The 57671-nt window shown below is 68.4% G+C and carries 44 protein-coding genes (2 of these 44 cut by a window edge); 16 read left to right on the forward strand and 28 right to left on the reverse strand.

Going from position 1 to position 57671, the window contains the following annotated elements:
• The 8 genes from AC07YH_RS08925 to AC07YH_RS08960 form a co-directional block, all read right to left on the reverse strand.
• Nucleotides 1–1401: the 5' portion of a UbiD family decarboxylase gene (locus AC07YH_RS08925; protein WP_494746650.1), read on the reverse strand. The gene continues 129 nt to the left of window position 1, outside the view; only the first 1401 of its 1530 coding nucleotides appear in the window; it begins with the start codon at nucleotides 1399–1401; its stop codon lies beyond the left edge, outside the window.
• 2 nt (nucleotides 1402–1403) lie between these two features.
• On the reverse strand, nucleotides 1404–2984 hold the full coding sequence (locus tag AC07YH_RS08930) for a GMC oxidoreductase (protein ID WP_494746651.1): 1581 nt from the start codon (nucleotides 2982–2984) through the stop codon (nucleotides 1404–1406).
• On the reverse strand, nucleotides 2981–5497 hold the full coding sequence (locus tag AC07YH_RS08935) for a ferritin-like domain-containing protein (RefSeq protein ID WP_494746652.1): 2517 nt from the start codon (nucleotides 5495–5497) through the stop codon (nucleotides 2981–2983). The genes AC07YH_RS08930 and AC07YH_RS08935 overlap by 4 nt, the downstream gene beginning before the upstream one ends.
• Nucleotides 5494–7305: a GMC oxidoreductase gene (locus tag AC07YH_RS08940; protein ID WP_494746653.1), complete on the reverse strand. Its 1812-nt coding sequence runs from the start codon at nucleotides 7303–7305 to the stop codon at nucleotides 5494–5496. Before AC07YH_RS08940 ends, AC07YH_RS08935 begins: the two co-directional genes overlap by 4 nt.
• On the reverse strand, nucleotides 7302–9137 hold the full coding sequence (locus AC07YH_RS08945) for a GMC family oxidoreductase (protein WP_494746654.1): 1836 nt from the start codon (nucleotides 9135–9137) through the stop codon (nucleotides 7302–7304). The genes AC07YH_RS08940 and AC07YH_RS08945 overlap by 4 nt, the downstream gene beginning before the upstream one ends.
• 70 nt (nucleotides 9138–9207) lie before the next feature.
• Nucleotides 9208–9756, reverse strand: coding sequence for a hypothetical protein (locus AC07YH_RS08950; protein WP_494746655.1), 549 nt, complete (start codon nucleotides 9754–9756; stop codon nucleotides 9208–9210).
• Nucleotides 9757–9908: 152 nt separating this feature from the next.
• A complete protein-coding gene (locus AC07YH_RS08955; RefSeq protein WP_494746656.1) occupies nucleotides 9909–10505 on the reverse strand; it encodes a ribonuclease T2 family protein in 597 nt (198 codons plus the stop codon).
• Between the two features lie 199 nt (nucleotides 10506–10704).
• Complete coding sequence (locus AC07YH_RS08960; RefSeq protein WP_494746657.1) at nucleotides 10705–10965, reverse strand: response regulator transcription factor; 261 nt, start codon at nucleotides 10963–10965, stop codon at nucleotides 10705–10707.
• 281 nt (nucleotides 10966–11246) lie between these two features.
• Between AC07YH_RS08960 and AC07YH_RS08965 the strand changes: the two genes are divergently transcribed.
• The gene (locus tag AC07YH_RS08965) at nucleotides 11247–11924 is read left to right on the forward strand and encodes a FadR/GntR family transcriptional regulator (RefSeq protein WP_494746658.1); all 678 of its coding nucleotides are present in this window, start codon (nucleotides 11247–11249) and stop codon (nucleotides 11922–11924) included.
• On the opposite strand, the gene AC07YH_RS08970 is transcribed toward AC07YH_RS08965, so the two are convergent.
• Nucleotides 11895–12482, reverse strand: coding sequence for a gluconokinase (locus tag AC07YH_RS08970; RefSeq protein ID WP_494746659.1), 588 nt, complete (start codon nucleotides 12480–12482; stop codon nucleotides 11895–11897). The genes AC07YH_RS08965 and AC07YH_RS08970 overlap by 30 nt on opposite strands.
• A 138-nt stretch (nucleotides 12483–12620) precedes the next feature.
• Between AC07YH_RS08970 and AC07YH_RS08975 the strand changes: the two genes are divergently transcribed.
• From AC07YH_RS08975 to AC07YH_RS08995, 5 genes are all read left to right on the forward strand, one after another.
• The gene (locus AC07YH_RS08975) at nucleotides 12621–15632 is read left to right on the forward strand and encodes a glycosyl hydrolase family 28-related protein (RefSeq protein WP_494746660.1); all 3012 of its coding nucleotides are present in this window, start codon (nucleotides 12621–12623) and stop codon (nucleotides 15630–15632) included.
• 16 nt (nucleotides 15633–15648) lie between these two features.
• Nucleotides 15649–18681, forward strand: a complete 3033-nt coding sequence (locus tag AC07YH_RS08980) for a glycosyl hydrolase family 28-related protein (protein ID WP_494746661.1) — start codon at nucleotides 15649–15651, stop codon at nucleotides 18679–18681.
• Between the two features lie 221 nt (nucleotides 18682–18902).
• Complete coding sequence (locus AC07YH_RS08985; protein ID WP_494746662.1) at nucleotides 18903–21854, forward strand: TonB-dependent receptor plug domain-containing protein; 2952 nt, start codon at nucleotides 18903–18905, stop codon at nucleotides 21852–21854.
• A 155-nt stretch (nucleotides 21855–22009) separates the two neighbouring features.
• Nucleotides 22010–23062, forward strand: a complete 1053-nt coding sequence (locus AC07YH_RS08990) for a LacI family DNA-binding transcriptional regulator (RefSeq protein ID WP_494746663.1) — start codon at nucleotides 22010–22012, stop codon at nucleotides 23060–23062.
• On the forward strand, nucleotides 23055–24350 hold the full coding sequence (locus tag AC07YH_RS08995; protein WP_494746664.1) for an MFS transporter: 1296 nt from the start codon (nucleotides 23055–23057) through the stop codon (nucleotides 24348–24350). The genes AC07YH_RS08990 and AC07YH_RS08995 overlap by 8 nt, the downstream gene beginning before the upstream one ends.
• A 24-nt stretch (nucleotides 24351–24374) precedes the next feature.
• Here the strand turns inward: AC07YH_RS08995 and msrA are convergent, their stop codons facing one another.
• Complete coding sequence (gene msrA, locus AC07YH_RS09000) at nucleotides 24375–24887, reverse strand: peptide-methionine (S)-S-oxide reductase MsrA (RefSeq protein WP_494746665.1); 513 nt, start codon at nucleotides 24885–24887, stop codon at nucleotides 24375–24377.
• 207 nt (nucleotides 24888–25094) lie between these two features.
• On the opposite strand from msrA, the gene AC07YH_RS09005 reads away from it, so the two are divergent.
• From AC07YH_RS09005 to AC07YH_RS09025, 5 genes are read left to right on the forward strand one after another with little or no spacing between them, the layout of a single operon-like run.
• The gene (locus tag AC07YH_RS09005; RefSeq protein ID WP_494746666.1) at nucleotides 25095–27350 is read left to right on the forward strand and encodes a TonB-dependent receptor; all 2256 of its coding nucleotides are present in this window, start codon (nucleotides 25095–25097) and stop codon (nucleotides 27348–27350) included.
• 23 nt (nucleotides 27351–27373) lie between these two features.
• Nucleotides 27374–29002 carry a carboxylesterase/lipase family protein gene (locus AC07YH_RS09010; protein WP_494746667.1) on the forward strand — a complete coding sequence of 543 codons (1629 nt, stop codon included), beginning with the start codon at nucleotides 27374–27376 and terminating at the stop codon, nucleotides 29000–29002.
• A complete protein-coding gene (locus AC07YH_RS09015) occupies nucleotides 28999–29703 on the forward strand; it encodes a TetR/AcrR family transcriptional regulator (protein ID WP_494746668.1) in 705 nt (234 codons plus the stop codon). The genes AC07YH_RS09010 and AC07YH_RS09015 overlap by 4 nt, the downstream gene beginning before the upstream one ends.
• Nucleotides 29700–30482 carry an SDR family oxidoreductase gene (locus AC07YH_RS09020; protein WP_494746669.1) on the forward strand — a complete coding sequence of 261 codons (783 nt, stop codon included), beginning with the start codon at nucleotides 29700–29702 and terminating at the stop codon, nucleotides 30480–30482. The genes AC07YH_RS09015 and AC07YH_RS09020 overlap by 4 nt, the downstream gene beginning before the upstream one ends.
• The gene (locus AC07YH_RS09025) at nucleotides 30482–32209 is read left to right on the forward strand and encodes an acyl-CoA dehydrogenase family protein (RefSeq protein ID WP_494746670.1); all 1728 of its coding nucleotides are present in this window, start codon (nucleotides 30482–30484) and stop codon (nucleotides 32207–32209) included. The genes AC07YH_RS09020 and AC07YH_RS09025 overlap by 1 nt, the downstream gene beginning before the upstream one ends.
• Here the strand turns inward: AC07YH_RS09025 and AC07YH_RS09030 are convergent.
• The 6 genes from AC07YH_RS09030 to AC07YH_RS09055 all read right to left on the reverse strand — a co-directional run bounded on the left by AC07YH_RS09030 (nucleotide 32206) and on the right by AC07YH_RS09055 (nucleotide 39442).
• Nucleotides 32206–32511 (reverse strand): hypothetical protein, encoded by a 306-nt coding sequence (locus tag AC07YH_RS09030; protein ID WP_494746671.1) that lies wholly within the window; start codon nucleotides 32509–32511, stop codon nucleotides 32206–32208. The genes AC07YH_RS09025 and AC07YH_RS09030 overlap by 4 nt on opposite strands.
• A gap of 150 nt (nucleotides 32512–32661) precedes the next feature.
• Complete coding sequence (locus AC07YH_RS09035) at nucleotides 32662–33579, reverse strand: TauD/TfdA dioxygenase family protein (RefSeq protein WP_494746672.1); 918 nt, start codon at nucleotides 33577–33579, stop codon at nucleotides 32662–32664.
• A 36-nt stretch (nucleotides 33580–33615) separates the two neighbouring features.
• Entirely contained in the window at nucleotides 33616–35010 is a 1395-nt protein-coding gene (locus tag AC07YH_RS09040) for an MFS transporter (protein ID WP_494746673.1), read from the reverse strand.
• Nucleotides 35011–35024: 14 nt separating this feature from the next.
• Nucleotides 35025–36377: an LLM class flavin-dependent oxidoreductase gene (locus AC07YH_RS09045; RefSeq protein WP_494746674.1), complete on the reverse strand. Its 1353-nt coding sequence runs from the start codon at nucleotides 36375–36377 to the stop codon at nucleotides 35025–35027.
• A gap of 11 nt (nucleotides 36378–36388) precedes the next feature.
• Entirely contained in the window at nucleotides 36389–38755 is a 2367-nt protein-coding gene (locus AC07YH_RS09050) for a TonB-dependent receptor (protein ID WP_494746675.1), read from the reverse strand.
• A 198-nt stretch (nucleotides 38756–38953) separates the two neighbouring features.
• Nucleotides 38954–39442, reverse strand: a complete 489-nt coding sequence (locus tag AC07YH_RS09055; RefSeq protein ID WP_494746676.1) for a hypothetical protein — start codon at nucleotides 39440–39442, stop codon at nucleotides 38954–38956.
• Between the two features lie 182 nt (nucleotides 39443–39624).
• Here AC07YH_RS09055 and AC07YH_RS09060 point away from each other — a divergent pair, with 182 nt between their 5' ends.
• Together AC07YH_RS09060 and AC07YH_RS09065 are read left to right on the forward strand one after the other, a co-directional pair.
• Nucleotides 39625–40158, forward strand: a complete 534-nt coding sequence (locus tag AC07YH_RS09060) for a helix-turn-helix transcriptional regulator (RefSeq protein WP_494746677.1) — start codon at nucleotides 39625–39627, stop codon at nucleotides 40156–40158.
• Between the two features lie 117 nt (nucleotides 40159–40275).
• Nucleotides 40276–41235, forward strand: a complete 960-nt coding sequence (locus tag AC07YH_RS09065) for a proline iminopeptidase-family hydrolase (protein ID WP_494746678.1) — start codon at nucleotides 40276–40278, stop codon at nucleotides 41233–41235.
• Nucleotides 41236–41255: 20 nt separating this feature from the next.
• Here AC07YH_RS09065 and AC07YH_RS09070 read toward each other — a convergent pair whose 3' ends face one another.
• Complete coding sequence (locus AC07YH_RS09070; protein ID WP_494746679.1) at nucleotides 41256–41900, reverse strand: response regulator transcription factor; 645 nt, start codon at nucleotides 41898–41900, stop codon at nucleotides 41256–41258.
• Nucleotides 41884–43104, reverse strand: coding sequence for a sensor histidine kinase (locus AC07YH_RS09075; RefSeq protein ID WP_494746680.1), 1221 nt, complete (start codon nucleotides 43102–43104; stop codon nucleotides 41884–41886). The genes AC07YH_RS09070 and AC07YH_RS09075 overlap by 17 nt, the downstream gene beginning before the upstream one ends.
• 236 nt (nucleotides 43105–43340) lie before the next feature.
• Between AC07YH_RS09075 and AC07YH_RS09080 the strand changes: the two genes are divergently transcribed.
• Nucleotides 43341–43928 carry a winged helix-turn-helix domain-containing protein gene (locus tag AC07YH_RS09080; protein WP_494746681.1) on the forward strand — a complete coding sequence of 196 codons (588 nt, stop codon included), beginning with the start codon at nucleotides 43341–43343 and terminating at the stop codon, nucleotides 43926–43928.
• 33 nt (nucleotides 43929–43961) lie between these two features.
• Here AC07YH_RS09080 and AC07YH_RS09085 read toward each other — a convergent pair whose 3' ends face one another.
• Nucleotides 43962–44936: an alpha/beta fold hydrolase gene (locus AC07YH_RS09085; RefSeq protein ID WP_494746682.1), complete on the reverse strand. Its 975-nt coding sequence runs from the start codon at nucleotides 44934–44936 to the stop codon at nucleotides 43962–43964.
• Nucleotides 44937–45016: 80 nt separating this feature from the next.
• A complete protein-coding gene (locus tag AC07YH_RS09090; protein ID WP_494746683.1) occupies nucleotides 45017–45775 on the reverse strand; it encodes an alpha/beta hydrolase in 759 nt (252 codons plus the stop codon).
• 312 nt (nucleotides 45776–46087) lie between these two features.
• Here AC07YH_RS09090 and AC07YH_RS09095 point away from each other — a divergent pair, with 312 nt between their 5' ends.
• A complete protein-coding gene (locus AC07YH_RS09095; protein ID WP_494746684.1) occupies nucleotides 46088–46768 on the forward strand; it encodes an isochorismatase family protein in 681 nt (226 codons plus the stop codon).
• Here AC07YH_RS09095 and AC07YH_RS09100 read toward each other — a convergent pair.
• From AC07YH_RS09100 to AC07YH_RS09115, 4 genes are all read right to left on the reverse strand, one after another.
• Entirely contained in the window at nucleotides 46765–47544 is a 780-nt protein-coding gene (locus AC07YH_RS09100) for a DUF6454 family protein (RefSeq protein ID WP_494746685.1), read from the reverse strand. The two genes, AC07YH_RS09095 and AC07YH_RS09100, sit on opposite strands and share 4 nt — an antisense overlap.
• A 58-nt stretch (nucleotides 47545–47602) precedes the next feature.
• A complete protein-coding gene (locus AC07YH_RS09105; RefSeq protein ID WP_494746686.1) occupies nucleotides 47603–50458 on the reverse strand; it encodes a TonB-dependent receptor in 2856 nt (951 codons plus the stop codon).
• Between the two features lie 83 nt (nucleotides 50459–50541).
• On the reverse strand, nucleotides 50542–51501 hold the full coding sequence (locus tag AC07YH_RS09110) for a DUF4880 domain-containing protein (RefSeq protein ID WP_494746687.1): 960 nt from the start codon (nucleotides 51499–51501) through the stop codon (nucleotides 50542–50544).
• 66 nt (nucleotides 51502–51567) lie between these two features.
• Nucleotides 51568–52158, reverse strand: a complete 591-nt coding sequence (locus tag AC07YH_RS09115) for an RNA polymerase sigma factor (protein ID WP_494746688.1) — start codon at nucleotides 52156–52158, stop codon at nucleotides 51568–51570.
• A gap of 162 nt (nucleotides 52159–52320) precedes the next feature.
• On the opposite strand from AC07YH_RS09115, the gene AC07YH_RS09120 reads away from it, so the two are divergent.
• Entirely contained in the window at nucleotides 52321–53196 is an 876-nt protein-coding gene (locus tag AC07YH_RS09120; RefSeq protein WP_494746689.1) for an alpha/beta fold hydrolase, read from the forward strand.
• Here AC07YH_RS09120 and AC07YH_RS09125 read toward each other — a convergent pair.
• The 4 genes in view from AC07YH_RS09125 to AC07YH_RS09140 are tightly spaced (at most 1 nt apart) and all read right to left on the reverse strand, a layout consistent with a single transcriptional unit that may run on beyond the window.
• Entirely contained in the window at nucleotides 53184–54269 is a 1086-nt protein-coding gene (locus AC07YH_RS09125) for a glycosyltransferase (RefSeq protein WP_494746690.1), read from the reverse strand. The two genes, AC07YH_RS09120 and AC07YH_RS09125, sit on opposite strands and share 13 nt — an antisense overlap.
• A 1-nt stretch (nucleotide 54270) precedes the next feature.
• Nucleotides 54271–55359, reverse strand: coding sequence for a glycosyltransferase (locus AC07YH_RS09130; protein ID WP_494746691.1), 1089 nt, complete (start codon nucleotides 55357–55359; stop codon nucleotides 54271–54273).
• A 1-nt stretch (nucleotide 55360) separates the two neighbouring features.
• Nucleotides 55361–56680 (reverse strand): lipopolysaccharide biosynthesis protein, encoded by a 1320-nt coding sequence (locus tag AC07YH_RS09135; protein WP_494746692.1) that lies wholly within the window; start codon nucleotides 56678–56680, stop codon nucleotides 55361–55363.
• Nucleotides 56673–57671 carry the 3' portion of a CDP-glycerol glycerophosphotransferase family protein gene (locus tag AC07YH_RS09140; protein WP_494746693.1) on the reverse strand. Its footprint extends 204 nt past the window's final position, so 999 of the gene's 1203 nt are visible here — the last part of the coding sequence; its start codon lies beyond the right edge, outside the window; the stop codon is at nucleotides 56673–56675. The genes AC07YH_RS09135 and AC07YH_RS09140 overlap by 8 nt, the downstream gene beginning before the upstream one ends.

A 57671-nucleotide genomic window follows, 5' to 3' on the forward strand; every position in this document is an offset into this window, starting at 1 on the left:
GCTGTAGGCGACGAGGTCGCCACGTCCGGCCTGCTTGGTGGCGACATCCAGATAGATCTGCAGGCCCGAGCCGTCCGACTTGTATTGCGGGAAGTGGAAGACGCCCTGTTCCGGGTTGTTGCGGGTGGCGAAGGCCCACATCACCTTCATGGCGTCGTCGGGCGGGATATCCTCGCCGACGATGATCATGGTCGAGCAGCCGTGGGCGCAGTGGCTGGTGAAATAGGCCTCGGCGATCTTGCCGATGAATTCGGCGACCGTGTAGCCGGTCAGGTGGTGCCAGTCGTCGCGAACGCGGATCACGAACCAGTGGCCGGCGGACTCGGCCAGGTACATGCCGTCGATCACCGGCAGGCCGGCTTCCTGCAGCACGACCACGGCGTCGCCGGCCATGAAGAAGCTGCTGTTCACCAGGCAGGAATCCACGGGCATGCCCGGGCTGCAGATCGGCAGGATGGCGTTGTCGCGAAAGGTGACGGCGACGATATGGGCGGTCGGCTGCGGGCCCGAGGTGTCGCCCAGATAGCCGGGATATTCGCCGAACGGACCCTCGATGCTCTTCTCGGTGGCCGAGACGACGCCCTCGATGATGATCTCGCTGTGGGCCGGAACCAGGATTTCGCTGGTCTCGCACTTCACCATCTCGATGCCTTCGCCCAGCAGGGCGCTGGCGTAGTCGTATTCGTCCTTCCAGTCCGGCGGGGCGGCCGACAGGGTGGTCATGGCCGCTGGCGGCACGCCCAGGGCGATGGCGAACGGACAGTCGCGACCCTGCGCCTTCCACATGTTGTAGATCATGCCGTTGTGCTGGAAGGGCAGCCACAGGCCGGTCATGGTGTTCTTGTCGACGACCATGCCGCGGCTGAGCGACCAGTTGGTCCACTTGCCGCACGGCGTGCGCACGGTGATGGCCCCGGCCGTCTGGATGTAGCGGCCCAGGTCGCCGTCGTGCAGCAGCGGCGCGGGGAGGCGGGTCAGGTCGATCTCGTCGCCCGTCCAGCTGTTCTCTTTGCAGGGGGCGTCCTTGGCCTCGATGATCACGGGCGGATGCGGCGGTTCGCTGCGCGCGGCCAGATAGTGCGGCTGCATCCGAGCCGGCGTGAAGTCGTGCGGCAGGCCCATCAGCATGGCCAGCCGCCGCCAGGCGACGCCCGGCGTGCTGCTCAAGGTCGGGCCATATTCGGCGGCGCGGAAACCCGGCGCGTCCTTGACCTTGTTGAAGATCGGCATCGGGGCGCGGGTCTCGGCGGCGTAGCGCAGGATGGCCCCGATCTCGAGCTCCCAGTCGACCTCGTCGTCGATCGCCACGGCCTCGCCCATCGCCTCCAACTGGGCCAGGTAGTCGCGGTAAGAGCGCGGGATGGCGGCCCGGTCGATGCCGGGCGAGGGCTTGGCGGTCATGGTCAGGTCTTGCTGAAGAGGGCGGCCAGGGCGAACGACTGGGCGACGCCGGTCAGGGTGGGATTGAACGAACCGACGCGCGGGAACAGCATGCTGCCCAGGCCATAGAGATTGGCCACGCCGTGCACCCGGCCGGTCAGGTCGGTGACCGAGGTGGCCGGATCCTCACCCATCCACAGGGTGCCGGACTCGTGGACCAGGCCCGAATTGCGGATCGAGTCCGGCGGGGTCAGGGCCCAGCTGCCGTCGTTCTGCTGGTATTCGACCGGTTCGCCGCCCGCCAGCACCTCGCCGATCTGGAAGGTGGCGGTATCGACTTCTTCCCAGAAATCAGAGTCTTCGGGCTGCATCTCGACCTGGATCAGGTTGCCGCCGTCGGGATCGGACCCGGCGAAGTTCCAGGACTCCGCGTTCGGCGCGCCCAGAAACTCGCCCATGGTGTGGAGCATGATCACCACCTTGGTCGGGTCCTGGTAGGCCGCCACCGCCGAGGCCGTCGAGGCGTCGGGCAGCACGCGGTACAGGGTGTCGGCCGAGGCCGCCGGCGTCGGGTTGTGGGTGACGGTGATGTGGGTGTGCATCAGCCGCCCGGTGCGCCCACGGCCTGGCAGGTAGTAGCCGCAGACCTGCAGGCCGTCGGTCAGGCCCGGTGTGCTGGCGGCGGGAACCCGCACGGCCAGCCATGAGCGGATGTGTCCGCACAGGTTCTTGCCGATCAGCGGATTGTCGGGCAGCGAGCGCGCGCCGATGAAACCGGCCTCCAGCGTGTTGCAGGCCAGGATGATCTTGGCGCCGCGCGTCTCGATCGGGCCCTGCGTCGTCTGCAGTCGCACGACCTTGTCGCCGTCGAGTTCGAAGCTTGTCACCTCGGCCCCGACCGCGACCTCGAGCCGGTCGGGGTGGGCCTGGAGGTCGGCGACCAGCACCGAGATCGGCGAGAACTTGGCCCAGTCGTCGGCCGCCACCGCTTGGCCGGTGGCCATGGCCGAGTCCAGCGCCCGGGGATCGCCCTGGGGCGTGGCGGCGTCGATGTCGCCGAGGCCCGCGAACAGCCGCTGGCGCATGACCTCGGTCAGGGCCTCGTTGCGGTTGCCGGGGATCGACAGCGAGTAGCGCCGGCCCATGAAGGCCCCGGCGTCGTACCAGTGCTTCTTCAGGCCATCGACGGCCGCTTGCGGCCAGTCCGGCATTTCGGTCTCGTCCGGCTGCGGCGTCCAGGCGTTCCAGTACAGCGCCCGGCCGCCGACAAACGGGATCTGCGGCATGAAGTTGGGCGAGCCGACCAGTCGCCAGGGTCGGATGCCGGTGTTGATGTTCAGGTCGATATAGGTCGGCGGCAGGTTCTGGATGTGGTCCGGGATCAGGAATACGCCCTTGTCGATCAGCAGCACCCGCGCCGTGCGATCCAGCTCCAGGATGCGATGGGCGAAGCTGGTCCCATAGGCTCCGGCGCCGACCACGATGTGGTCGAAGGTCTGGTCGGCGACGTCGGACTGGCGCTTGAAATAGAGCTTGTCCATCTCGCCGAAGGTCGGGCCGGCCGACGCGGGATTGGCGGGTTCCGCGGTCTTGGCCTGGCTCATGGATAATAGGCCCGGCTCTGGATCGCGGCGGGAGCCGACAGGAAGGTGCGCACGGCGCGGGGCTGGCTGTCGCCGACCAGGGCGGCGACGGCGGCGCGCATCGGGTGGACGCTTTCGCCCAGGGTCAGGTTCACGCGGCTGGCCTGGTCGGCGGTCAGGAAGCAGGTGTCCATCGGCTGCAGGATGTTCCAGCGGCAGCCGATCAGCTGGTCCTGGAACTTGCCGTATTCGGTGATCGGCGAGCCGTTGCCGGGGACCTTGGTCAGGCCGGTCAGATCGACGACGCAGGTCATGATCGCCTGATTGGCGTTGTCGGGATCGTCGACCTGGAAGCCCCAGGTCTCGACCCACTCGGGGACGTAGGGACCCGTCGGGGCGCGGCCGGGATTATAGGACGGCAGGTTGACCTTGAAGCTGGTCTTGAACTTCGGCTCGCCGAACAGGGTCTCGCCGGCCGAGATGGCGATGTCGGCGTCGCAGGGCACGAAGACGCGGTGGTTGCCCAGGAGCTTGGACTGCTCGTCGCCGAGGATAAACTGCTGGAAGTCGACCTGGGCGACCTGGCCGGCGCGCGCGGTCGGATAGACCACGATGTTCAGCTCCAGCTCCTGGGTGATGCCCGCGCCCGAGCCGTACCAGGACGACACCGGCGCGTTGACGCCCGCCGAGAAGTGGCCGGTGTAGAGCTGGAAGTTGTAGCTGACGACGGCCTGGCCCTCGAACAGCGCGGCGGTCAGGCCCGTGCCGTCCAGATAGGGCGCCACGCGCTCGGGCGGCACCAGGTAGTAGACGTCCACATTGCTCAGCGAGGCGTAATAGAAGGGCAGGGTGAACGACTGGGGGATCTCGGGCAGCGGCTGGCCGACCGTTTGGGTCTGGGGCGTCATGGTGGAACCTCCGGAAGGATTGGGAGCCGAGGACGCCGCCGGGCGCGCCAGGGCGGCGCGGACCCGGTCGGGGTCGTAGTACTGGCGCATGCGGGTGATCAGGTGGTCGGCGTCGAACTCGTGCGAGACCGCCCAGTCGTAGTGGTATGGGACGCCGGTGGCCTTGATGACGCCCTGTTCGCCGCCCAGGCCGACGACCCGCTCGCCGTCGGTCAGCACGTGCTGGAAGCCGGCGCGGGCGATCTGCAAAGTCTCGCCCAGCAGCCGCCAGAAGTCCGAGAAGCCGGCATGGCCGTAGAAGACGCCGGCATAGGGCACCTGCGGCGGGCCGCTGATGTCCCAGACGATGTCGGGCGACATGCAGGCCAGGGCGGCGTTGAGGTCGCCGCGGCCGTAGGCGTCCTGCAGGCGGTTCACGGTCTGCAGGTTCGGATCGACGGCTGACGGTGTCACGGGCGCGGGTTTCGGCGGCGTGACGGGCTTTGGTTGCGGCTTCGGCTGCGTCTGGCCGACATATTCGAAGGTCGGCGCCGCGAAGACGCCTGGCCGACCTGGGAACGGGTTGCGGGTGATCTGCAGGAAGCTGTCGCGCATCGAGCACATGCGGATGACGCCATCGACCAGCAGGTCCGGATCGCCGTCGAAGGCCTGTTCCAGGAGCCGCAGCATGTCGCAGTAGTTGCGGTTGAAGGCCTCGATGGTGGCGCGGATCGCGCTGCCTTGCGGATAGTCGGCCAGCTTGGTCCCCGGCGCGGTCGGGCGGGCGCTGTCCCAGGGCACCTCCAGCGGCTCGCCGGTCGGGCCGGACTCGATGGTGTCGCCCTCGCGGTACTGGCGGCCCTTCAGGAGTTCGTCGAAGCGGAAGAAGTGGGCGATCTCCGGCTTGCCTTCCAGCGTGGCGCTGCTGCCGGACCAGATGCCCATATGGGCGCCTTCGCCCTGGTCGCGGATCAGCTGCAGCGCCTTGACCGCCGTCTCCAGGTCGTGGACCGCGACGATGTCGCCGCCGCCGTCATAATAGTAGTGCGCCGCCGAGACCTGCCGGCGCGGGTCGCCGACGAAGACGTTCTCCTCGCCATGCCGGCGCACGACCGCCCGCAGGCGCGATTCCAGATAGGCATAGTACTCGCCGATGGTCATGCCGCGCGGCGTGGCCCGCAGCACCGCCTCGGCGCGGACGCGGCCCGAGCGTTCGATATCGCGGGCCTGCTCGACGCCGCGCTGGCTGAACGGGAAGAGGTGCAGCGTCATGCTGTCGACGTCGTAGGGCAGGCGGCACGGGTATTTCGGGATGAAGTCCGGGCTGTCGAGGTCGGGGCGTCCGCCCAGGGCGTTCAGCACGTTGGCCACCAGGGCCAGGTGCAGCATCTCCTCGACCACCACGCTGCGCAGGCACTCGGGCGTGCGCCAGGCGGGCGTCGTGGCGTCCACCGTATAGAGCATGGTCAGGTAGACAGGGATGGTGGCGTGCTCGATGACCAGGGCCGCCTGGAGCAGCCGGTGCAGCTCCTCCATCTCGCGCCGCAGGTCACCGCTGACCTCCAGCTGCACATAACCCTTGGTCTCGAGCTTGGTCTGAGCTTGCAGGAGCCCGGTCAGGGCTCTGGGCGCCAGGGTGTCGGTCATCGCGCGCTCCCGCTGCGGATATGGTCGGCGGTCATGAGGGCCATGGCCGTCATGGTGATCGAAGGGTTAGAGGTCCCCAGCGTCGGCATGCTGCCGCAGCCGACCACGAACAGGTTGTCGTGGTCCCAGGCGCGTTGCAGGCGGTCGACGACGGAGGTCTTGGCCGAGGTCCCCATCACATGGGTTCCGGCGATGTGGCCGACGCCGGCCCAGGAGAACGGCTCGCCGTCCCGCTCGAAATAGCCGGGGCTGCCTGGGTCGTCCTTCGTGCGGTCGACGACGCCGATCTTGTCGAAGACCCGCTTGGCGAAGCGGCGGCCGGCGACCAGTCCGTCGCGCGTATAGTCATCGACATCGTAGCGGATGACCGGCCGGTAGTTGCCCATGCGGTCGCGCTTGGCCGGGTCGATGGTCACGCGGTTGGACGGATCGGGCAGTTGCTCGGTCATCATGTCGAAGCGGACCTGACGCGCGATGCGGTCGCCCAGCGCCGCGCGCAGGTCCGCGCCGTGCAGGTTCTCGTCGTCGACCAGGGCCTGGGTGGTGCGCGAGGGCTCGTCGAAGGGCCAGCTCCAGCCCCAGTTGCCGATCTCCACCACGTGGCCGGCCCGGTCCTTGCGGAAGGCGCCGCCGCGATAGGTCGGGATCACCGAGGTCAGGCCTGGCCCCCGGAACGCGCCAGTCGCGCGCGGGGCCATGCCCCAGTTCAGGATCGCCGGGTGGTCCATCAGGTTGCGGCCGACCATGTCGCTGGTCGCGCAGGCGCCGGAGGCCTGCAGCAGCACGGCGTTCTCGATGGCGTTGGCGGCCAGGACCGTCAGCTTGCCGGTCACTCGGACATCAAGGTGTTCGGGGCTGGCGTCGCTATGCCAGACCTTGCAGTTCACGGCGGTGATCCGGCCCGAGACCGGGTCGATCTCCAGCTTCGACGCCACCGCCTGGGTCAGGAGATCGCCCTTGGCGCGCGACAGCAGCTTGAGGGCGTTGAACCGCGCCTGGATCGGACAGATCGGCAGGCAGTTGGCGTTGCCCATGCAGCGCTCGCCTGTTGCGCCATTGCCGTCCGCGCCGACGGGCTGGTAGCCGCGACCGCCGTCATAGTCCGGGTTGGCGAGGCTGTTGCGGGCCTGCGGGATGCTGTTGACGGTCGGAATGACCGGCCCGTCGGCGGTGTCCTCGACCATGCCGGCCAGGCGCTGGGCGATCCAGTTGTCCAACCAGCTGGGCGGGATCCGCTTCATCGGATAGCCGAAGCCGGGCTCGAAGCGGATGCCATGGAAGGTCTGGTCGGCGACGTCGGCCGAGACGCCCACCACCCGTTCGGCGCGGGTATAGTAGGGCATCAGGTCATCGTAGCTGATCGGCCAGTCGACGCCGCGCTCGAAGCGCGACTGCATTTGAAAGTCCTCGGGCAGCATGCGCGGGCAGCTGCCGAACCAGTGCAGCGTCGTGCCGCCGAGGCGCTTGGTATAGGTGCTGCCGAACGGGCGGGGCCCCAGCTGGACGAAGTAGCCCTTGTCGAGGCCGCCCGGTGGGATCACGCCGAACTCTGTCTCCAGCGGCTGGGGCGCGTTGAGGCTGGTCGGGAACGGCGACTGCGGGATCTTGATCGTCGCCGCCATGAAGGTGTCGAGATAGCCAAGATGCTGGGTGAAGTCGTCGAGCCGACCTTCGCCGGCCTCGATGACCAGCACCGTCAGGCCCGAGCCCGTCAGCGCATCGGCGATGACCGCGCCGACGAATCCGCCCCCGACGATGACGACATCGTAGAGACGGCCTTCGACCTGTTGCGCGGCGACGGGGGTCATGCGGCGACGCCGGCGCGCAGGTCTTCGATGACGTTGTCGGCCGCCCAGCAAGTCAGGGCCGACATGGTCAGGGTGGGGTTTGCGGTCCCCATGGTCACCATGTTGCCGCAGCCGACCAGATAGAGGTTGGGATGGTCCCAGGTCCGCTGGCGACGATCGACCACCGAGGTCAGCGGATCGTCGCCCATCCGGTGCGAGCCGGCGAAGTGGCCAGCGCCGACATAGGCGTAGTCGCGGCCTTCGTACTTGAAGTAGCCCGGGTTGTCGGCGCCGTAGGCCGAGGCGTCGTCGATGCCCGCCCGCTCGAAGATCTGCTGCGAGGCCTTGAACGCCGCGGCGAAGCCCGCTCGCGTGTAGTCATCGACCGTGTAGTTGATGATCGGGCGCGGATTGCCCAGGGCGTCGACCCATTTGGGATCGATGGTGATGGTGTTCTCCGGGTTCGGCAGTTGCTCGACCAGCGAGCCGAAACGGAACTGGCGGCTGATCTCGTCGCGCAGCCGCGCCCGAAGCTTGGCGCCATGGAGGCCTTGCTCGTCGATCAGCTTATGGACGTTGGCTTCGGGCGCGTTGGCTGGCCACAACCAGCCCTCGTTGCCCATCTCCATGCGGAAGCTGGCGCGCTCGGCGCGTTGCGGGCCGGCCCGCATCTCCTCGATGCCCGAGGTGGCCAGCGGTCCGCGCAGGGGCCACAGGGCGCGGTCGGCCAGGCCCCAGGTCAGGAGCTCCGGGTGGTCCATCAGGTTGCGGCCGACCATGCCGCTGCTCTTGCAGGCGCCGGAGGCCAGCAGCAGCACGGCGTTGTTCACCGTGTGGGTGGCCAGGACGATGATCTTGCCGCGCGCGGTGAACGGCTTGCACTGGGGGTTGTCGGGACTGGCGTAGACCTTGAACTCGACCCCGGTGACCTTGTTTCCGTCGTGGTCCAGCAGCACTCGCGAGGCCACGGCCTGGCGGACGATGGCGACCTTGTCGGGATCGGCGCGGTCCAGGGTGCGCAGGGCGTTGTACTTGGCCTGGATCGGGCAGATCGGCACGCAGGCCGAATTGCCCATGCAGCGCCCGCCGATCCCGGGCGCGCCGACCGCGCCATGGATTTCGTAGGTGTGGCCGCCGCGATAGGCCGGGTTCGGCGTGCTGTTGCGGGCCACCGGCGTGCCGCGCACCCGGATCTGGCGCAGCTCGTCGCCCAGATCGATGCGCATGCCGTCGACCGAGGCGGCGATCTGGCGGTCGCTGTAGCTCGCCGGCAGGGCGTGCATCGGATAGACGTAGCCGGGCTCGAAGGTGACCCCCAGATAGGTCTGTTCCTCGACGTCGGCGGCGACGCCCAACTCGTTCTCGGCCTGGGCGTAGTAGGGCTTCAGGTCCTCGTACGAGATCGGCCAGTCCTTGCCGACGCCGTACCGGCTCTCCAGCTCGAAGTCCTCCGGCAGCATGCGGATGGTCGTGCCCAGCCAGTGCAGCGACGTGCCGCCCAGATAGCGGGTATAGGTGCTGCGATAGGGCTGGGGGCCGTACTGGACGAAGGCGCCGTCGGTGTCCGGGGTTGGCGGCACGATCGGGTTGACGTCCAGCACCGTCGGCTCGGGCGCGTTGGGATTGGACGGGTAGGGCGACTCCGGGTGCTTGATCGTCGCGCCGAGGAAGGTGTCGAGATAGCCGAGATAGCCCTCGTAGGTCGCGCCTTCGCCCGTGCCGGCCTCCAGCACCAGGGTCTGGAAGCCCGCCTCGCCAAGTCGGCGGGCCATGATCGCGCCGGATATGCCGCCGCCGACGATGACGACGTCATATTCGCGGCTGGCCGCGTCTTCCGCCTCGATGAATCGCATGGGCCCCACCCCTGTCTGCAAGATCTTCGCGTCTCAAAAGGATCGTCGGCGGCGCGCGGGCCGCGACCGTTCAGCCGCTGACTTCGATCGGTGGCAGGGCCCAGGCGCCGAAGCCCTGGGCCTTGGCGCCCTGCGGGTGCGCGCCGATGACCTGCCAGACCAGGCCTTCGCGATAGGAGGCGGGCGAGGGGATGATCGCGTTCTCGCCCTTGGCGTCGCTCCATTCGCCCAGGTACCAGAACTTCATCACCTGGCGGGCCAGCGGACCCAAAGTCGGGTCCCCGAGGACCTTCGTCGCCTGTTGGTCGGGCGACCCATCCGCCGGGAAAGCCGCCAGTAGCTGATCGACCAGGGCGCCGGCGATTTGCTGGACGAAGGCGTAGCGCGCCGGGACCAGGCCCGTGCCCCACAGCTCCACCTCGGTGAGGCCGGTCAGGATGACGCTGGCGCGGACGAACGCATCAAGGGTTTCGGCCGAGGGGGTGACGGACGGCGATGGCGCGGCGGCCGTCATGACCTCCAGCGCCATGGGCGTGGCGGCGAGGAGGCGATGGGTCTTGCCCGTCGCGTGCGCCTTGACCGGCGCGCCCGTCAAAGGCTGTTTTTCGCGTCCCGCCATCAGAACTCCCCACGTTTCTGTAGGCGATTTATCGCCTAGGCTGTGTCGCCTTATATATTCAACTATAGATCATCATTTGATTGAGATTTAGAAATCCTGGGTTGTATTTTGAGGCGCGCGTCGAACGGGTTCGGCGCGCGTCCCTCGGTCCGTCAGGTGCAGGCGCGGAACGTCCCGGTCTTGGTGACGCAGAAGCGCACCTCGGTGAGGACGCGATTGGCCGCCGTGGTCGTGATCCCGTTGGCCGGCAGGCCCGGATTGGCCTGCTGGAAGGCCTTCTTCAGCGCCGCCGTCTCGTTCGTCCCGACCGTCCGCCCCTTCTGGTAGGCGTCGGGGATGACGATCTTGTTGTGGAAGCTGTCCGAGAGCTGGAAGTAGCTGGCGGGGTCCAGGCCCGAGCAGGTGCCGTGCTTGGACCACTCGTGGTCGATCATCGACGGGCTGGCGTAGATCGACTGATACTGCTGGCGGATGGCGTCAGGCAGGGGTGTGGTGCTGCAATTGGCCGGATATTTCTGAGCGTTGTACTGCGGCCAGACGCCGTGCAGGGCGAAGCCCGTCCCGTGCCCGCACTCGACCGGATCGGTGTGGGTCGCGCAAAAGCCCGGCACCCAGGAGAGCGACACGACATAGTAGGCGAAGGTCGTCGGTTGGGCCGCCGGCTTCGGCGACGCCTGCGCCGAACCGACGAGGCCAAGCGACAGGGCGGCGAGCAGGGCCGCCCGGATGATGTTGTGAGACTTGGTCATGATGCGGGACCCGACAGGAGGGAAAGGGCACGCTTACAGGAAGCCCCACGACCTCATGGTCAGGCTTCATTTCGGCGGCACAATGGATCCCGATCGGATCGAAAGCAATCTATGATTTGAAATTGTTTCAATACATCCAAGGATTGATTTTCCGCACGCTATACGGACGTGGAGTCACTCCCTGGGAGTCTTGGTTGTCCTAGCGACCCGCCGCCCGGGCGGCCTGGGTCAGGGACTGGGCGGCGATCGCGGCCTGGGTCCGGTTGTGGACGTTCAGCTTGCGCATCAACGCCGTCATGTGCGCCTTGACCGTGGCTTCGGCGATGCCGAGGTCGTGGGCGATCTGCTTGTTGAGAAGGCCCAGATTGACGCCCTCCAGCACCTTCATCTGGGTCGGCGTCAAGGCGCCGAGCGCGGTTTCCGGGCCTTGGCCGGCGTCGCGGATGTCCATCGTAGTCATGCGTGAACCCCTCTGTCTCTTCCCTGCGCCTCCGTCTTCGGAAGCGTGGCGACCGGATCGTGTTGGCTGCCGCTCTGAGTCGGCTGGTCCGGTTCGCTGATTTTCAGATGTTAGCGTTATCTGTTAGACAAGTTCAAGGGGTTTTGGCGATGTGAGCGTGAACATCGCGCCTGTATCGTCATATCCTTGAAATCTGTCATACAGGTTTGGGCGTTATAAGGCGCAGGGGTTGGCCTCGCGACGCGAATGGCCCGATGGTGGCGTCAGCGAAGGGGAGAGCGATGAGCGAGGGGCGCCTTGCCGACCGGGCCTATACGGGCATCGTCGAGATGATCAACAGCGACGGCCTGGAGATCGGCGACCGCCTGCCGTCGGAGGCGCGCCTGGCAGAGATGTTCGGCATGTCGCGGACCGTCGTGCGCGAGGCCCTGGTGCGCCTGGCCGCCGACAGCATCACCGAGGCGCGGCGTGGCGCGGGCTCGTTCATCAAGAACCGGCCCTCCGACAAGCTGGGCGCCTACATGCCGCTGTCCGAGCTGCCCTCGACCATGGGCAGCTACGAGGTGCGCTTCGTGCTGGAGGCCGAGGCCGCGCGGCTGGCGGCGGTGCGGCGCTCGGCCGAGGAGATGGTCGCGATCGAGGCGGCGCTGTCGGCCTTGCGCACCGCCCTGATGTCCAGCGCCCCGGCCCACGTCGAGGACATGGAGCTGCATCGGCAGATCGTGCTGGCCACCGCCAATCCGGCCTTCCTGGTCGCCTTCGAGGCGCTGGAGGCCGATGTCGATCGCATCATGCGGGCCGGCGTCGACATCTCGCGCTCGCGGCCGCCGGAGGCGATCGCCGAGATGATGAGCGAGCACGAGATGATCGTGGACGCGATCCGGGCTCAGGACGGCGATGGCGCGGCTCTCGCCATGCGCTGGCACCTGTCACGCGGGCGGAAGCGGCTGATGCCCTAGGGACGCGGCGGCGCCGATCGTCCGTATCCGCGTGTCGAGCCGTTCCTGGACCAGCACGCTCAGCTGTTCGGGCGGCAGGCCCGCGTCGAGGGTGAGGATGGCCTCGTCGGCGTGCGGGAGCTCCAGGGTGGCCAGCTGGCTGGTCAGCAAACTGACCGGCATGTAGTGGCCTGAGCGCTGGCTGAGGCGGCGCTGGAGTTCGTCGGCGCTGGCGTCCAGCAGGACGAAATCGACGGCGCCGCCGATCGCCTCGCGCAGTCGCTCGCGATAGCCGCGTTTCAGCGCCGAGCAGGCCGCCACGACCCGTCCTTGCGTCGCCAGGGTGTCGCCGATGGCCGCGCCCAGCCGGTCCAGCCACGGCCAGCGGTCGTCGTCGACCAGGGGTTGGCCCGCCCGCATCTTGGCCACCGCCCGCGCGTCGTGGAAGTCGTCGCCTTCCAGGAAGGGGCAGTCCAGCGCGCCGGCCAGCAGCGCGCCCAGCGTCGACTTCCCGCAGCCGCTCACGCCCATGACGATCACGGCGAGGCCTTCGGGGCGGGCATGGCGCGATGACGGCAAGCGGGATCCTCGGCTTCGAGGCGGATGGGAACTGGGGTTCTAGCGGCGCGCCGCCGGGCCGTAACTACGACCATGGTCGCGGTGGTCGCGGACGCGCGCGGCCTTATCACTGTTCCCAAAGTAGATTTGGGGAGTGGCATGAGAGCGATCCTGTTGTCGGCGGTCTTGATGGCCTCGTGCTCCGGAGCGGCGATGGCCGCCGCCTCGGAATCCTTCTTGCCCAAGGCCCCGGACGATCCTCGCGCGATCACCGTCAAGGGCGTGGGCGACGGCAAGGCTGACGACACCGACGCGGTCCAGAAGGCCATCGACGCGGCGCGCGACGGCACCGGCCATGGCCTCGTTTTCCTGCCCTCGGGCCGTTATCGCCTGACCCGCAGCCTCCTGGTGCCGCCGGGCGTGCGCGTGTTTGGCGTCGGCAAGACCCGGCCGACCTTCGTGCTGGGCGCCAATACGCCGGGCTTCCAGGAGGGTGTGGGCACGATGGTCGTGTTCACCGGCGGCGACCAGTACCAGGTCGGCGACATCCCCGTGCCGGTGCCGACCGTGCGACCCGCGACCACCAAGGTCCGCGACGCCAATTCCGGCACCTTCTATTCGTCGATGGCCAATGTCGACATCGAGATCGGCGAGGGCAATCCGGCCGCCGCGGGCGTGCGCTTCCGCATGGCCCAGCACGCCTTCCTCAGCCACATGGACTTCCGCCTCGGCTCGGCCTTCGCCGGGGTCTACCAGGCCGGCAACATCATGGAGGACGTCCACTTCCACGGCGGGCGCTACGGCATCGTCACCGAGAAGACCTCGCCCGCCTGGCAGTTCACCCTGGTGGACTCGACCTTCGACGGCCAGCGCGACGCGGCGATCCGCGAGCACGAGGTCGACCTGACCCTGGTCAATGTGGCGATCAAGAACACGCCCGTCGGGATCGAGATCGACAAGGGCTACAGCGACAGCTTGTGGGGCAAGAACGTCCGCTTCGAGAACGTTTCCAAGGCCGGCGTGGTGATCTCGGCCGAGGACAATGTCTTCACCCAGGTCGGCTTCGACAACGCCGTGGCTTCCAACACACCGGTGTTCGCGCGCTTCCGCGACAGCGGCAAGACCGTGGATGGCAAGGGCAAGGCGTACCGGGTGGCGAACTTCACCTACGGCCTGACCCTGCCGGGCCTGGGCCATGTGGGCGAGTACAGGACGATCTCGGACATCGCGCCGTTGAAGGCCTTGCCGAAGGCTGGTGCGCCGGCGCTGCGGGCCACGCCGCCGATCGGCGAGTGGACCAACGTCAAGACGCTGGGCGTCAAGGGCGACGGGACGACCGACGACACCGCCGCCCTGCAGAAGGCCATCGACAGCCACCGCGTGCTGTACCTGCCGGTCGGCTTCTACATGGTCAGCGACACGCTGAAGCTGAAGGCCGACACCGTGCTGATCGGCCTGCATCCGGCCCTGACCCAGCTGGTCATCCCGGACGGCAATTCCCGCCACGCCGGCGTCGGGGCGGTGAAGCCGATCCTGGAGACGCCGAAGGGCGGCGACAACATCCTGTCGGGCATCGGGCTGTTCACCGGCCGCATCAACCCGCGCGCCTCGGCGCTGCTGTGGCGATCGGGCGAGAAGTCCCTGGTCACCGACGTCAAGATCATGGGCGGCGGCGGCACGCCCACCGCCGACGGCAAGCCGCTGGACGCGGCCCGGGCCCGCAGCAACGATCCGGTCGCCGACGGCCGTTGGGACGCCCAGTATCCCAGCATCTGGGTGACCGACGGCGGCGGTGGCACCTTCGCCAATGTCTGGAGCCCCAACACCTTCGCCTCGGCCGGCTTCTACATCAGCGACACCAAGACGCCCGGCTTCATCTACGAGGTCTCGGTCGAGCACCACGTGCGCAACGAGTTCGTGCTCGACAACGTGGAGAACTGGGAATTCCTCGCGCCCCAGACCGAGCAGGAGGTCGGCGACGGCCCCGACGCGGTGTCGCTGGAGATCCGCAACTCCAGGAACATCCTGTTCGCCAACTATCACGGCTATCGGGTCACGCGCTCGTATCACCCGGCCGAGACGGCGGTGAAGCTGTTCAACTCGACCGACATCCGCTTCCGCAACGTCCACATCAACGCCGAAAGCGGGGTGGCGCTCTGTGACACGATCGGCTGCGGCACCTATCTGCGGGCCAGCAAGTACCCGTTCGAGAACGCCATCCAGGACAAGACCCGCAAGCTGGAGGTGCGCGAGCGCGAGTTCGCGGTGCTGGACGTGAAGAACGACCAGCCGGCCCCGCCGCCGGCCAGCCCCGATGTGAAGAAGCTGGAGACCGGCTTCTGGTCGATCTCGGGCGCGACGGTGGGTGCGGATGGGGCGCTGTATTTCATCGAGAAGCGGTTCCAGCGGATCTATCGCTGGACGGCGGCCAAGGGGCTGGAGATCGTCCGCGACAGCTCGCTGGACCCGACCAACCTGGCGGTCGACCGTTCGGGCAACCTGCTGGTGGTCTCGTCCTACGGTCCGCAGGCGTCCGTCTACTCGATCGATCCGAACGGTCCCAAGGACCAGATGACGATGATCGCGCCGACGTCCGTGTCCGCGCGGGCTGGCAGCAAGACGCTGTTGCCGGTCAACTGGTGGAACAACGGCGAGTTCAAGGACCAGTATGACCCGGCCAAGGGCGAGTTCACCACTCTGGCCGAAATGTTCGCCCGCGATGTCGGCACGCCCAAGACCCAGGAATATGTCTCGCCTGACGGCAGCGTGGCGCTGCCGGCCTTCCGGGTCTGGCAGCAGGGGCCGCCGGACCATGTCGGCTGGCGCTGGGCCGACAGCCTACAGACCAACGGCCTGATCGCCGGCGCGGTCGGCGAGCGGCTGGTCTTCACCAACGGCTCGGAGAACAAGACCTATAGCGGCCAGGTCGGTCCCGGCGGGACGCTGACCGACCTCAAGGTCGTCGCCGATCGCGGCGGCGAGAGCGTCGCGGTCGACGGCCAGGGGCGGGTGTTCGTCGCTAACGGCCAGATCTTCCAGTACGGCCCCGACGGCCAGCAGGTGGGTCGGATCGACGTGCCTGAACGGCCGCTGCAGCTGATCTTCGGCGGGGAGGGCGGCAAGACGTTGTTCGTCCTGACTCATCATTCGCTCTACGCTGTGAATCCGTAGGGTGGGGAAGTTTGTCATGAAGCATTGGCTGGTCTTGGGCGCGGCTTCGATCGCGCTGGGCTTGGCGGGTAGTCCTGCCTGGGCCGGGCCCTCGGTCCTGGCCACGGTCCCCGACGATCCGGCCGCCGTCGTGGTCAAGGCCAAGGGCGACGGGAAGACCGACGACGGCGCGGCCATCCAGGCGGCGATCGACGCGGCGGCGGCCAAGCCGGGCGGCGGTCTCGTCTTCCTGCCCTCGGGACGCTACCGGATCACCAAGACCCTGTTCCTGTGGCCGGGCGTGCGGGTGTTCGGTGTCGGCGCCACGCGGCCGCTGATCGAGCTGCCGGACGTCACGCCGGGCTTCCAGAAGGGCGTGGCCAACATGGTGATCTTCGCCGGGGCCAAGCGCGATCCGGCCGGTCGTCCGGTGGCCTTCCCGCCGCCGGGCAGCGTGCCGTTCGACAAGAGCGTGCCGGACGCCAATCCCGGCACCTTCTACAGCGCGATGGGCAATATCGACTTCAAGATCGGCAAGGGCAATCCGGCCGCTACGGCGATCCGCTTCCATGCCGCTCAGCACGCCACGCTGACCCACATGGACTTCGACATCGGCTCGGGCCTGGCGGGCCTCTACCACGTCGCCAACGAGGCCGAGGACCTGCACTTCAAGGGCGGTCGCTACGGCATTCTCGCCGAGAAGCCGTCGCCGGCCTGGGGCTTCGTGCTGCTCGACTCGACCTTCGAGGGCCAGCGCGACGCGGCGATCCGCGAGCATGAGGCCGGCCTGACCCTGGTCAATGTGGCCATGAAGGACACGCCCGTCGGCATCGAGATCGACAAGGGCTATGGCGACTGGTTGTGGGGCAAGGACGTCCGCTTCGAGAACGTCTCCAAGGCCGGCGTCGTCATCTCCAACGAGGCGAATGTCTACACCCAGGTGGGCTTTGAGAACGCCGTGGCGTCCAACACGCCTGTGTTCGCCCGTTTCCGCGACAGCGGCAAGACGACGGCGGGCAAGGGCAAGACCTATCGCGTGTCGGCCTTCAACCACGGCCTGACCGTGCCCGCGCCGGGCCAGATGGGCGAGTACAAGACGACCTTCCAGGCCGAGCCGCTGAGTGCGCTGCCCAAGCCCAACGCGCCCGCAATCCGAGCCCTGCCGGCGACGGCGGACTGGACGAACGTCCGCGCGCTGGGGGCCAAGGGCGACAACGCCACCGACGACACGGCCGCCATCCAGAAGGCGATCGATACGCATCGAGTGGTCTATTTCCCGACCGGCTTCTACCGCGTCACCGACACCCTGAAGCTGAAGCCCGACACGGTGCTGATCGGTCTGCACCCCAGCCTGACCCAGATCGTGCTGCCCCACGCCACGCCGGCTTATCAAGGCGTCGGCGCGCCCAAGGCGCTGGTGGAGTCGGCCAAGGGCGGGGACAACATCGTCTTCGGTCTGGGGCTCTACACCGACGGCGCCAACCCGCGCGCCACGGCGCTGCTGTGGACCGCCGGCGCGACCTCGATGGTCAATGACGTCAAGTTCCAGGGCGGCCACGGCACCAACCTGTTCGATGGCACGCGGGTCATCCCCTACAACGCCAACGGCACGGCCGACGCCGACCCGGCCAAGCGCTGGGCCGGGCAGTATCCCAGCCTGTGGGTGACCCATGGCGGCGGCGGGACGTTCTCGAACGTCTGGAGCCCCAACACCTATGCCTATACCGGCATCTACGTCTCCGACACACAGACGCCTGGCCACGTCTACCAGGCCTCGGTCGAGCACCATGTGCGCACCGAGATCACCCTCAATCGCGTCGCCAACTGGGAGTTCCTGGCCCCGCAGACCGAGGAAGAGGCCGGGGAGGGCGAGGACACCGTCTCGCTGGAGATCCGCGACTCCAAGAACATCCTGCTGGCCAACTATCACGGCTATCGCGTCACCCGGACGCGCAAGCCGGCGGCGGCCGCGGTGCGGGTCTACAATTCGAGCGACATTCGGTTCCGCAACGTGGCGGTCAATGGCGAGAGCGGCCTGGGAACCTGCGACGAGAACGGCTGCGCGACCTTCACGCGCCTGACCAAGTATCCGTACGAGAACGCCATTCTGGACGTCACCAGCGGTCTGGAAGTGCGCGAGCGCCAGTTCGCGGTCCTGGACCTGAAGGCCAACCCGCCTCCAGTCGCGCCCTCGACCCTCGCCGGCGCCAAGGTCGAGAAGCTGGCTGACGGCTTCTTCTCGCTGGGCGGCGGCGCCGTCGATGCGAGCGGGACCCTGTATTTCGCCGACCGCAAGCATCAGCGCATCTACAGCTGGTCGGACGCCCGCAAGCTGTCGATCGTGCGCGACAACACGCTCGACCCGATCAACCTGGCGGTCGACGCCTCGGGCAACCTGCTGGTGCTGTCGTCGGACGGCCGCAACGGCTCGGTCTACAGCTTCAAGCCCGGCAGCCCGGACGACCAGGTGACGCTGATCGCCGCCACGCCGGCCGCCGACCATGCGAGCGCGGCCACGGTGCTGCCGGTCAACTGGTGGAACAACGGCGAGTTCAAGGACCAGATCGATCCTGAGACCTACCAGTACCCGACCCTGGCCGAGCTGTTCGTCCGCGACATGGCCGTGGGCAAGTCGAAGGAATATGTCTCGCCGGACGGCAGCCTGGTCCTGCCGGCCTATCGCGTCTTCCAGCAGGGACCGCCGGACTATCGCGGCCTGCGCTTCTCCGACTCGCTGGACACCTACGGCTTCACCGCCGTGAAGCCGGGCCAGCGGGTGTTCCTGACCAACAGCTCCGAGAACAGGACCTACAGCGGCGTCGTCGGGAAGGGCGGGGCGGTCACCGACCTGAAGGCCTTCGCCGACCGGGGCGGCGAGAGCGTCGCGACGGACGGGCAGGGGCGGGTCTATGTCGCCAACGGCCAGGTGTTCGTCTATGGGCCGGACGGCAAGGAACTGGGCCGTATCGATACGCCCGAACGGCCGCTGCAGCTGCTGTTCGGCGGCGCCGATGGGCGGACGCTGTATGTCCTGAGCCACCACGCGCTCTACGCGGTCCGCCCGCGCTAGGAAGCATCGATAACCGATTGAAAACGCCCGGGTCGCCTCGCGTCCCGGGCGTTGACGTTTGAGCCGAGCCAAAACCCGGAAGACCTACGACCATGGTCTAATAGTTAGCGGTCCCACCGTCTGACACAGTCCCCCTCAGATCATCGAACGATGGTCTCAATGAAAAATTGGGAGGGTGTAGGATGAGCGTTGTCGGTAGCGCGCGGGGGCGGTCCCCCATGATGAGCGCTTTGCTCGCGACCAGCGCGGTCGCGATCGTCATGACGGCCGGAGCGGCCCAGGCGCAGACGGCCCCGGCCGCCGAGCCGTCGAGTGATACAGCGCTGTCGGAAATCGTCGTCACGGGGACGCGGATCCGGTCCGAGGGCTTCACCGCCCCGACCCCGACCCAGGTGCTGGGCCAAGCGGAACTGGAGCGCGCGGCCCAGCCGAACATCTTCACCGCCATCACCCAATTGCCCTCGCTGCAGGGTTCCAGCGGCGCCACCACCGGCACGTTCAGCACCTCGAGCGGCCAGCAGGGCCTTAGCTCGTTCTCGCTGCGGGGCCTTGGCACCATCCGCACCCTGACCCTGCTGGACGGCCAGCGGGTCGTGCCGGCCAACGTCACCGGCGTTCCCGACATCAGCCTGTTCCCGCAGCTGCTGGTCGAGCGGGTCGACGTGGTGACCGGCGGCGCCTCGGCCTCCTACGGCTCGGACGCGGTCGGCGGCGTGGTCAACTTCGTCACCAACAAGAAGTTCGTGGGCTTCAAGGCCAACGTCCTGACCGGCGTCACGACCTATGGCGACAACCACCAGTGGCTGGCCCAGGTCGCGGCCGGCAAGAACTTCATGGACGACCGCCTGCACGTCCAGGTCAGCGGCGAATACGACTGGGAAGAGGGCGTCCCGGCGGGCGGCTTCGGCGAGGACGCGCCGGGCAGCCGCGACTGGTACACGACCGCCACCCTGGTCAATCGCGGCGTCACCAATGACGGCGCGCCGCAGTACCTCTATCGCGAGCACGCCCAGGCCTATCAGTACGCCAAGTACGGCCTGATCAGCGCCGGCCCGCTGCAAGGCACGGCCTTCGACATCGCCGGCAACCCGTTCCAGTTCCAGTACGGCGGCGGCGGCGTGCCGTCCAAGGCGGCCAACGGCGCGGTCAGCGGCTGCTTCACGAACGGCGGCTTCTGCGTCGGCGGCGACCTGTCGGGCAATGTCGGCATCGGCACCTCGCTGCAGTCCCGGATCGAGCGGATGGGCAGCTACGGCCGCATCGGCTACGACCTGAACGACAAGAACGAAATCTACGGCACCCTGAACGTCGCCCGCGTCAAGAGCAGCAACCAGCCCAACCCGGGCGCGGCCTCGACCAACCTGACGATGTCGTGCTCGAACCCGTACCTGCCGGCTTCGGTCGTTGCGGCCTGCGCCGCCAACAACATCACGACCTTCAGCTTCGGCACCAGCAACGCCCTGCTGCCGCGCAACATCTCGGTCCATCCGACGCGGACCCAGGTGCGGGCGGTGATCGGCGCCGACGGCCGGTTCGACGCCCTGGGCAAGGAATGGCGCTACGACGCCTATTACACCCACGGCCAGAACACGACGAACATCCACGTCAACGACATCCTGCTGATGCCGCGCTATCGCGCCGCCATCCAAGCCACGACCGTCGGCGGTCAGATCGTCTGCGCCGACCCTATCGCTCGCGCCAACGGCTGCGTGCCGATCAACGTCTTCGGCGGCAAGACGCCCAGCGATGCGGCCCTGGCCTACATCACGCCCAAGAATGGCCCCTACCAGCACTCGGTGCAGAAGCAGGACGTCGCCAGCATCAACTTCAGCGGCGAGCCCTTCTCGCTGTGGGCTGGTCCGGTGTCCCTGGCGTTCGGCGGCGAGTGGCGCAAGGAGCAGTACCACGTCCAAGGCGACCCCTACGGCGATGGCAATACCGACTCGCCCAACACCGCCGACTATCCGGCCGATCCGGTCCTGACCGCCTCGGGCGCCAACTGGTTCGCGGGCAACTACCACTCCGGCGCCGGCAGCTATTCGGTGAAGGAAGCCTATGCCGAAGTGAACATCCCACTGGTCAATTCGGAAGCCGCGGGCCGGGCCAACCTCAACATGGCCGGCCGCTGGACCGACTACAGCACCTCGGGCACCGTCTACACCTGGAAGGTCGGCGCCACCTGGGACACGCCGATCGACGGCGTCCGCCTGCGGGCCGTCACCTCGCGTGACGTCCGCGCGCCGAACCTGTCGGAACTGTTCGCCGCGCCGGTGACGACCACGCTGCCGAACTTCACCATTCCCTCGAACGGCACGCCGCCAGCCGGCCAGCCCTCGGGCGGCTCGCTGACGGTTCTGCAGAATGTCGTGGGCAACCCCGCCCTGAAGCCGGAAATCGCCAAGAACGTCACCATCGGCGCGGTGCTCTCGAACCCGCAATGGCTGCCGGGCTTCAGCGTCTCGGTCGACTGGTACAACATCGTCCTGAACGGCGGCATTTCCAGCCTGGGCGCTCAGCAGATCGTCAACTTCTGCTATGCGGGCCTGACCCAGTTCTGCGGCGCCTTCAACTTCACGCCGGCTCAGGGCACGGCCTTCGTCAATTCCCAGACGTTCAACCTGGCCTCGATCAAGACCAGCGGCTTCGACATCGAGAGCAGCTACCGCTTCGAACTGCCCAGCGTGCCCGGCCGCTTCACGGTCCGTGGCCTGGCGACGAACACCCACAAGTTCGTCACCAACCCGGGCATCCCCGGCGCGATCGCGGTCGACTCGGCCGGCCAGAACTCCGGCGCCACGCCGGACTGGAAGTTCCTGGCCATCCAGTCCTGGGACAACGACAAGTTCGCCTTCAGCGTCCAGGAGCGCTGGTTCAGCGATGGCCGGTTCGGCGGCACGACCACCGACTACATCGAGTGCAAGGCCGGCAGCTGCCCGGTCTCAACCGGCACCAACCCGACCATCGACTACAACCACATGAGCGGCGCGACCTATGTCGACATCAGCGCCTCGTACAAGTTCGGCAAGGGCCTGCAGATCTACGGCAAGGTCGACAACCTGCTGAACCGTGATCCGACGCCGTCGCCGCAGACCAACACGGGCCTGGACGCCAACCCGGCGCTCTATGACCTGCTGGGCCGCTTCTACCACGTGGGCCTGCGCTACAGCTTCTAGTCCTGCTGCCTCCGCCTCTCCTTCCCCTAGGGCGGCCTCGCCCGGGTCCTGGTCGGCCAAGCGCCGAACCATGGCTCGGGCGTCTTTCTTCGCGCTCCGGGTCGTGGCCCGTGGGCGCGGGAGGATCGCGTTCGAATGACCATCCTGGTGATCCGTTGAACCGGCCGGACCGCGTCCGCGACGCCACCATGGCCGACGTCGCCCAGCGGGCGGGCGTCTCGCGCATGACCGTGTCGCGCGTCATCAACGACGGCGCCGCCAGGGTCCGCGACGACACCCGCCAGGCGGTGCTGGACGCCATCCGCGACCTGAACTTCCAGCCCAACCTGGCCGCCCGCAGCCTGGTCACGGCCGGCGAGCTGCGGATCGGCGTCGTCTATTCCAATCCCAGCGCCGCCTTCATGAGTGACTTCCTCGTCGGTGTGTTCGAGGAGGCTTCCAGCGCCGGCGCCCGCCTGATCCTGGTGAGGGGCGAGAACGGCCAGGCGCCGTCGCTTCACGACCTGCAACCGCTGTTGAACGGCGGCGCTCATGGCGTGGTTCTCGCGCCGCCGCTGGGCGAATCCGCCACCGTGCTGGACGCCTTGCGCGCGGCCCGTCTGCCGGTCGCCGTGGTCGCCGCCGCGCAGCCATCCAGCGACGCGATCAATGTCCGGATCGATGACCGTCGGGCCAGCCAGGCCATGACCCGCCACCTGCTGGACCTGGGTCACCGCCGGATCGGCTTCATCACCGGCAATCCCAACCAGACCGCCAGCGCCGAGCGCCTGGAGGGCGCGCGCGCCGCGATCGCGACGCAGGCGGGGGCCGAGCTCGTTTTGGCCCAGGGCGCGTTCACCTACGACTCCGGCCTGCGCGCCGCGGCGGCGCTGCTCGATGGCGACCAGCGGCCGACCGCGATCTTCGCCAGCAATGACGACATGGCCGCCGCGGCCGTCTCGGTCGCCCATCGCCGCCATTTGGATGTGCCGGGCGACCTGACCGTGGTCGGGTTCGATGACACGACCGTCGCCACCACGCTGTGGCCGCCGCTGACCACGATCCGCCAGCCGGTCCGGATGATGGCGGCCGTGGCCCTGGACCGGCTGTTGCGCGCGCTGCGCTCGGACGAGCCCTCCGCCGCCGACCACGTGCTGGACCACGCCCTGGTCCAGCGGGACTCTACCGCTCCACCCCGACGCGCCGATGAAAGGCCATCGAATGTCTGACCCGTCTCCGGCCCTGGAAGTCGCCACCGTCCGGCGGGTCACCGCGCGGCTGATGCCGCTGTTCTGCCTGATGTACCTGATCGCCTATATCGATCGGCAGAACGTCTCCTACGCCAAGCTGGACATGGTCCAGGCTCTGGGCCTTAGCGAAGCGGCGTACGGCCTTGGCGCGTCACTGTTTTTCATCGGCTACTTCCTGTTCGAGGCGCCGTCGAACCTGATCCTGGCCAAGGTCGGCGCGCGGGTCTGGTTCGCGCGGATCATGTTCACCTGGGGCTTGGTCACGCTCGCGCTCGGCTTCACCCAGAACGCCACGATGTTCTACGTCCTCCGCTTCCTGCTGGGCGTGACCGAGGCCGGGTTCTTCCCGGGCGTGCTGTACGTGTTGACGCTGTGGTACCCGCAGTCGCACCGGGCGCGGATGGTCGGGCTGTTCATGATCGCCAGCGCCATCGCCAACGCGGTCGGTGCGGTTCTGGGCGGCCTGCTGCTGGACCTGGACGGCCTCGCGGGCCTGGCCGGCTGGCAGTGGGTGTTCCTGGCCACCGGCGCGCCGGCCGTGCTGCTAACGCCGTATGTGTTGTGGAAGTTGCCGAACGGCCCGGCCCACGCGACCTGGTTGCCGGACGAGCAGAAGGCCTGGCTGGCCGGCGTGCTGGACGCCGAGCGGGGCGGGGTTCCCGACGACCATCGCGGCGCTTGGAAGGCGATCTTCGATCCGCGCGTGCTGCTGCTGGCGGGGCTCTATATCGGCATGCCGCTCGGCGCTTACGGGCTGAGCTACTGGCTGCCGACGATCGTCAAATCGTTCGGCGTGTCCAACACCACCAACGGCCTGATCAACGTCATCCCCTGGCTCCTGGTCGCTGTCGCCCTGTGGTGGGTGCCGCGCCACGCCGCCAAGCACGGAGCCAGCGCCTGGCACATCGCCGGGCCGGTCCTGATCGGTGCGGCCTGCCTCGTCCTCAGCGTGGTGCTGCCCGGACCGGTGCTGAAGTTCGCCATGCTGTGCATCGCCGCGCCGGCGATCTTCGCCGCCCAGCCGGTGTTCTGGAGCCTGCCGCCCAGCTTCCTGAGCGGACCGAGGGCGGCGGCGGGCATCGCGGCGATCAACGCCATCGGCAACCTCGGCGGCTTCATCGCCCAGAACCTGGTGCCGATGGTGCGCGATGCGACGGGCAGCAACCTGGCGCCGATGCTGGCCCTGGCCGCGGTGCTGCTGGTGACCGCTGGCTTGATCTTCTACGCCATGGGCCGCCTGGACGCGGCGCGAGCGAAGGCCGGATAGCCTCCGCCCGCCACCGCCGAGGGATCAGGTCGTGGCCGTCTCACGGACGGGCAGACGCCAGCCCGGACGGATGAAGTGGCAGGTGTAACCGTTTGGAATCCGTTCCAGATAGTCCTGGTGCTCGGGCTCGGCTTCCCAGAAGTCGCCGGCCGGTTCCACCTCGGTCACCACCTTGCCCGGCCACAGGCCCGAGGCGTCGACGTCGGCGATGGTGTCCAGCGCCACCCGGTGCTGTTCTTCCGAGGCATAGAAGATCGCCGAGCGATAGCTGCGGCCGATGTCGTTGCCCTGGCGATTGCGGGTGCTCGGATCGTGGATCTGGAAGAAGTACTCCAGGATCTGGCGATAGCTGATCACCGCCGGATCGAACTCGATCTCGATGGCCTCAGCATGGTCGCCGTGGTTGCGGTAGGTGGCGTTGGGGACGTCGCCGCCCGAATAGCCGACACGGGTCTTCAGGATACCGGGATAACGGCGCAGCAGGTCCTGCACGCCCCAGAAGCAGCCGCCGGCAAGGATGGCGGTTTCGGTGCTCATCGGCTCAAACCCTTTCAAGGCACGGCCCTAACGGGCCAATTCGCCTCATGAAATGGGGGCGGACGCGCGTGAAGTCCAGCACGCGATTGCGCAGGAATATTGACTGCCGAGTAAGTCAATATTGACTCACGTGTCAGTGTGGTGAGAGGGTGACCACTGTTCGCGGAACAGCGCCAAAAAGGCGCGGCCGGCGACAGGGAGGGAACCATGAAACGTATCGTCTACACCGCGTCGGCGCTCGCGCTGACGATCGCCGCGCCCGCCTTGGCGCAGACCGCGTCGACCGCGCCCAAGACCCAGGCCGCCGAGGAACTGACCGAGGTCGTCGTGACCGCGACCCGCCGCAGCGAGCGCCTGCAGGACGTGCCGCTCAGCGTCACGGCCTTCTCGCAGGCCGAACTGACCAAGAAGGGCATCGTCAGCTACGAAGGCATCGCCCGCGAGACGCCCGGCGTCGTGCTGAACCAGGCCAGCGGCAACAATGTCCGCTTCACGGTCCGGGGCATCTCGACCAACGGCTGGGGCGCGGGCCTGCAGACCACCACCACGGTCTATATCGACGAGCTGCCGCTCACCACGATCGGCAACACGGTGACGCTGGACCCCAACCTCTATGACGTCCAGCGCGTGGAGTTCCTGCGCGGGCCGCAGGGCACGCTGTTCGGCTCGGGCTCGCTGTCGGGCGCCCTGCGAGTGCTGACCAAGAGCCCGGACCTGACCGGCTATGACAGCTCGGCCCTGGTCGATCTGGGCTACACGCCGGACGGCGAGGGCGTGCGCCGCCGGTTCAACGGCATGGTCAACCTGCCGCTGGTAAAGGACGCGCTGGCCCTGCGGGTGGTCGGCTTCTATCGCAACGAAGACGGCTACATCGACAACGTCGGCACCGGGATCAAGAACGCCAACAAGCTTAAGGACTGGGGCGGTCGCGCCATCCTGCTGTGGCAGCCGAACGACAAGCTCAGCGTCCGCTTGCTGGGCTCGTACGAGGACAGCGATCCGAAGGACTCGTCGCTGAGCTCGCCGTCCCTGGGTGAGCGCAAGCGCTACAGCACGGTGCCGGACCAGTACACGACCAAGACCTCGATCTTCAACGGCACGCTGGAGTACCAGTTCGACGGCGCGAAGCTGACCAGCTCGTCGACCTATTCGAACGCCGACGGCCTGTTCAATGTCGACCTGGGCGGCACCTTCAACCTGGCGGTGCCGTTCTACCTGTTCGACAGCGCGGTCACGAAGACCTTCGTCCAGGAGACGCGCATCGCCTCCGACCCCGGCGGCAAGTTCGACTGGGTGGCGGGCGGCTTCTACCTGCACCGCGAACTGGACCTGAACGGCGAGGACCGCACCACGAGCGCCTTCCTGTCGGCGCGCGGCATCACCGGCCTGCCGGGCACGGTGTTCGCCAAGTTCGGCAGCGACACCAAGACCTACGAACTGGCCGGCTTCGGCGAGCTGACCTATCACCTGAACGACAAGCTGACGGCCACGGGCGGCATCCGCTACGGCAAGTACGGCGGCACGGTCGACACCTATGCGGGCTTCAACTCGGCCTATTTCACCTATGCCTTGTTGGGGATCTCCGGGCCGCTGGCCCTCGCGCCCAACGGGACCTCGACCACCAAATACCCCTCGGCCGAGAAGGCGTCGTGGAAGGTCAGCCTGACCTACAAGCCGTCACGGGACCTGACGACCTACGCCACGGTCTCCACCGGCTATCGCACGCCCGTCTACAACGCCCGCGCCGGCAGCGTCAGCACGGTCAATCCCAGCGACCTGATCATCCCGGCGGGCGCGGGTTCGGACAACCTGACCAACTACGAGGTCGGCCTGAAGGGCCGCTTCCTGGACGGCCGGATGACCGCGGCCCTGGCGGCCTACTATATCGACTGGAAGAACATCCAGGTGCAGGCCAACCGCCAGTCGGACTCGATCCAGTTCGCGACCAATGTCGGCCGCGCCGCGTCCAAGGGCCTGGAGGCCGAGATCAGCTTCACGCCGGCCAAGGGCGTGCTGCTGGGCGTCAACGGCTCGCTGAACCGGGCCAAGGTCACCGAGCTCTCGACCCAGGAAGCGACGATCTCCGGCGCGGTGGACAATGCCCGCCTGGCCTCGCCGCACGTGCAGGGCTCGTTCTTCGGGACGTTCAGCTACGCGCTGAAGGGCCAGACCCAGGGCTTCACCAGCTTCCAGGTCCAGCACGTCGGGTCGTTCCCGAACGGCTTCCCGAACACGCCGGGCAAGGCCGGGGTGGTCAGCCCGCTGTACGGCAACACCGATGCCTACACCTATGTGAACCTGCAGACCGGCGCGCGCTTTGGCCGGACCACCGTGACGCTCTACGGCGAGAACCTCGGCAACAGCGGGGCCACGACCTACATCCATCCGGAAGCCTTCGTGTACAGCCGCTTCGCCATCCTGCGGCCGCGCACGTTCGGCGTCCGCCTGGGCTACAACCTGTGAGCCGCCTTTGGGCTGGTCTCAGCTTGGCCGTCGCCGTCCTCGTGGCGGCGCCGGTGCAGGCGCAGCAAGTCTCCCGCCAGGGCGCGCTGCAAGGCGTTCAGGCGGACGGCGTCACGGCCTACAAGGGCGTCCCGTACGCCCAGCCGCCCGTCGGCCCGCTGCGCTGGCGCGCGCCGGTTCCGGCCGAGGGCTGGAAGGGCGTGCGCGACGCCAAGGCGTTCGGTCATGCGTGCCTCCAGCCGCCGCAGGACCCCAAGGGCCTCTACGCCGGCGGCATGGCGTCGATGAGCGAAGACTGCCTGACGCTGAACGTCTGGGCCCCGACCGGCGCCAAGAAGTTGCCGGTTATGGTCTGGATCCACGGCGGCGCGCTGCTGGGCGGCGCCAGTTCCGAACCGCTCTATGACGGGGCCAAGCTAGCCAAGCAGGGGATCGTGCTGGTCTCGATCAACTACCGCCTGGGCCTGCTGGGTTACTTCGCCCATCCGGCGCTGAGCGCTGAGTCGCCGGGGCGTCTCTCCGGCAACTACGGCCTGCTCGACCAGATCGCGGCGCTGAAGTGGGTGCGGGACAATATCGAGGCGTTCGGCGGCGATCCGGGCCAGGTGACGATCGCCGGCGAGTCCGCCGGGGGCCTCAGCGCCATCGCCTTGCTGGCCAGCCCGCAGGCCAAGGGCCTGTTCAATAAGGCCATCGTCGAAAGCGGCTACATGCCGGCCTATCGCGCCTTGCGCGACGAGACGCTGGGGCTGCCCTCGGCCGAGGCCGCTGGCGTCGCCTTGGGCGACAAGGCCGGCGCCAAGACCGCCGACCAGCTGCGCTCGGCCAATATCGTCAAGCTGTTCATGGCTGGCATGGCCACCGGCTGGCAGCCCGAGCCGGTGATCGACGGCGTGGTGCTGGAGCGCCAGCTGGCCGAGACCTTCGCGCGCGGCGAGCAGGCTAAGGCCCAGGTCCTGGCCGGCTTCAACGAGGGTGAGATCCGCTCGCTGATGTTCCTGATGCCGAAGGCTCCGGCGACCTCGGAGGCCTATGTCGCCGATGTGAAGAAGCGCTTCGGGGCCAAGGCCGACGCCTATCTCGCCGTCTATCCCGGCGCCGATCCGAGGGCCGATGTGATGGCGTCGATCCGCGACGGGCTCTACGGCTTCGCCGCGCAGTACCTCGTCCAGCAGCAGGCGGCGATCGGGCAGGGGAGCTATCTCTACTATTTCCGCCACGCCACCCCGGCCCAGAAGGCCCGCGACCTGGCGGCCTTCCATGCCAGCGAAATCCCCTACGTCTTCGGCCAAGTAGGCGAGGGCGCGGCGCTGGGGCCCAACTGGCCGAAGCCGCCGCTGAGCGCCGAGGAAACCGCGATGTCGGATGCGATGCTGAACTACTGGGTCTCGTTCGTCCGCACCGGTGTTCCGACGGCGCCCAGCGAGACGGCGTGGCCGCGCTTCACAGCCCAGGAGCGCGGCTACCTCGACATCGACCAGCGGCCGACCGCCCAGCGTGACCTGCAACCCGCCGCCTTCGCTTGGGCGCAAGGCCTGGTCGCCGAACGCCGCGCCCAGGGCAAACCGTGGCGGCTGGACATCGGCTTCTCAGCCTTCCCCGCGGTGAGCGTTGACGCCCCGGACACGAACCGGCAACCAGAGGCTCGATGAGCGATACCGATCAAACCCAAGAGTCGACGGCTCCGCGCCCGGGCAAGCACAAGGCGCGGGCCCGCGAGCAGTCGATCGAGCGGATCCTGGACGCCGCCGAGCAGCTGTTCGCCGAGTTCGGCTATCACGGCGTGACCTTGAAGGACGTGGCCGCGCGGATCGGCGTCAGCTCGACGCTGATCCACTACCACTTCAACGGCAAGGAGAGCCTGTTCGAGGCCGTCTGGGCGCGCCGCGCGCCGGTCTCGGCCCAGAACCGCCTCGACGCCATGCGCCGCTACGCCGAGGCCGTCGGCGACAAGGTCACGGTCGAAGGGGCGCTGCACGCCTGGATAGACACCGACCTCAATGTCCAGATCCACGACACCGAGCAGTGGCTGGCCTTCGGCCAGATCAGCGCCCAGGCCAACAGCGCCGCCGGCTGGGGCGCGGAGAAGATGGGCAAGTACTTCAACCCCGTCGTCCTGGCCCTGATCGACCTCTTGAAGAAGGCGATGCCCGACTGCGACGAGGCGACGATCTTCTGGGGCTACCACTTCGTCTCGGGGGCCATGACGCACAACATGGCCCGCACCGGCCGCCTGGACGACCTGTCCCACGGCCTGTGCTCGTCCAACGACTTCGAGTCGATTCGCCAGCACATGGCCACCTTCATGGCCGCGGGCTTCAAGGCGATCTGCCAACCGGAAGGTGGCAAATGAGCAAGATCCTGAACGGCCTCTTCGACTTGACCGGCCGCGTGGCGATCGTGACCGGCGGCTCGCGTGGGCTAGGCCTGCAGATCGCCAGCGCGCTGGGCGAATATGGCGCGATCCTGGCCCTTGTCGCCCGCAAGCAAGGCGAGCTGGACGCCGCCGTGGCCGAACTGGCCGCCAAGGGCATCCAGGCCGAGGGCTTCGCCGCCGACCTGGGCGCGGCCGACGCCGCCACGACCCTGACCGAGCGGGTGCTGGCCCGCTTCGGCCGCATCGACATTCTCGTGAACAACGCCGGCACGGTCTGGGGCGCGCCGGCCGAGGCCTATCCGATCGAGGGCTGGAACAAGGTCATCGACCTCAATGTCACCGGCCTCTTCCTGCTGACCCAGGCGGTGGCGCGCGAGGCGTTCCTGAAGCAGGGCAAGGGCGCGGTGGTCAATGTCGCCTCGATCGAGGGGCTGATGGGCCACCATCCCGACCAGCTGGGCACCATCGCCTACAACACCGCCAAGGGCGCGGTGGTGAACATGACCCGGGCCCTGGCCGCCGAGTGGGGCCCGAAGAACATCCGCGTCAACGCCGTGGCGCCGGGCTATTTCCCGTCGAAGATGACCGCCGCCACGATCGGCGAGCACAGCGAGAGGATGCTGCGCGACACGCCGCTGGGCAAGCTGGGCGGCGAGACCGACCTGATGGGGCCGGCCCTGCTGCTGGCCTCGGACGCCGGTGGCCACATGACCGGCCAGATCCTGGTGGTCGACGGCGGCGCGACGATCATCTGATGAGCACCCTGCTGGACCGCCGCGACGTCGACTTCCTGCTGCACGCCTGGCTGAAGGCCGGCGAGCTGGTCGACCGCGAGACCGTCGACGCCATCCTCGACCTGTCGGAGCAACTGGCCACCGACCAGTTCCTGACCCACTACAAGCGCAGCGACGTCGAGGAGCCGCGCCTGGAAGACGGGCAGGTCCGGGTCTGTCCGCCGATCCACGACGCCCTGGCCCAGTATGCCGAGCTGGGGCTGTTCTCGGCCGGCTTCACCGAGGAGCAGGGCGGGCTGGGCCTGCCGTACCTGGTCTGCGCGGCCTCGTTCGCCTTCTTCGCCGCCGCCAACACCGCCACGGCCGCCTATCCGATGCTGACCGTGGCCAATGCCCGGCTGATCGCCACCTTCGGCTCGGCAGCCCAGGTCGAGACCTTCGCCAAGCCGCAGATCGAGGGCCGCTGGTTCGGGACCATGTGCCTGTCGGAGCCGCAGGCCGGCTCCAGCCTGGCCGATGTGCGGACCAAGGCCACGCCCGACGGCGAGGACGGGTTCGGCCATCGCTATCGCCTGGCCGGCAACAAGATGTGGATTTCGGGCGGCGACCAGGACGTCAGCGAGAACATCGTCCACCTGGTGCTGGCCAAGGTCCCGAATGCCGACGGAACCCTGCCCGAGGGCACGGCCGGCATCTCGCTGTTCATCGTGCCGAAGGTCCTGCCGGACGGGTCGCGCAACGACGTCAGCGTGGCGGGCCTCAATCACAAGATGGGCTATCGCGGTACGGCCAACTGCCTGCTGAACTTCGGCGAGACGGGCGGGGCGACCGGCTGGATCGTCGGCGCGCCGGGGCAGGGCCTGCGCCAGATGTTCCTGATGATGAACGAGGCCCGGATCGGCGTCGGCATGGGCGCGGCGGCCATGGGCTATCGCGGCTATCGGCTGTCGGTGGCCTATGCCCGCGAGCGGCTGCAAGGCCGCCCGTCCGGTCAGCGCGGTGGCCCGCCCGTGGCGATCATCGAGCACCCCGACGTGCGCCGGATGCTGTTGCAGCAGAAGGCCTATGTCGAAGGCGCTCTGGCCCTATGCCTCTATTGCGCCAGGCTGGTCGACACCCAGGACGAAAGCGCCGAGGCCGCGGCCTTGCTGGGCCTCTTGACCCCCGTCGCCAAGACCTGGCCGTCGGAATACGGCCTGGCGGCCAACGACATCGCCATCCAGATCCACGGCGGCTACGGCTACACCCGCGACTTCGACGTCGAGCAGCTGTGGCGCGACAACCGCCTGAACCCGATCCACGAGGGCACGACCGGCATCCAGGGCATGGACCTGGTCGGTCGGAAGGTCCTGGCGGACGGGGCCGGCTTGCCGGTGCTGGAGCGGTCGATCGACAAGACCGTGGAGGCGGCGAGGGCGGTTCCGGGTCTGGAGGCTCATGCCGAAGCCCTTGCCGACGCCTGGCGTGCGGTGGCTGAAACCATCGACCTCCTGCGGGATTGCGAGGGCGCGGCGGCGCTCGACAACGCTACGGCTTTCCTCCAGGCGTTCGGCCATGTCGTCGTGGCCTGGCTGTGGCTGGATCAGGCGACAGTCGCTGCGGGTCTGGATGACCGGGACCTGGTCGAGGGCAAGTTGCGAGCCTGTCGGTTCTTCTTCGAGTGCGAGTTGCCCAAGGTCGGCGCGCTGCTGGCCTTCGTCGGCTCACGCAGCGACGTCGCCTCGGCCGCCCCGATCGCGATCTTCTAGCGCGGTGCGCCGCCCCTCCAGGGGCGGAGCGCGACGGCGAGCAGGGCGACGATCACCAGATACAGGCCGCCGCCCAGAACCAAGGAGGCGGGCCCGACCTGCCATTGGAAGAACGCCAGCACCGCGATCGTCAGCGGCAGGGCGTCGATCAGGCACGCCGTCCAGGCCAGGGGCTTGCGCGCCCAGGCGGGCGGGCCGTCGGTTTCCCAGTTGCTGAGGTCCACGTGCGTGTCCGGAGTCTCGTCGACACCGGGCGTGGCGGCGACTTCGGTTCGCACATTGCGGCCAGGTTGCGCCTTCACGGGAGCGTTTCCTTCTCAAGCCGCTTCCAGAAAACCTGAGGGGGCGATGATCGCCGCCGGCCGGAGCCGCCGGCGACGATCCCGCTCGGGTGTCAGTGCGTGCGTTGGTCCCCACCACCATCACGCGCTAAACGCCCCGATCGTGCGGCCTTAAGCCTGGACTGGCGTGATCAGGCGGCTGGAGCGGCCGTCGATCGAGACCGGCGTGTCGCCGGCCAGGGTCACGCGGCGCATGACCCGGCGCTGGTCGCCATAGTCGTCGACCGCGTAATGCTGGGTGGCGCGGTTGTCCCAGATGGCCACGTCGCCCTCGCGCCAGCGCCAGCGGACGGTGTTTTCGAGCTTGATGACCTGTTCCTGCAGGCTGTCGAACAGGCGGCGGCTGTCGGCGGTCGACAGGCCCTTCAGCGCCTTGACGAAGTGGCCCAGGATCAGGACGCGCTCGCCGGTCTCGGGGTGGACGCGCACCAGCGGATGCTCGGTTTCGTAGACGGTGGCGGCGAACACGGCGCGGTACTTCTCCAGCGCCTCGTTGCTGACGTCCGGCCGGCTGGCGGCGTAGTCGTAGGCGTTGGTGTGGACCGCCCACAGGCCGTCTGCCAGGGTCTTCAGCGGCTCGGGCAGGCGGTTATAGGCCTCGGCCGTATTGGCCCAGACGGTGTCGCCGCCGTATTCGGGCGAGACGACGGCCCGCAGGATCGAGGCCTTGGGATAGGCCGGCACGAAGGTGACGTCGGTGTGCCAGCTGTTGGCGCGGCCGCCGTGCTCGGAGTTCAGCTCAAGCAGGTACTTGGTGCCCTCGCGGACCGGCACGGTCGGGTGGGCCTGCGGCTCGCCCAGGCGCTGGGCGAAGGCCTCTTGTCCTTGGTCGTCGAGGTGGTGCTGGTCGCGGAAGAACAGCACCTTGTGGCGCAGCAGGGCTTTCTCGATCGCCTGCAGGGTGTTGTCCGGCAGGTCGGCCGAGAGGTTCACGCCGGCGACTTCGGCGCCGATGCGGCCGCCGACGCGGCGGATGTCCAGGCCAAGGTCGGTATCGATATTCAGGGGCAGGTGTCCGTCGGCGCTCATGGGAAGGTCCTTTGCGGTTGAGCGGAGGTGAAGGGGTTATTCGGCGGCGAGAGGCGCGGCCAGGCTGTCCGAGCGGGCGTCCAGCGCCGTGCGGATTTCGCTGTGACGGGCCTCGTCGAGATCGAAGCCGGCCAGCAGCAGGGCCGAGAAGGCGTGGGCGATGGCCGGGCCCAGGGCGAAGACCAGCTTCAGCGACAGCAGGGCTTCGGGCGTGTTGACGACGCCGGGCTTGAAGCCGAGGAAGCCGACCAGGGGCAGGGCGACGCCGACGGCCACGGCGGTGGCGGCCTTGCTGGTCAGGCTGAAGATCGAGAACAGCAGGCCGGTGCGGTCCTCGCCGGTTTCCAGTCGCTGCTTGTCGGCGACGTCGGAGACCATGGCGCGGAGCATCAGGTTGCCCGAACCCTGGGCCAGGCCCTGGGCGATGGTCAGGCTCAGCAGCAGCGGCAGGGCGCCGGGGGCGACGAAGAGGAGGCCCAGATTGATGGCCACCTGGGTCAGCTCGCCGGCGATGGCGGTGCGGTGCTTGCCCAGGCGATAGCCGATGGCCAGCCAGATCGGTCCGGCGAACACCCCGAACACGAACTGCAGCAGGAAGAGGCCGGCGGCCAGATCGGGGCGGCCGACATAGGCCGAGACGAAGAACACGAACAGCGAGCTGCGGGTCAGCTGGGCCAGGGTGACGGCGAAGTCCGAGGCCAGCACCTTGACCAGCAGGCGGTCGCGCAGCACGGCCAGGATGGCGGCGCGGGATGGCTTCGCATCGGCCGAGCGCGGCGGACTGGCGGGCTCGGGCACGAAGGCCAGGGCGGCCAGGATGGACGGGATCAGGGTCAGCAGGATGAAGCCGCCCATGGTCGCCACCTTCTGGGCCCCGTCGGCCGGCGCGCCGTCGCGGGCCCCGATGCGGTCGAGCAGCGCCGGCAGGATCAGCACCAGCAGCAGGCCCAGCGCCGTGGTGACGTGGAAGAAGGTCTGGACCTTGCTGCGCGCGTGGTACTGACCGGAGATCTCGCCGGCCCAGGCCGAGACCGGAATCTGCACGGCGGCCCAGGCCAGGTAGAAGGCCGTCAGCCAGCTGGCCAGCCAGGCCGCGCCGGGCTTGGTCACTCCAAACAGATGCGGCAGGAAGATCGCCGCCGTGGCCAAGACCAGCAGCGGCGTGCCGGCGGCGATCCAGGGCTTGCGACGGCCGAAACGCGTGCGGGTCCGGTCCGACAGCGCCCCGATCACCGGATCGGTGATCGCGCCCCAGACCTGGGTCAGCATGAAGATCGCCCCGACCGTGGTCAGGCCCAGGCCCAGCTCCTGGGCGTAGTAGGGCGGCAGGTAGACGGCCAGCGGCAGGCCGGCGCCGGCCAGCGGGATGGCCAGGCTGGCGAAGATCGACAGGCGCAGCCAGCTGGGGTTGGAAGGGGCGGCTTCGGACATGAGGGTTCCTCTGCTCAGGACGCTTGCAGGGCGGGGGCGGGCGTTGGCGCGGGACGGCGGACCGGGCGCTTGAGGCCCAGGTGCTCGCGCAGCGTCGAACCCTCGTAGGCCTCGCGGAACAGGCCGCGGCGGCGCAGCTCGGGGATGACCAGGCGGTTGAAGGCGGTGAGGCCGTCCGGCAGGGTCGGCGGCAGGATGTTGAAGCCGTCGGCGGCCCCGGCCTCGAACCAGGCCTGCAGCCGGTCGGCGACCTGGATCGCGTCGCCGACCACCACGTGGTGACCGCGCGCGGCGGCGGCCCGGCCGACTAACTGGCGCAAGGTCAGGCCCTCGCGGCGGGAGAGATCGACGAACAGCTTCTGGCGGCTCTGCCAGCCCTCGGTGGGCGGCAGTTCGGGCAGGGGCTCATCGAGCGGGAACTTCGACAGATCGGCGCCGGCCATGGCCGAGAGCAGGCCAAGCCCGAGGCGAGGATCGACCAGCGCCTGGAGTTGGTCGTACTGCGCTTGGGCCTCAGCTTCCGTCTCGGCGACGAACGGCATGACGCCGGGCATGACCAGGATCTCGTCCGGCCGCCGTCCGAAGCCGGCCGCCTGGGCTTTCAGGCCGTAGGCAAAGGCCAGAGCCTCCTCCAGGGTCTGCTGGGCGGTGAACACCACCTCGGCGGTCATGGCCGCCAGGGCCTGGCCTGCGCCCGACGAGCCGGCCTGGACGATGACCGGCCAGCCCTGCACCGGCCGCGCCGATTGCAACGGCCCCTGGACCGAGAAGTAGCGGCCGACATGGTCCAGCGTCCGGACCTTGGCTGGGTCGAAGGCGCGCTGACCGGCTTGATCGAAGACGAAGGCGTCGTCGTCCCAGCTGTCCCACAGGCCCTTGACGACCTCGACATATTCCTCGGCCTGGGCGTAGCGCTCGGCGTGGGCGATCTGGTGCTCGAGGCCGAAGTTGCGGGCCTCGGCGTCGCTGCCGGAGGTGACGAGGTTCCAGCCCGCTCGGCCGCCGCTGATGTGGTCCAGCGAGGCGAACTTCCGCGCCAGGTGATAGGGCGGCAGGTAGGTGGCCGAGACCGTGGCGATCAGGCCGATCCGCGAGGTCAGCGGCGCCAGGGCCGACAGCAGGCTGAGCGGCTCGAAATAGTACGGGTTGGGCGCGACGTCCGAGCCCGCGCCGCCGGCCAGGCCGACATTGTCGGCGAAGAACACCGCGTCGAACCCGGCCGCCTCGGCCGACAGGGTCAGGCGCTTGTAGTGCTCGAAGTCGTGCAGGTCGGCGGGGTTGACCCCCGGCGCGCGCCAGGCGGCCAGGTGGTGGCCGACCCCCATCAGGAAGGCGCCGAGGCGGATCTGGCGTGGGTTGCTGCTCATCGCCCGGCTCCTCAGAACGGCTTGGCGGCGAGGGTGACGCCGACGGTGCGAGGCTCGCCGAGGATGGCGATATACGGGGTGACGGCCGAGGCGGCGCCGAAGGCCGCGGCGTAGCGCTTGTCGAACAGGTTGCGGGCCCACACCGTCACCGACAGCTGGTCGTCCTGGGTGCGGAAACCGAGACCCGCATTGGTCAGGCCGTAGCCGTCCTGGCGTCCGTACGACGACAGCGGATGCAGATAGGTGCGGCTCTTCCAGGCCTCGTTGGCGTAGGCGAAGGTCGTCCAGCCGTTGGCCAGCGGCTGCTCCCAGCGGGCGCTGACCTGGCCGGTCCAGTTGGGCGCTTGCGGGACCTGCTTGCCCGACAGGTCGACCGCGACCGGCGCGCCGGGATAGGTCAGCTCGGGCGGCGGCGGGGCGTTGCGGTACGAGGCGTAGATCGACTCGCCCCAGGCGGTGCTGAACGACAGGTTCAGGGTCGAGGTGACCTGGGCCGCGCCCTCGACCTCGATGCCCTTCAGCCGCACCTTGCCGACATTGGCCAGATAGGAGCGGACCGTGGTGGCGGTCGGGTCGCTGAGCGTGGCCTGATAGCCGGTGATGGTGTTGCGGTAGAGGTTGGCGTTCAGCGTCGCCCGGCCGCCCCACCACGTGGTCTTCAGGCCCAGCTCGTAGTCGGTCGACTTCTCCGGACCGATGATGATCGCGTCGCCCGGCTTGGCGCCGAGGTTGGCCGCGCCGGACTTCTCGCCGTACGAAACGCTGCCATAGGCCAGGATGTCGTCGGTGATCTTGTAGGAGGGGTTGATCAGCCAGGAGACCGAACCGCCCTTGTGCTCGCCGGTCACGGTGAACGGCGCGCCGGTGACGGCCGCGCGGTAGACGGCGAAGGGGGCGAGGGCGCCGGTCAGCGGCGCGCCGCCCAGGGCGAAGGACGTGTTGGACGCCTCGCGCTTCTCGTGGGTGTAGCGCGCGCCGGCGGTCAGGGCGGCCTTGTCGCTGAGATGCCAAGTCCCCTGGCCGAACACGGCGGCGCTGGAGGTGTCGGACAGGCCGCGTTGGTCGGTCTCCAGGCCGTCCAGGATCACGCCGGGCAGGGCGGGCGACAGGAAGAAGGCCGAGGCTCCGCTGTAGAACAGGGTGCGGAAGTTGCTGCTGACCTTCTGCTTCAGCAGGAAGATCCCGGTCTGCCAGTCCACCGCCCCGCCAGTCGGCGAGGCCAGGCGCAGTTCCTGCGAGTACTGGTCGACATCGACGTCGTAGCCGGCGCGGAAGATCGGGAAAGGCGTGCCGTCGCTGTCGTTGTAGGGGCGGAAGTACAGGCGTCGCCAGGCGCTGATCGAGGTCAGCTGGTAGTCGCCGATCTTGAAATCGGCCTGGTTGGAGACGCCGTCGGTGCGCGACACCAGCCGTTCCTGGGTGTCCACATTGGCGTCCTCGATGTCGTAGGACGGGGTGTAGCCGAAGGCCGTGGCCAGCTTGCGCGCCCAGCCGTTGCGCGGCGCGCCGTTGGCGTAGGTCAGCGGGTCGGCGATGGCCGGGTAGTAGTTGTTGTACTCCTGGGTGTCGTAGTGCTCGACGATCAGGCGGTCGGTGAAGACCGAATTGGGCGTGAACAGCAGCTGGCCGCGCGCCGCCCAGCGGTGGTTGTCCAGATAGTCCTTGCCGTCGTGCTTGTTCTTGATCCAGCCGCCGCCGGTGTCGCCGTACAGCGTCAGGCGCGCGGCCAGCTTGCCCTCGATCAGCGGGCCCGAGACGTTGGCGCGCAGCTGGTAGCGGTCGCGGTTGGCGACCGTGGCGCTGATCGTCGCTTCCGGCGTGAAGGACGGGGCCTTGGTCGTGACGATCAGGGCGCCCAGGGTGGTGTTCTTGCCCAGCAGCGTGCCCTGCGGACCGCGCGCCAGCTCGATGTGATCGAGGTCGACGAAGTCCAGCCACGAGAAGCCCGGGTGGGTGAAGAACACGCCGTCGACGATCAGCCCGACCCCGGCCTCGGAGCCGTCGCTGTTGGCGTTGCCGCCGACGCCTCGGATGGTCAGGGTCGAGACGCGGGTGTTCTGCTGCAGGGCGTTGAAACCGGCGATTTTGGCGGCGTAGTCGGCCACGCGATCCAGCCGCTCGGTCTTCAGGACCTGGCCCGAGACCGCCGAGATCGTGATCGGAGTGTCCTGCAGCTTCTCTTCGCGACGGCGGGCGGTGATCAGCACCTGCTCGACGGCCGCGCCGTCGGCGGCGTCGGTGACAGCGTCGGCGGCGGCCGGCGCGGCCACGACCGGCGCGGACGCGGCGTCGTTGGCGGAGGCGGGCAGGGCCAGCCCCAGCGCCGCGGCGGCGGTCAGCAAGGGCAGGAGCGAGTGACTAGGACGAATGGCCGACATGAGATCCCCGACATCGGGCCGATCGGCGTCTCCGCGTTCGGCCTCTAAAACCTATTTCATGGATAGGCTTTGATGTGCCGGGCCGGCAAATCCGTAAAACTGGTGTGGGTAAGCGTAATTTCTAAAGTCCGACCTGAAATGGGTCGGTGAGCGAGAGCATATGGGAAATCTATCCGCGCCTGACGTCGGATCGGTTGTTCAAGCGTGGCTGATGAAGTCGCCGATCATGGTCATGCGGCGCTCGTATCGATCGACAGCGGTCGATATCTGGTCGGCGAAGTCTTTCAGATATTCGGCTTCCCAGCCGTCGCTCCGCACGCGGATGCGGCCGAATTCGTCCTCGACCAGCAGGCCGTCGCGACACAGGACGGCCATCTTGCGTCGGACCGTCTCGCGCGGCAGGCCCGTGCCCTCGGCCACCGCGCGGCGGCTAACCCAGCCCCGGACCTCGTCGGCCACCACCGGCGCGGCGCTCCAGGCGCGGGCCTGTTCGGGGTCCAGCAGGAACGGCTGCATCGACTGCTGGGTCACGTAGAGCAGGATCCAGATCGACTCCGCGTCCAGCGCCAACGCCTTGGAATAGGTCCGCAGCAGGTCCAGCATCAGCACCGAGCCGCAGAACAGCACCGGCCGCACGGAGGCGGGCAGGGCGCTGTCGGCGGGCGCGGTCGGATCGGGCGAGGCCATGCCGACAGAAAGCGCGCCGACACCCCGTCAGTGCAATCCAGATTGAATTGGTAGGAAAATAGATTCTCTATGGGCCCGAGCCGCCCACACGCCGAACTTGACGGCGCTTTACGCCACTTAACGCCACGATCGGGCGCGGCTCTCCTAGTCTGCTGGGCAACTCACCAAGACGGAGACGGCCCATGCACCAGTCCCAGAAGATAGCGGCGGAGGGCTTCATGCTCACGCCGGCGAACGCGCCGGACCTGGCGGTGTTCATGCCCTCGGCGCGCGATTTCGACGAGCTGAGCGCGGATGTCTTTGGCCTCGGCGTTGGTCTCGGACTGGGCCTGGGGCGGCGCGCGGAAGGTGCGCGGGAAGGGCGCTGGGAAGGCTTGCTGCCCTGGCAGGCCAAGCGCGTGCGCGACTATGTCGACGCGGACCTGCACGACCACGTGTCGCTGAGCGTCGCGGCCGGCCATGCAAGGCTCAGCCCCGGCTATTTCTCGCGGCGCTTCCGGCGGTCGTTCGGCGTCACCTTCTCCAAGTTCGTGGCCGCCCGGCGCATAGAGCGCGCGCAGGACCTGATGCTGGCCGATACGCGCAAGCTGAGTGACATCGCCCTGGTCTGCGGCTTCGCCGACCAATCGCACTTCACGCGCACCTTCAGCAATCTGATCGGCTGCTCGCCCGCGCGCTGGCGGCGTCAGGCGTCGGCGACCCGCGTCCTGCAGTAAGGGCGCGCGCGTGGAAACGCTGAGTTTCCGTTCGCTTACTCGTGGCCGTCATCGGCGCGGGCTAGACCGCTGCCCCGGCGTGGGCAGCCTTTTTAGTAAATCTCAGGAGTATCGACCATGACCATCAGCAGCTGGACCCGCCGCGGCGCTTTGCAATCAGGCCTTGGCGCGGCGCTCGCCGCCTCGGCCAGCGCGACCTTCGCCGCCGCGCCTCAGTCCGAAGGCTATGCCACGGTCCCGGGCGGCAAGGTCTATTGGCGCAAGTTCGGCGCGGGCGGCAAGACGCCGTTGCTGACGCTGCACGGCGGGCCCGGCTCGTCGCACAACTACCTGCTGCCGCTGCAGGCCCTGGCCGACGAGCGCCCGGTGATCTTCTACGACCAGCTGGGCTGCGGCAAAGCCGACGCGCCGGAGGACGACAGCGTCTACACGATCCAGCGCTCGGTCGAGGAGCTGGAAGCCGTCCGCGCCGCCTTGGGGCTGGACCGCGTCGTGCTGCTGGGCCACTCGTGGGGCGCGCTGCTGGCCGTCGAGTATCTGTGCCAAGGGCGGGGCCAGGGCGTGGAGCGCCTGATCCTCAGCGGCGCCATGGCCAGCATCCCGCAGGCCATGGCCGGGTTCGAGCGCCTGTTCGCCACCATGCCGGATGGCTGGGGCGTCAAGATCCATGCGCTTGAAAAAGCCGGCAAGACGGGCGCGCCGGAATATGCCGAGCTGGTCCAGAAGTTCTACGACACCTTCGTGCTGCGCGTGCCGCCCAGCCCCGAAGTGCTGGCGGCCTTCGAGTCGCTAGGCAAGTCGCCGGCCTATCGCGTGCTCAACGGTCCCAACGAGTTCACGATCGTCGGCAAGATCAAGGACTGGGATCGCCGCAAGGACCTCAAGGCCATCATCCAGAAGACCCTGATCACCACCGGCGAGTTCGACGAGGTCACCCTCGATTGCCACGAGACCCTGCGCGACGGCATCGCCGGCCCCACGCGCCTGGCGGTGATGACCGGGTGTTCGCACCTGACCATGAACGAGAAGCCCGCGCAGTATAACGCCCTGCTGCGCGGTTTCATGAACGAGGCCTGAGGCCTCGCGCGGGTCCGGCCTTAGAGGTCCGGGCCCGCGTCGACCTTGGCGAGACGGTCGGCCATGCGCACGAGGTCTGGCAGCGACGCGGCCTCCATCTTCTTCATGACCTGGCTGCGGTGCAGCTTGACGGTCGCTTCGGTGATGGCGGCGCGGTCGGCGATCTGCTTGTTCAGCAAGCCGGTCGCCACCAGGGCGAAGACCTGCCGCTCGCGCTCGGACAGCGTCTCGTAGCGCTCACGAAGAGCCTGATCGCGCGTGGCGTCGGCGCGGCGCTGCTGGTCGGCGGCCAAGGCCTTGTTGACCGCTTCGAGCAAATCCTGTTCGCGCACCGGCTTGGGCAATACGTCGATGGCGCCGGCCTTCATCGCCCGGACCGCCATCTGCACATCGACATGGCCGCTGATCAGCACGACCGACTGGTTCGCGCCGCTGCGGGCCAGGGCCTCCTGGAACTCCAGGCCGCTGCGGCCGGGCAGGCGGATGTCCAGGACGATGCAGCCCGCGCGGGCGAGCGACCCGGCGTCCAGGAACGCCTGTACCGATCCGTAGAGCTCGGTCGCCAGCCCCACCGATTGGAAGAGCCCGCCGAGCGCCTCGCGGATGCTTTCGTCGTCATCGACGACGGCGACGATGGCCTGACCGTCCTTAGAGACTGGAGACATCGGCGCCGGTTCCTTCCGCCAGGGGCAGGGTGAAGCTGAAGACGCTGCCGCGCGTCCCGTTGTTGGCCGCCCAGATCCGGCCGCCATGGGCCTCGATGATCGAGCGGCAGATGGACAGGCCCATGCCGATGCCCTCGGCCTTGGTGCTGAAGAAGGCCTCGAACAGGCGATCGGGATCGTCGATCCCCAGGCCCGGTCCGGTGTCGGTCACGCTGACGATCGCTTCGCCGTCGCGGGCCTGGACGCGCACCGTCAGGCGTCGCGCGCCGGCGTCCACGCCGGCCATCGCCTCGACCGCGTTCATGATCAGGTTCAGGACGACCTGCTGCAGCTGGGTGCTGTCGCCCTGGATGGCGATGGCCTCGCCCAGATGGGCCTTGGCGACGACGCCGTGGCGCTGGAACTCGCCTCGCAGCAGGTCGAGCACCACCGGGATGACCTGGTCCAGGGCCAGTCGGTCCAGGCGCGGCGCGGACTTGCGAGCCAGGTTGCGCAGGCTGGTGATGATGTCGCCCGCCCGGTGGCCGTCCCGCACGATGCGTTCGAGGGCCTGGCGCGCCATGGGGATGTCCGGCGTGTCGCCGTTCAGCCAGCGCAGGCTAGCCCCGGCGTTGGTGACCACCGCCATCAGCGGCTGGTTGACCTCGTGCGCGATCGACACCGCCAGTTCGCCCATGGTCGTCATGCGCGTCACGTGGGCCAGCTCGTTCTGGCTCTGACGCAAGTCCTCTTCGGCCCGCTTGCGGTTCTCGATGTCGACATTGATGCCGAACCACTGAGTGAGCTTGCCGTCGCCGTCGAAGAACGGGCTGACCCGCCACAGGAACCACCGGTACTGGCCATCGGCCCGACGTATGCGCGTCTCGGACTCGCCGGGTTTGCCGGACTGTAGGATGCCGACCCAGGTCGCCATCACGTGGTCGCGATCTTCCGGGTGGAGATAGTTCATGAAGCCGTAGCCGACGATCTCTTCGAGCGTGGCGCCCGCATAGTCGATGAAGCTCTGGCTCCAGTAGGTGATGCTGCCTTGCGCGTCGGCGCGCCAGGTCAGGCCGGGGATCGAGTCGACGATTTGTTGGAGTTGCCGCTCGCTTTCGCGCAGCGCCGCCTCACTGTCGCGCAGGGCGTCGACCATGTGCTGCAGCCGGCGCTCGTTGTCGCGGTGTTCCAGGGTCTGATCTTTCGGCTGTCTGAGTGATTTCAAGCTAACGCGGCCCAGGCGCGGCTGCCACCTCACGAAGGTCTAGCGGCGTTCGACGATAGGCTAGTCGGACCCTGAGAAACGGGCGCGAGGAGCCGGGCCCGCGCAGGGCGCGAAGTCCGGCTAGACGAAGGTCAGGCGCCACGCGTCTTGCGGGGATCGCAGCGCGACCATGGATGAATTGAAGCCCTCCGACGCACCCCGCCATACCTCTCGAACCCAATCAGAGGAGGGTGCTCATGACCCACGCCGTCACCTACGCCTTCGGAGAGTTCGTGTTCATCCCGCGCCGTCAGCTGCTGCTGAAGAACGGTCAGGCCGTTCGCATCGGGTGCCGGGCCCTGGATCTGCTGGCCGCCTTCGTCCAGCGTCCGGGCGAGGTGCTCAGCAAGCAGGAATTGCTGGAAGAGGCCTGGCCCACCACGACGGTGGTCGAGGGCAATCTCAAGGTTCATATCGCCGCCCTGCGCCGTGCGCTCGACGACGATGCGGAGTCGGCCAGGTACATCGCCACCGTGACCGGCCGAGGCTATCGGTTCATCGCGCCCGTCCAGATGGGTGAGGCGTCCACGGCCCTGCCGCCGCTGCCGGTCGGCGAGGTTCAGCCGGGTCCGTTGGAAGGGCGTCTTCAAGATCTGGTCACGCTGTTGACCCAGGCGATGCGTTCGGCGGTCATCGATCTGCCCAGCGAGGCCGGCGTCGGGGCTGCAGCGTCGCGCCGGGTCCTGTGCATCGAGCTGACCGCGCGGGACGAGGCCTGGATCGAGGGCGTGTTCGCCCAGTCCCTACACATCCAACCTCAACGCATGATGTCCGCGACGCACTGAGCGTCGCGGACACTAGAGGCGTAGACGTAAAGCCTACTTGGCGACCTTGCGATCCAGGAAGTCGCGGATCAGCGGCGCTATCTCATTCAGGCGATCCTCCAGCGCGAAGTGACCGCTATCGAGGATGTGGATCTCGGCCTTCGGCAGATCGCGCAGATACGGATGAGCGCCTTCCTCGGGGAAGATCTTGTCGTTCTTGCCCCAGACGATCAGGGTCGGCGGCTGGTTGTCGCGGAAGAACTTCTGGAAGTCCGGATAGAACGGCACGTTCGAGCCATAGTCGCCCAGCATGTCCAGCTGCACGTCGCGGTTGCCCGGACGGTCCAGCAGCGCCTGGTCGTGGACCCAGTTGTCGGGGCTGATGCGGCCCACATCGCCCATGCCGTCGGTGTACTGGAACTTGGTGATGTCCAGCGTGACCAGGCCGTTCAGGGCGTCGCGGTTCTTCTGCGAACGATCCTTCCAGTAGACCTTGATCGGATCCCAGAACGGCGACTGCAGGCCTTCGTTATAGGCGTTGCCGTTCTGGACGATCAGGCCGCTGACCCGCTCGGGATGCTTCAGCGCCAGCCGGTAGCCGATCGGGGCACCGTAATCCATCACGTACATCGTGTAGCGCTTGGCGCCGATCTGGGTGACCAGCTTGTCGATGATGTCGGCCTGGTTGGCGAAGGTGTAGGCGAACTTGGCGTGGTCCGGCGCGTCGCTCTGGCCGTAGCCCGGATAGTCCGGCGCGATGACGCGGTACTTGTCGGCCAGCAGCGGGATCAGGTTGCGGAACATGTGCGACGAGGTCGGGAAGCCGTGCAGCAGCAGCACGACCGGACCATCGGCGGGGCCAGCCTCGCGGTAGAACACCTTCACGCCATCGACGGTGGCAGTCTTGTAGTGGATGACCGGCGGCGCGGGGCGCGTGGCGGCGGCCTTCGGGGCCGGTGCGGCCAGGGCTTGCGGCGCGGCGGCCAGGACGATGGCGGCCAGGGCCACGGACGTGAGCAGTCTAGTCATGGGTATTTCCTATGGTTTTCGGGGAGGGGAAGGGGTCTCGCCACGACGGGATGCGTGACGAGATCGTCAGGCGGGCCGGCCTACTTGCTGGCGTCGGCCGCCATCGCGATGAAGTCGGCGACAGCGCCGGGCTTGGACAGCATGACCGCATGGCTGCTCTGCATCTCGACCAGCTTGGCCTTGGCTCGTGTCGCCATGGCGCGCTGGGCGGTCGGCGGGATCATCAGGTCCTGCGTCGTCAGCAGGTAGTAGCTGGGCTTGGCCTTCCAGGCCGGCGCGGTGATCTTGGCCCCGACGGCGCCGAGGCCCCACGGAACCTGGGAGGCGGCCATGAAGTGGGTGGTGGCCGCATCGACATCGGCCGCGAAGGCCGCCGGGAACTTGGCCGGATCGACCTGGAGGAAGCCGTCCTTGGGCGGCAGCAGGGGCGCGGACGGCTCGCCGGGAACCGGCGTGCTGGCCAGTTGCAGGACGGACTCGCCGGCGTCGGGCGCGAAGGCGGCCAGATAGACCAGGCTCTTGACCTTGGGATCGCCGCCGGCCTCGGTGATCACCGCGCCGCCGTAGGAGTGACCGACCAGGATGACCGGATGCCGGGCCTGGGTGATGGCTTCCCGGGTGGCGGTGGCGTCGCCTTCCAGCGTGATGGTCGGGTTCTGGACGACGAGGACCTCGAAGCCCTTCTTCGACAGCAGCTCGTAGACCGGACGCCAGCCCGAGGCGTCGACGAAGGCGCCGTGCACCAGGACGATGGACACCGGCTTCTCGGCGGCGAGGGCCGCGCCGACCGGCGCGGTGGCGGCAAGAGCCGCGATCATTCCAACTACGGCGCGCTTCATGTCTGTTCTCCAAGGGATGGCCGAGCCCGGGGTGGGCGCTGACCAAAGGAATAGTCCCTCGGAGAATTTCGTGGGGTTATGTCTGGTAAAGCGCGGTCAAGGTCGCCGGCTGACTCTTCTTATCGATGAAAATCGCCAACGATCGCGAATGAACTTCAAGACAAGATGCGAGATCATTGGACAAGACTGGGTGTCGTGTTCTGGAATTTACCGGGATTTACTGGCTTGCGTGGCGCGGGTGGTGAACTGTCCATTTGCACGGAGCGCTCACCTGGGCGCCGAACGGTGCAAGGCAAATTCAAGGAAAATCCGATGACGACGTCGCCGAACCCGAAATCGAGCGTCCTGCCCACCGGTGGCGGCGCGGCCCTGATCGATCCCGCCGATGCGGTGATCCTGCTGCTGGATCACCAAGCGGGCCTGTTCCAGACCGTGAAGGACATCGCGGTGGCGGATCTGCGGCGCAATGTCGAGATGGTCGCTCGGCTGGCGACGCTGCAGAACATCCCGGTGATCACCACCGCCTCGGAGCCGAACGGTTCGAACGGTCCGTTGATGCCGGAAATCCACGAACAGGCGCCCCACGCCGTCTATGTGCCGCGCAAGGGCGAGGTGAACGCCTGGGACAATGGCGACTTCGTCGCCCAGGTCGAGGCCACGGGCCGCAGGACCCTGATCATGGCCGGCGTGTGGACCAGCGTCTGCGTGATGTTCCCGGCCCTGGACGCGGTGGCGGCCGGCTACGAGGTCTATGCGGTGGTCGACGCCTCGGGCGATCCCAGCGAGATGGCCTCGCGCACCAGTCTCGCGCGCTTCGTGCAGGGCGGGGTCAAGCCGACCTCGACCAATGCGCTGCTCAGCGAGCTGCATCGCACCTGGGCGCGGCCGGAAGCCGCCGAACTGGCCAAGCTCTACGGCCTGGCGGCGCCGAACTACGCCGCGGTGATGGAAAGCTTCCAGAAGGCCCAGGCCGTGGCCCGGGCCAACGTCTAGCGGCTGGTCAGCTTAAATCGGAACATCCGGCTGGGGCCGTCTTCCGGCACGAGATAGAGGTCGTTGCCCTTCAGGGCCATGCCTTCCTCCGTGTAGCGGACGCCCCGGTCGGTAGCGCCGGCCTTGCGGCTGTCGACCCGCTTCATCGAGGGCCAGGCGAACCAGTCGACCGCGCCGGCCTTGGGGCCCAGCGCGCCGGACCCGACCAGGCGGCCGCGCTCGAACTTGATGTCCTGATAGCGGGTCGGGGAGGGGTTGTTGATCACCCGAACCTGCCGCCCTTGCCGGTCGAACACGTAGAGCAACCGGCTGTCCCAGTTGCCGGCGACCAGGCCGCGTCCCGACACGGCTACGCAGCCCAGATGATCGGCGACCGAAATCTTCCGGCGGATGGTCAGGGTGTGCTTGTCGATCTCGACCAGGACGGCCGAGCTATTGGCCTTGTACTCCGCCACCGGCACCCAGATCGTGCCGCCATGCATGGCCATGCCGCCGGGGTGGTAGCGGACGCCGTCGGTGATCTCGAGCCGGCGCTGGAACTTGCCGCTGCGCCGATCGAACTGGTGGATGTAGCCCTTGTGCTCGCGGGTATCGACGGACGTGACCCAGATGTGCTGGGCGTCCAGGTCCATGCCCTGTACATGGAACAGCTCACCCTCGAGCGGCAGCACATCGACGAGCCGAGCGCGCTCGATCGCGGTGACGGGCTGGGCCACGGCCGCGCCGGTCAGGAGCATGAGGGCTGCCGTCGCAGCCAGGACGCGGTCTCGGATCATCAGGTCTTCCAGGCAAAAAGGCGGGGCCAGCGCGAGCCGGCCCCGTAGTCGTCGGGGATCAGAAGGTGGTCAACTGGAAACCCAGCCAGACCGTGCGGCCGTTGTTCTTGATCTGGTAGGCCGGGCCGTAGTTGGTCACGCCGTAGCGGTCGGTGATGTCCTGATCGAGCAGGTTGCGGCCCTCGACCATGACCCGCAGGTTGCGGCTGACCTGCCAGCTGGCCTGCAGGTCCAGCAGGGAGTCGTACTTGGTGCGCCGGTCGTTGGCCGGGTTGTAGCTGAGGCTCGGGACCGACGACTGTTCCTGCAGGTAGAGGTTCGCCGCGAACGGACCCTTGTTGTAGGCCAGCGAGGCGTTGAAGAAGTGCCTCGGCGCGGCGTCGACCAAGCGGGTGTCGCTGGGCGGCGTGCCGCCGCCGCCGTTGATCGCCGTGACCTGGTAGACGAGATAGTCGTACGACAGGGTCAGGCCCAGATTGCCGAAGCGCGACGGGATCCAGGGCAGCTGCGGATCGGACCACACCGCCTCCAGGCCGCGGACCTTGCCGTAGACTTTCTTGCCGTTCACCTCGCGGACGTTGCTGGTGTAGGTGATCACCTCGCGGATGCCGTCCGGGCCGACCGACTGGCTGCTGCTGCTGGCCGAGATGTCGCGCAGATCCTTGGCGAAGCCGCCGAACGAGAGATAGGCGCTCTTGCCGTAGTAGTACTCGGCCGAGACGTCGAAATTGGTCGAGCGGATCGGCATCAGATAGGGGTTGCTGTAGCTGATCGAACGCGTGACCGGCACGTCGTAGCTGGTGATCAGGCGGCGCGAGGCGCTGTTGATCGCCGGCCGCTCCAGCGTCTTGGTGAAGGCGCCGCGCAGCTTCAGGTTCGAGGTCACGTCGTACGAGCCGTAGGCGCTGGGCAGCACGTGCCAGTAGTTCTGCTCGTAGTGGCCCTGGATATACTTGCCCACGGTGTCGGGCTCGTACTGGTCCAGCTCGCGATGGGTGTGGGCGGCGCGGACGCCGGCTGACAGGCGGGCGCGGTCCCAGCCATACGAGACGATGCCGTAGCCGAGGCCGATCGTCTCGCCGCCGTTGAAGTTCTGGCCATAGCTGTCGGCGGGGTCGGCCGCGTACAGGCGGTTGGCGTCCGGCGAGGGCGTTCCGCGCGTGTTCACCAGGTTCAGGAAGGTGTCCAGGTTCCAGTCCACGGGCTGGAACAGGGTCAAGCTCGACGCGCTCGTGGCTTCCGACAACAGCACGCCGCTGGTCGGCAGCACGCGGGCGTAGCCGCGCTGGACGTTGCTGCGGTCCAGCGTCTTCAGCTGGGCGCCGGCCTTGAAGCCCAGGCCCTTGTCGGCCAGGTCCATGTTGTGGGCGTAGTCGATGCGGGCGAAGTAGTTCTGGTCGCGGCTCAGCGTGTCGCCGACCGTGACCTTCGAGTTCAGCCGATAGTTGGCGGGATTGCCCGTCAGGGCGCTGGAACCGGGCGTCAGGGTCAGCGCGTCATGGTCGGTCGTGTAGCCGACCGGCGTGGTCAGGGCGCCGGACGCCAGCACGAAGCCGCTGGTGGCGATCGAGCCGGACAGCACGCGGTTGTAGGTCACGCCCAGGCGGACCGACAGGCTGTCCTTGTCGCTGATCGCGTAGTCGCCGCCCAGCTGGATGATGTGGTCCATCAGCTTGGGATGGCCGGCGTTGAAGCCGTAGGTCGACGAGCCGGCGTTGAACTGGCCGGCATTGGCCGTCGGGTTGCTGACGCCGGCGGCCGAGACGGTCACCGTCGAGGTGCGCTGCTCGGTGCGGAAGTCGTGCTCCAGATAGAAGTATTCGCCGAACAGCGACAGCGCCTCGCTCGGCTTGTAGTCCAGGCGCGCCATGGCCGAGACCCGCTGGCTGGCGCTGTAGGTCTCGCCCTTGGTCAAGGCGCCGTTGGGGACCTGGATACCGTTGATCGCGCTGAAGCTGGCGACCGAGACGGCGTCCTGGCGCGAACCCAGGCGGTCGAGGCTGGCGCCCAGGGCCAGGCCCCACTTGCCGCCCTGGTCCAGGCCGCCTTTCCAGGAACCGGCCAGGCGCACTGGCCGGCGGGTGTCCATGACGCCGTCGTCGCGGTTGTTGGCGCCGACATAGGCGCGGAAGTCGGCGACGTGCTGGCCGTTGTTGTCCAGGCCGCTGATCGTGGTCAGAGCGACGTGGGCGGAGTTGGCGTTCTCGTCCAGGTCCGGCGTCACGGTCGAGGTGACCGTCACGTTCTTGATGAAGTTGGCCGACAGCAGCTCGGTCGAGGTGGCGCGCGAGCCGTTGACGTAGTCGGTCAGCAGCACCCCGTCGATCGACTGCGAGGCGGCGGCGTTGTTCAGGCCCCGGATCTGGACGTAGCGGTTCTCGCCGCTCTGGGTCTCGTTGCGGCGCACGCCCGGCAGGCGCGCCAGCACGTCCGAGACGTCGAGGTTGGGCAGGCGCTGGATCTCCAGCTGGGTGATGGTGTTGACCACCGTGTCGCTGTTGCGCTTCAGGTCGCCGGCGCGCGGGCCGCTGGTGACGATGATCTCCTCCAGGGCCGTGGCCGCGTCACTGGCGAGCCGAGCGTCATCCCGAGCGGGCCCGGCCTGCAGCATGATCATCTTGCCGTCATCGCCGACGATGCTGAGGCTGGAGCCGGCGATCAGCTGGGTCAGGGCCGCGCGCGGCTCCATCGTCCCACGAACGGCCGGCGAGCGGCGGCCGGCGGCCGCTTCGCCGGGGAAGAAGATCTGCACGCCGGCCTGGCGCGCGAACTGGTTCAGCGCCTCGCCCATCGGCTGGGCCTTGATGTCGAAGGCGCGTTCGGCGGCGACGCTGACGGCGGGCGCCATCACGATCGCGGACGTGACAAAGAGCGCCGCGAAAAGCGGCGTGCGTGCGTGAGCACCACGGTTCATGGCTTTGAAATCCTCTGGCCAGGCGCTCGTCGCGCCCCCTCATCTCCAAGGATGATCGGCGGCGGGAACGCCTCCAAATCGGCTCAAGAAATTTTTCGCGACAGCAGCATGGCTTGCTGCGACGGCGTCACGCGGACGTTCATCGTGGCTTCCAGCGCGCGCAGGAAGGCGCTGGGATCGTCGGCCACGAAGCGTCCGCCGACGCGCAGGCCGCCGAGCTGCGGATCGGCCAGGACGATCTTGCGCGTCAGGTGGCGATTATATTCCTCGACGGCGCTCGACAGGGGCTCGTCGACGAACAGGATTTCGCCGCTGCGCCAGGCCAGGGTCGCGGCGACATCCTGCTCGGACAGCGGCCGCGCCAGGGGACGCTCGGGTGTCAGGGCCAGGGCGACGGGGCCGTGCACGGGCGAGCCGTCCGCGCTGGCCGTGACACCCTCGGCGCTGGCCTCGCCCTTGAGGACGACGAGATCCAGCAGGCCCTCGCGCAGGCGGGCGTTGTAACGGCCCGGACCCAAGTTCGCGCCGACGGGCCCGCCCTTGAGCTGGACGCGCGGTCCGCTGGCCACGATGTCCAAGGCGATCTCGCCGCGTTCGAGCCATAGGCGCAGGCCGTCATGGCCGGATTTCCACGATACGGCGCTGTCGGTGTTCAGCGTCAGCGCGCCGGTGTCGGCCAAGTCCACGCGGCGCATGCCGCCCACCGGGGTCGAGGCGCGATCGCGGGCGTTGACCTTGCCGGCGACCAGCGCGCCGCCGCCCAGCGCGAAGAGGGCCAGGCCCGCCGCGATGGCGCCCCGGCGTGTGGGGGCGGCCTTGCGCGAGCGAACCACGGCGGGCGCCTCGGCGCCGTCCGAGGCGGCGCGTCGGGCGGCGTCGGAGACGCGGATGAAGGCCAGGGCGTGACGAGGATCCTCGGCGCGCCAGCGCTCGAAGGCCTCTTCGTCCAGGGTTCCAAGATCGGCGCGGGCAAGCCACTGCGCGGCCGCGCGCAGCACCGGATCGTCTCCGGAGTCTCCAGATGCACGCTGCTTGCCGATCACGCCCAGGGTCGCCCTTTCATCCGCCTATCTTAGGAAGATGGTTGGGCGCGCGAACCCCACCACATTTTATGAGCGCTTCAGCGATTTATTTTGCCCACGGCTTTTGTCGAACTGCGCGGGGCGCTCATCGACCGATACGGCGGGCGTAGCGGCCAGGGCCTTGGCGACCAGGTAGTGGGCGCGCACCAGGCGCTTTTCCAGGGTCGAGGGACTGACGCCCAGCTGCTTGGCGACCTCGCGCGGGGAGCGTTCCTCGATGCGTCGCATGACGAAGACGCTACGACAGCGCTCGGGCAGGCTCTTGAGGGCGGCGTCCAGGCGGGCCAGCTGTTCGCGGCCGGACACCACGCGGAAGGCGTCGGGGCTTTCGTCGACGACGTCGAAATCCTCGGCCTGGGTCATCTGCTCGAAGCGGGCGATCTTGGCGCGGCGCAGTTTCTCGAAGGCCAGGTTGCGCATCATCCGGAGCAGATAGGGATGCGGCGCGTCGATCTGGGCCCAGGCCTCGACGGTCAGCAGGCGCGTGAAGGCTTCCTGCACCAGGTCCCGGGCCGCGTCCGGGTCGTTCACCAGCCGGCGCGCCGAGGCCAGCAGCATCGGCTCGAGCGGCAGGATCTGATCCATGAACCATTGGTCGATGGGGCGAAGGTGCGACAAGGCTTGGCCGTCCTGCATCGGGTCGGCCGTCGCTAGGCGTGATCGATGTCAGGCGCGTGACAGTTCCACGATATTCGGGCGGGCTACGACGCTTGACCGCGCTTTACTGTCGCCAGGACCGCGCGCGGGGCAGGGTGCTAAGCCTCAAAGCAGGAGCCCCCGATGTCGCGAGAATATGTCAGTCCCCAGGTCGTCCTGCGCCGCGCCGAGGTCGGTGAGGTCTCGGTCTTCTATCGCGAGGCGGGGGATCGCGGACGGCCGACGATCCTGCTGCTGCACGGCTTCCCGACCTCGTCGCACCAGTTCCGCGACCTGATCCCGCGCCTGGCCGACCGCTATCACGTGATCGCGCCCGACCTCCCGGGCTTTGGCTTCACGACCGCGCCGGAGGACTTCGACTACAGCTTTGCCCGGCTGGCCGAGACCATGGCCGCCTTCACCGACGCCATCGGGCTGGCGCGCTACGCGATCTACATCTTCGACTACGGCGCGCCGGTCGGCCTGCGGCTGGCCCTGGCCCGGCCGGACGCGATCACCGCCATCGTCTCGCAGAATGGCAACGCCTACGAGGAGGGGATGAGCGGCGGCTGGGCGCCGACCCGCGCCTACTGGGCCGATCCGTCGCCCGCCCATCGTGAGACGATGCGCGGCATGCTGACCCTGGAGACCACGCGCTGGCAGTACACGCACGGCGCGCCGGATGAGACCCAGGTGGCGCCGGAGACCTACTGGCTGGACTACGCCCTGATGTCACGGCCGGGAAACGACGACATCCAGCTGGGCCTGATCGCGGACTACGCCAGCAACGTCGCGCTCTATCCGCGCATCCACCAGTACTTCCGCGACCGCCGGCCGCCGCTGCTGGCCGTCTGGGGCAGGAACGATCCGTTCTTCCTGCCGGCGGGGGCGGAAGCCTTCCGCCGTGACCTGCCCGAGGCGGAGGTGCATTTCCTGGACGCCGGCCACTTCGCCCTGGAGACGCACGCGGGCGAGATCGCCGGCCACATGCGAGACTTCCTGGGGCGTCACCTGGGCTGACGAAGGCCCTGGAACAGGTCCAGATAGGCGGTCGCGACCGGCGTGACCCGATAGGCTGAGACGGCGTCGGCCAGCGCTTCGGGATCGGGGGCGTCGCCCTCAAGTTCGGCCTGGAGCGCCGAGGCCAGGCCGTCGATATCGCCCGGCTTGACGGCGCGGCCGTGCGCCGGGGTCCAGAGCAGGTCCCGGATCGCGGGCGTGCAGGCGGTGGCGACCACGGGGCGGCCTCGGCCCAGAGCCTCGACGATGACCGCGCCGAAGCCTTCGTGCCAGGAACTCAGCAGCAGCAGGCGCGCGCGGTCGAGCCAGGGCCCGATGTCCGGTGCGTAGCCGACGAACTCGACGCGATCGCGGACGCCGAGGTTCTCGGCCAGCGCTTCCAGTTCGGCCCGCAGGGGGCCATCGCCGACGAAGGCCAGGCGCGCTTGCGGGTCCGAGACCTTGGCGAAGGCCTTCAGGGCGACGTCATAGCCCTTCTCCGGCGCCAGGCGGCCGGCGGCGACGATCAGCTTGCCGCTGGCCGCGCCGTTCGGCCGGACATCGTCCTCAAGCGCGGGCAGGGGGATGGCGCTGGCGATGCGGCGGCCCAGCAGCCGGTCGGCCTCGGGGATGGTCTGCGGCGACAGCGTCACCAGGGCGTCGGCGTCCCGCAGCCGGCGGCGCGCGCCAGTCTCGAACGTCCACTGCTTGAAGCCGCTGCGGCCGTGCTTGAAGATCGGCGAACTGACCTGGGCGACGATGACCGGCCGCTCGGCGCCCAGACGCTGGGCCACGGACCGGCTGATCGACCAGTGGAAGTTGCCCGGCACGAACAGGACGTCGGCGGGCTGGCGGCGCAGGTGCTCGGCCACGGCCTGGCCTAGGCGCAGCCGCGAACCGAAGCCGCGCGGAATGGGCGGAACGCACTCGACCAGTTCGACAGCTGGCGACACCAAGCTGGCCTGCGCGCCGGTCGCCGCGCCGCAGAGCAGGGTGACCTCGTGGCCGGCCTTGGCCCAGGCCTCGGTCAGGCGCAGGGCGACGCGCTCGGTGCCGCCCAGCGGCAGATCGTGCAGGACGACGAGGATCTTCACGTCAGGCCGCCGCGCGCTTCAGGCGCTGGACGATGGCCGCGCCGCGCGCCGCGAACTGCTCGGCGCCGAAACGTTCCTGGGTGCGGGCGCGGGCGGCCTGGCCCATCTGCGCCAGGCGTCCGGGATCGGACAGCGCCTCGGCCAAGGCGGCGGCGAGCGCGGCCGGATCGCGCGGCGGGGCCAGGAACCCCGTCTCGCCGGGGGCGATGCTGTAGGGCAACTCGCCGACCGCCGAGGCCAGCACCGGCAGGCCCGCCTGCATGGCCTCGTGGGCGGCGACGCACAGGCCCTCCGAGCGCGACGGCTGCAGGTAGAGGTGCAAGGTCGCCAGGAAGCTCGGCGGGTCCTGGCAGAAGCCCGTGAAGCGGACATTGTCGAGCCCGGCCTCCACGCGCTGGGCCTCCAGCTGCTCCAGCTCGGCGCCGTCGCCGGCGATCAGCACCTCGAACGGCGCGGACGGGGCGAAGCCCTGCGCCTTGAGCAGCGCCAGGGCGTCGAGCAGGACGTCGTAGCCCTTCACCGGGTGCAGGCGACCCAGGGCGCCAAGCCGCAGGGTCTCGCCCGGACGCCAGGGCGTGGCCTGGGGCGCGTCGGCCTTCATCGCGAAGATCGGCCAGCAGACCAGCTTGTCCGGATCGGGCGCGATCCGCTCGGCGGTCAGGGCGGTGACGCTCTCGGAATCGCCGATCCACAGGTCCGAGGCCGCGCGACGCCAGCGCAGCAGGGCGCGGTTGGCGGGCTTGAGGAAGGCGGCGTGCTGCCAGCTGACCACCGGCTTGCCCAGCCAGCCGCCGACGATCTGGCCCATCAGGGTGGCGCGGGTCAGGGAGGTCCAGACGACGTCGGGCTTCCAGGCCTTCAGCTCGGCATGCAGCCAGCGCAGGGCGGTGACCTGCTGCTTCTCGCTGGCGGGGCAGACGCGCACGTCCAGGCCGGCGGCTTCCATGGCGATGGCGCCGCGACCGTCGCGGCGGCTGAGGGCGAAGACCGCCACCTCAGCGCCGTTGTCGCGCAGCACCCGGGCGATGGCGGGGACGGGCGATTGGGCGCCGCCGCCTTCGACGGAGTTGATCACATAGGCGATACGCATGTCAGGCGGCTCGGGAGAGGCTCGCGGCCGGCCGGGCCTGGGCGGCCAGGGCCGCGACCAGCAAGGCCATGGTCAGCACCGCCTGGGCGACGACGCAAGGGCCGATGGCGGCCTGTCCCGAGGCAGGCAGGGCGATAGCCAGCAGGGCGACGAGGCCGAGGCTGCCGGCCAGGTTCATGCTCGCCGACAGGCTGGGACGTCCCAGGGCCGTCAGGGCGGCGCTGAGCGGCGGAGCGCACAGCAGGATGGTCCGGGCGATCGCCAGCCACAGCATCAGGCCGCCGGCGGCCGCGAAGCCGTCGCCGCCCATCAGCTTGGCGAAGGTGTCGCCGAACAGGCCGAACAGCAGGCAGACGGGAATGGCGATGGCCATGGTCACGCCGCTGGTCCGGGCGATGGTGGAGATCACCAGCGCAGTCTGGCCCCTGGCCGCCAGCTTGGCCAGCTCGGCATAGGCCGCCTGGCCCAGGCTCTGGGCCGGCTGGGCGATGACGGTCGTGGCGCGTTGGGCGATGGCGAAGAGGCCGGCGGCGGCGGGACCGCCCAGCCAGCCGATGGCCAGCGGCGTCAAGCGCGTGGCCAGTTCGGCGAAGGTCACGTCGGCATTGGCGCCCAGCATGAAGCGGACGATGCCGGGGTTCTCGGCGCGGACGCCGCGCAGATCTGCGCTCACTGCCAGTTTCCGCAGCGAGCGCGGCATGGTGGCGAAGGCCATGGCCCACATCACGGCCCACTCCAGCACCGCCGCGGCCAGCCAGGCCCAGAGGAAGCCGACCAGGCCCCAGCCGCCGGCCCAGGCGATGACGGCGCCGATCAGGCGCACGATCGGCGGGACCAGGCTATGGGCGCCCAGTAGGCCGAAGCGGCCCGTCACCTGCAGGTAGCCGGCGGCGGTGGCCCGCACCGTGGCCAGCACGGCCAGGCTATAGGGCAAGCTCAGCGCGATGGCGCGCGGCGACCAGCCCAGCTTGGCGCCGATCCAGGGCGCCAGCAGCGCGGCGACCACGACGGCGACCACGCCGCAGGCCAGCTCCAGCGCGGCGGCGAATTTCAGAAGGCGCGCCAGGCGGCGCTCATCGCCGGCCAGCAGGGCCTGGGCGCCGTAGCGCACCACGGCGTGCCAACCGGGGAACTCGATGATCCCGCCGACGGCCAGCACATAGGTGTGGACCAGCACCAGGACGCCGTACTCGGTCGGACCCAGGACGTGCGCCGCCAGGGCGATATAGACGAGGCTGATGATCCCGGCCCCGGCCTTGCCGCTCAGGAGACGCAGCGTATTGCCGAAGATGCCGCGCAGCGCGCCGCGATCCTCAGCCATAGGCGACCCGGGCGAACTCGGCGATCGGTTGCAGCAGCGGCGCGGTGAGGCCGGCGAAGGTCGCCACGGCGCGCGCGGCGCGCTTGGCCGAGGGTTCTTCGGTCAGGTCGAAGCTGTTCTCGAACTGCTCGCGCTGCACATGGCGATAGCCGGCGGCGTGGTCGGCATGGGCCGTCTCCAGCGCGCTGCCCAGCTGGTCGACGCCATTGATCACCCGGCCCAGATTCCAGTGGCCGAAGTTCTTGTCGTCCTCCCACGCATGGCCTTGCGGATTGAGGAAGATGCACGGCCGCGAGCGCAGCAGGAACTCATAGACCTGGCTGCTGGCGTCGCCGAGATAGATGTCGGCGGCCTGGGTGTAGGCCATGGTCGTCGAGGCGCGGCTGCCCAGGTCGATGTGGATGTTCGGCGCGTTCAGGTGACGCGCCTCCATGCGGCCGGGCCGGTCGATGCGCAGCTTGTCGACGCTGATCGTGAATGGACGCTCGAACAGCATCACGTGCGGGGCGAAGATCAGCTGGTATTCCGGATGATCGACGAACCAGTCCAGCACCTGGCGGCCGGCCGTGAACCACGACGACAGATGCGGCGAGACGTGCGGGTTGTACAGCACAAGCAGTCGCCCGTCGTTCGGCAGCGGCCGCACCGGCGTGGCCGAGGCCAGGTCGAACTTCGGATAGCCGACCACCGAGATGGCTTCCGGCTTCACGCCGGTGTCGCTGACCAAGCGTTCGCGGATCTTGGGACCCGAGACCAGGACGTGGTCGAACAGGGCGCTGGCGGGATCGAAGCCGACGGCCCGGTCGCCCGCGCCGTGGCGGGTGTGGACGATCTTCAGGTGATCCAGGCCGAACTTGGTCTTCAGGATCAGCGAGGTTTTCTCGGCCACGACCAGGACATCGACCGAACGGAAGAAGTCGAGGTTGTCGCGGTAGAACAGCAGCTTCCCGGCCGGAACCAGGCGCTCCAGCATCTGGTGCGCCAGCTGGCT

The sequence above is a fragment of the Caulobacter sp. GW456-12-1-14-TSB4 genome (genome assembly GCF_059424195.1).

Coding starts and splice junctions, on each gene's coding strand:
- AC07YH_RS09035 (WP_494746672.1), bottom strand. CDS start 33,579: ATGAGCGCCGACGGACACCTGCCCCTGAATATCGATACCGACCTTGGC.
- AC07YH_RS09095 (WP_494746684.1), top strand. CDS start 46,088: ATGACGACGTCGCCGAACCCGAAATCGAGCGTCCTGCCCACCGGTGGC.
- AC07YH_RS08980 (WP_494746661.1), top strand. CDS start 15,649: ATGAAGCATTGGCTGGTCTTGGGCGCGGCTTCGATCGCGCTGGGCTTG.
- AC07YH_RS09085 (WP_494746682.1), bottom strand. CDS start 44,936: ATGACTAGACTGCTCACGTCCGTGGCCCTGGCCGCCATCGTCCTGGCC.
- AC07YH_RS08955 (WP_494746656.1), bottom strand. CDS start 10,505: ATGACCAAGTCTCACAACATCATCCGGGCGGCCCTGCTCGCCGCCCTG.
- AC07YH_RS09025 (WP_494746670.1), top strand. CDS start 30,482: ATGAGCACCCTGCTGGACCGCCGCGACGTCGACTTCCTGCTGCACGCC.
- AC07YH_RS08940 (WP_494746653.1), bottom strand. CDS start 7,305: ATGACCCCCGTCGCCGCGCAACAGGTCGAAGGCCGTCTCTACGATGTC.
- AC07YH_RS09050 (WP_494746675.1), bottom strand. CDS start 38,755: ATGTCGGCCATTCGTCCTAGTCACTCGCTCCTGCCCTTGCTGACCGCC.
- AC07YH_RS09065 (WP_494746678.1), top strand. CDS start 40,276: ATGACCATCAGCAGCTGGACCCGCCGCGGCGCTTTGCAATCAGGCCTT.
- AC07YH_RS08935 (WP_494746652.1), bottom strand. CDS start 5,497: ATGACCGACACCCTGGCGCCCAGAGCCCTGACCGGGCTCCTGCAAGCT.
- msrA (WP_494746665.1), bottom strand. CDS start 24,887: ATGAGCACCGAAACCGCCATCCTTGCCGGCGGCTGCTTCTGGGGCGTG.
- AC07YH_RS09130 (WP_494746691.1), bottom strand. CDS start 55,359: ATGCGTATCGCCTATGTGATCAACTCCGTCGAAGGCGGCGGCGCCCAA.
- AC07YH_RS08985 (WP_494746662.1), top strand. CDS start 18,903: ATGAGCGCTTTGCTCGCGACCAGCGCGGTCGCGATCGTCATGACGGCC.
- AC07YH_RS09060 (WP_494746677.1), top strand. CDS start 39,625: ATGCACCAGTCCCAGAAGATAGCGGCGGAGGGCTTCATGCTCACGCCG.
- AC07YH_RS09055 (WP_494746676.1), bottom strand. CDS start 39,442: ATGGCCTCGCCCGATCCGACCGCGCCCGCCGACAGCGCCCTGCCCGCC.
- AC07YH_RS08930 (WP_494746651.1), bottom strand. CDS start 2,984: ATGAGCCAGGCCAAGACCGCGGAACCCGCCAATCCCGCGTCGGCCGGC.
- AC07YH_RS09070 (WP_494746679.1), bottom strand. CDS start 41,900: ATGTCTCCAGTCTCTAAGGACGGTCAGGCCATCGTCGCCGTCGTCGAT.
- AC07YH_RS08950 (WP_494746655.1), bottom strand. CDS start 9,756: ATGGCGGGACGCGAAAAACAGCCTTTGACGGGCGCGCCGGTCAAGGCG.
- AC07YH_RS09105 (WP_494746686.1), bottom strand. CDS start 50,458: ATGAACCGTGGTGCTCACGCACGCACGCCGCTTTTCGCGGCGCTCTTT.
- AC07YH_RS09040 (WP_494746673.1), bottom strand. CDS start 35,010: ATGTCCGAAGCCGCCCCTTCCAACCCCAGCTGGCTGCGCCTGTCGATC.
- AC07YH_RS09015 (WP_494746668.1), top strand. CDS start 28,999: ATGAGCGATACCGATCAAACCCAAGAGTCGACGGCTCCGCGCCCGGGC.
- AC07YH_RS09020 (WP_494746669.1), top strand. CDS start 29,700: ATGAGCAAGATCCTGAACGGCCTCTTCGACTTGACCGGCCGCGTGGCG.
- AC07YH_RS09005 (WP_494746666.1), top strand. CDS start 25,095: ATGAAACGTATCGTCTACACCGCGTCGGCGCTCGCGCTGACGATCGCC.
- AC07YH_RS08945 (WP_494746654.1), bottom strand. CDS start 9,137: ATGCGATTCATCGAGGCGGAAGACGCGGCCAGCCGCGAATATGACGTC.
- AC07YH_RS09080 (WP_494746681.1), top strand. CDS start 43,341: ATGACCCACGCCGTCACCTACGCCTTCGGAGAGTTCGTGTTCATCCCG.
- AC07YH_RS08975 (WP_494746660.1), top strand. CDS start 12,621: ATGAGAGCGATCCTGTTGTCGGCGGTCTTGATGGCCTCGTGCTCCGGA.
- AC07YH_RS09120 (WP_494746689.1), top strand. CDS start 52,321: ATGTCGCGAGAATATGTCAGTCCCCAGGTCGTCCTGCGCCGCGCCGAG.
- AC07YH_RS08965 (WP_494746658.1), top strand. CDS start 11,247: ATGAGCGAGGGGCGCCTTGCCGACCGGGCCTATACGGGCATCGTCGAG.
- AC07YH_RS09045 (WP_494746674.1), bottom strand. CDS start 36,377: ATGAGCAGCAACCCACGCCAGATCCGCCTCGGCGCCTTCCTGATGGGG.
- AC07YH_RS09090 (WP_494746683.1), bottom strand. CDS start 45,775: ATGAAGCGCGCCGTAGTTGGAATGATCGCGGCTCTTGCCGCCACCGCG.
- AC07YH_RS08960 (WP_494746657.1), bottom strand. CDS start 10,965: ATGACTACGATGGACATCCGCGACGCCGGCCAAGGCCCGGAAACCGCG.
- AC07YH_RS09100 (WP_494746685.1), bottom strand. CDS start 47,544: ATGATCCGAGACCGCGTCCTGGCTGCGACGGCAGCCCTCATGCTCCTG.
- AC07YH_RS09135 (WP_494746692.1), bottom strand. CDS start 56,680: ATGGCTGAGGATCGCGGCGCGCTGCGCGGCATCTTCGGCAATACGCTG.
- AC07YH_RS08995 (WP_494746664.1), top strand. CDS start 23,055: ATGTCTGACCCGTCTCCGGCCCTGGAAGTCGCCACCGTCCGGCGGGTC.